The organism is Pedobacter sp. 05T44 (assembly GCF_056395985.1).
The window spans coordinates 173015-229507 of the sequence record NZ_JBFTKO010000010.1 but is presented as its reverse complement, the minus strand read 5'-3'; the positions used below and the strand labels follow the sequence as shown (position 1 = coordinate 229507).

Here is a 56493-nt window from a genome sequence, read left to right as displayed (position 1 = left end):
GACACATTTATGCTATTTATGGCTTTGTTCGCCTGGCCGATGAGATCGTCGACAGTTTTCATAACTATGATAAACAAAAGCTGCTTGAAAAATTCAGCCGGGATTGTTTCGAAGCTATTGAGGCCGGGATAAGTCTGAATCCTGTTTTGAATTCATTTCAGCAAACTGTTAATCAATATCAGATTAGCGGCAACCTAATCGATCTGTTTCTAAAAAGTATGGAAATGGACCTGGAACAGAACACCTATACACAGGAAAAATACGACCAATACATTTTAGGTTCGGCACAGGTAGTTGGACTAATGTGCTTAAAGGTTTTTACCGAAGGTGATGATAAAGAGTATAATAGGCTTACAGAATCGGCTATGAAATTGGGATCTGCTTTTCAGAAAGTAAACTTTTTAAGGGATGTTAAGGCCGATTATAATAACCTTAGCCGAACATATTTTCCAGGTGTAAATCTTTCCAGTTTTTCAAATGCCGATAAGAAAATGATCGAAGAGGATATTGAAAATGAGTTTAAGGCTGCTCTTGTGGGGATAAAACAATTACCTTCTTCTTCAAGAAGAGGAGTTTATCTTGCCTACATTTACTATAGGGAATTATTTCATAAAATAAAAAGAACTACCGCCGAGTGCGTGTTGTCTGAACGGATAAGAATTTCAAATAGTCATAAAATTGGTTTAATGTGCGACTCAATCATCAGATATAAAATAAATGCTTTATGAGGGTTTTAATGTTATTAATTATTTTTATTTCACTTTTGTCATCCAAAATCATTGTGGCTAATGAACCGAACTTGTCTGAATTACGAGATTTATATTACAGGGCGGCTGAAAATAAAGAATCTGCTTTCAGACTTTCAGCAATGCTCAAAACTGTCGACACCCGTTCTCCATCAATTCTGGTTTGTTATAAAGGTGTATCTGAAATGCTGGAAGCTAAATATTTAATAAATCCGTTTAATAAACTGAGTAAATTTAAAAACGGAAGAAAGTTAATTGAACATGCAGTAAAAGCCAATCCTCACGAAATTGAAATCAGATTTCTGAGATTTTGCATTCAAACAAATCTTCCAGGTTTCTTGGGATATAAGGATCATATAAAGGGAGATAAGGCTTTTTTGATAGCTCAGGTAAATAAAATAAACGACGGTGAACTTAAACAAAAAGTGAAAGAATATTTGTTTAACTCTAAATGTTGTTCTTCAGAAGAACTGAAAAAGATATAAGATGATAGAAAACGAAATACAGCTTGAAAACGTAATTCTTGTGGATGAACATGACAACATTATTGGAACAATGCCTAAAATGGAGGCTCACCTCCAGGGAAGGCTTCACAGGGCATTTTCTGTGTTTGTATTCAATAGTGACGGCCAATTGCTCTTGCAGCAAAGAGCAGAGGAAAAATACCACTCCGGCGGGAAATGGACCAACACTTGCTGTAGTCACCAGCGTTTGGGAGAGCAAAGCATTGATGCTGCTAATCGCAGGCTAAAAGAGGAAATGGGAATGGAGTGCACACTCAACTACGGGTTCAATTTTACCTACCATGCAAAATTGGCCAACGGAATTTCAGAAAACGAATTCGACCACGTATTCTTTGGTATGAGCGATGCAGTACCTCAGCCCGATTACACAGAGGTAGCGGCATTCAGATATGTGGATATGGAGACTTTAGCGCAGGATATCTCAGAACATCCCGAAATTTATACCGAATGGTTAAAGATTTGTTTTAATCAGATTATGGATTATTATCACAGATTTATTTAGTAAAATGAACAGCTGGCTTTTAAATTTTCTGGTGGCAGTAGGAACTTTTATTGCGATGGAAGGGGTTGCCTGGTTTACGCATAAGTATATCATGCATGGCCTGCTCTGGTCACTACATAAAGATCATCATCATAAAGAGCATGATGGTTTTCTGGAAAGAAACGATTTCTTTTTTCTGATTTTTGCAATACCAGGCATAATTTGCCTTGCGTTAGGCTCCTTTTACGGAATATCTCCAGCTTTTTGGACCGGTATTGGAATAACGCTATATGGCGCAGCCTATTTTTTTGTTCATGACATTTTTATACATCAGCGCTTCAAGATCTTTAGAAATTCAGAACATTGGTATTTTAAAGCCATAAGAAGAGCACATAAAATGCATCATAAACATCTTACTAAAGAGCGGGGAGAATGCTTTGGCATGCTATGGGTGCCATTCAAATATTTTTTCAGCAGTAAAGGAACGCCATCATGAAGTATACCTATCTGCTTATTGATTTTTTTACCGCCATCATTCCATTTATATTTTCTTTTCACCCTAAGCTGAATTTTTATAAAACCTGGAAAGCCTTTTTCCCTGCAGTAATAATAACGGGTATGATTTTTATTTTGTGGGATGTATACTTTACCAGTTTAGGAGTCTGGGGCTTTAATTCAAGGTATCTTATCGGGGTAGCAATAGGGAATATGCCTGTCGAGGAAATCCTTTTTTTCTTTTGCATTCCTTATTCCTGCGTTTTTACCTATCATTGCCTTGATCTATGGATTAAAAGAAATTTACCTCAAAGAATAGAGTTGGTGTTAACCACTTTGTTGATCTTTGTATTTGCAATAACGGGGATTTTGTTGAACGATAAGATTTATAGCATGGTAACTTTTATAGGTTTGGCTGTACTGATGGCCGTAGCCAGATATATACTTAAAGTAAGCTGGTTACCAAAGTTTTACCTGATCTATGGAATACTGTTAATTCCTTTTCTTATTGTGAATGGATTGCTTACCGGGACCGCTCTGGAGGAACCCGTAGTGTGGTATAACCAAGCTCAGATTATTGGGCTTAGAATCCTGACCATCCCCGTTGAGGATGTGTTTTATGGTATGGCTTTGATCCTTCTGAACCTTTTAATATATCTTCATTTGAAGATTAAATATCAGTTAATCAGCGGGTATTCAGGTAAACCCATATAGGTAATGTAAAAAAACCTTAATATTGTCAATCAAAAGAAAAATAGATTTATGATTATAGAACCTAGAATGCGCGGGTTTATTTGCCTTACGGCACATCCAAAAGGATGCGAGCAAAATGTAATAAACCAGATCAATTATGTAAAGTCAAAAGGTGAAATTGAAGGTCCTAAGAAGGTCCTTGTAATTGGTGCCTCTACGGGATTTGGATTAGCATCAAGAATAACAAGCGCGTTTGGATGTGGCGCAGCCACCGTTGGGGTTTATTTTGAAAAACCACCTGCACCGGGTAAAACGGCTTCGCCGGGATGGTATAACACTGCAGCTTTTGAACAACAAGCTCAAAAAGCAGGTTTATATGCTAAAAGTGTAAATGGTGATGCGTTTTCTACTGAAATAAAACAAAAAGTAATTGACCTGATCAAAGCTGATCTAGGACAAATTGATCTTGTAGTTTATAGTCTGGCATCTCCTAAAAGAGTACATCCAATAACTGGTGTAGTTCATAATTCGGTTTTAAAACCAATTGGCGAGACCACGTTTACCAACAAAACTGTCGATTTTCACACCGGAGTAGTTTCTGAGGTTTCTATAACCCCGGCTAATGAAGAGGAAATAGAAAATACAGTTGCTGTTATGGGTGGCGAAGATTGGGGTATGTGGATTGATGAATTAAAAGCGGCAAATTTATTGGCTCCAGAGGCAATTACTGTAGCTTATTCATACATCGGCCCTGCGGTTACTGAAGCGGTTTACCGTAAAGGGACTATCGGCAGAGCTAAAGATCATTTAGAAGCTACTGCTTTTGCAATATCTGACAAACTGAAAGACATTAATGGAAAAGCATTTGTTTCTGTAAACAAAGCATTGGTTACTCAGGCAAGTTCTGCTATACCGGTTATTCCTTTATACATTTCGTTGCTTTATAAAATCATGAAAGAGAACGGTACACATGAAGGATGTATTGAGCAGATGCAACGTTTATTTGCTGAGCGTTTATACAATAAAGGTGGTATCGCTACTGATGAGCAGGGCAGAATCCGTGTAGACGATTTAGAAATGGACAGCGATGTACAAGCCAAAGTTGCTGCACTTTGGGCCGAAGCAACTGAAGAATCGCTTCCTAAAATTGGTGATCTTGCCGGTTATAAGAGAGATTTCTTAAACCTGTTCGGCTTTGATGTTGATGGTATCGATTATACAAAAGATACTGACGAGATGGTTGCTGTTCCCGGATTGGTTTAAATTTTTTTAGTGGTGTAGCGTTTGCTTGTAAATATTGGTATAGGTTATTAAAACTAATGAGATAATTATGAGAACCAAACCATTAAAACTATTGATCCTTTTCTGCTTTCTTATAGTTGCTGCTATGTTTAGCAGTTGTGAAAAGAAAACAGATGAGGATAAATTGAAAATTAGTTACGGAACATCTTTTGGTATGTGTGTGGGTTATTGTAATAGCCAGCTCTTTATTTCCAAGGCAAAAATTGAATTAAAGAAATACGAGAACAAACCGAATGCAGCTCCAAAAGTATGTACCGCAGAAATGGCAGAAACGGATTGGTCTAAACTTGCCGATAGTATTGACCTGAATGTTTTTAATCAGTTAAAAGAGTCTTATGGTTGTCCGGACTGTGCCGATGGTGGTGCTGAATGGATTCAGATAGAATATGGAGATAAAAAGCATAAGGTTACTTTTGAATATGGAAAGGAACCAAATGAAGTTAAACCATACATTTCTACTTTGAGGGCGCAGTTTGCCACTTTTAAAGATTGTAAATAGCATTTATAGCATTAAATCATAAGACAATCGTCATCCTGAGATAAATTCAGGATGACAAAAGTTCAAAAAAGAGGATACTTTTATATCCTCTTTTTTTATTTGTTTTTTACGCAAACGGTTGCATTAACTCATGCAAACGTTTGTTTGCCTTTTCGCCAAAATCCTCATTATTTTCTCTTAAAATAATTGATTAACATTGTGTTAACGGAGTAATCGCTTTCAATATCAAGCCAGTTCCTGAACCTAAACACACACCTTAAACTAAATATACTATGAAGACCAGACTAACCAGATGGGTGATGCTCGGCGTACTGCTAATCAGTTCATTATCAATGTATGCTCAGTTCAATATTATCCCTCTTCCATCAAGTATCAAAGAAAACGGAGCCTCATTTACACTTAACGGTCAAACAAAAATATATTACGAGAAAGGCTTAAAACAACAGGCAGAACGGCTTTATGCAGCACTGTCTCCTGCAACAGGGTTTGATTTCCAGATTTCAGATCAGCAAAAAGCTGCAAAAAACATAATTGTGCTAAAGATTGGCAAAGGAGGTGCTCCACTAGCCAAAACCGACGCGCTAAATAAAGAAAGCTATAAGCTAAGCGTTAAAAATGATGTAATAACAATTGAAGGTAATAGTCCGGCTGGTGTTTTTTATGGTACCCAAACGCTGTTACAAATGCTGCCTGCAGAGATTTATAACAAACAGCTTCAAAGAAAAACAGTTTGGAAAATTAAAGGAGCAGAGATTGCCGATGCCCCATCTTACGAGTGGAGGGGGATGATGCTTGATGTTGCCCGTTATTTCTTCGGAAAACATTATGTGCTTAAGCTTATCGACATGATGGCAATGTACAAAATGAACGTGTTGCATTTCCACCTTACCGACGATGCCGGATGGCGCCTTGAAATTAAAAAATATCCAAAACTTACTTCTGTAGGTGCGTGGCGAGGCGAGGGTGCAGAACGTACCGGCGGCTACTATACCCAGGAAGATATTAAAGAAATAGTAGCCTATGCTACGGCCAGAAACGTAGATGTTATTCCGGAGATCGAAGTACCGGCCCATGCCTTAGCATCGATAGCAGCTTATCCGGATTTGTGCTGTACTGGTGAACAATACACCGTTCAAACCCAACATTCTATAAGCAAAGAGATTTACTGCGTTGGTAAAGAATCAACTTTTGATTTTCTGGCCGATGTGTTTAAAGAAACCTTTGCGTTGTTTCCTTCTAAATACATTCACATAGGTGGCGATGAAGCTCAATATGACCGTTGGAAAACCTGCCCGCATTGCCAAAAAAGAAAGAAAGAGCTTGGTGTTCAAACAGAAAAAGAAATGCAGGTTTATTTTAATCAGCGCATTCAGAAAATGGTAAAAGGATATGGCAAAACCATTGTTGGCTGGGACGAGATCATTGAAGATGGTTTAAAAGATAAAGCGGTTGGTATGATCTGGCACGATCAGAAAAAAGCCTTTAAAGCCTCAGAAGCTGGTCATTATTCAGTAATGGCATTAACCGGATATTGTTATTTTGACGTTGCAGAAAGCAATATCCCGGGCGAGGTAAAAGCGGCAACATGGTTGCAGCCAATCTCCTTAGAAAAAGCTTACCAGTTAAACCCAATGCTTGAAGGTTTAGATCCAAAATACCGTCCGCAGATATTAGGCGCAGAGGCTACATTATGGTCAGACCAGTTTATTCACGGTACTGTACTTCAGGAAATTGCTGCGATAAACGAAGATCGTTCAGAAAAATATTTTGAATACTTAACCTTCCCAAGGATGTCGGCCTTAGCCGAAGTTTGCTGGACACCACATGAAAAACAAGCATGGCCTGATTTCGAAAAAAGAATAAGAACTCATTATAAACGTTACGACAACGCAGGTTATGGCTATCGTGTGCCTCTGCCTAAATTGACCGGCAATGAAAAAGGTGCAAACGGTTTTACCATAAAGCTGGAAAGTGATGTTCAAGGCGCTGAAATCAGATATACTACTGATGGAACCCGTGCAAACGTATATTCTCCGGTTTATACACAAGCGGTAACAGTACCTAAACTATCAGATTTTAGTGCAATTACTGTGGTAAACCGCAATCAGTACTCGCTTCCGCTTTATTTTCCTGAGAAATACGACAAGTTTAAAAAGTATGGTCAATTGGTTGCCGAGTGGAAACCATCATCAGTAAAAGGAAAAGACTTTGGAACGTTTGAAATCAATGCAACGGGAAAGATCAATGAAAACGGCGAATATGTACTTTCATTCTGGTATACAGAAGGTCATTCGCGTTTAGAGATCAAATCTGTTGAGCTTTATAAAAACGGTGTTAAGATCGCGGAGGATGTTCATGATGGCTACACAGGATCCAGTCAGGAAAATAATCAATACAAATTTAAAGTTGATGCTTACGAAACAGGAGCAGCCTTTACAATAAAAGCTGTGGTAAGAGGCGATGTTGACAATGATTCGAATGGTGCTGTTTTTATTAAAAAACAGTAATTTCGTGGCATGAATAAAATCCATCCTCAATTGAGGACTGTTAATGTAATTCGATATGTAACGCCTTTGCGCGAAGGAGGCTCCATGCCTGCCATTGCAGAGGCCGACGACGAGTTTCTATATGTATTGAAGTTTCGGGGCGCCGGACAGGGTGTAAAAGCCCTTATTGCAGAAATTATTGGAGGCGAAATTGCCAGGGCACTTGGATTTAAAGTGCCCGAAATAGTTTTTGCCAATTTAGACGAGGCCTTTGGTCGTACCGAACCCGATGAAGAGATCCAGGACCTGCTTAAAGCCAGTATCGGCTTAAATTTAGCTTTGCATTATCTTTCCGGAGCCATAACGTTCGATCCAACGGTTACTACTGTTGATGCTAAGTTAGCGTCACAAATTGTATGGTTAGATTGTTTATTAACCAATATGGATCGTACTGCGCGCAACACCAATATGCTCATCTGGCATAAAGAGTTGTGGCTGATAGACCATGGCGCATCTTTATACTTCCATCATTCAATGCAAAACTCGGAGGAACAGGCTGTAAGACCGTTTGCACTGGTTAAGGATCATGTATTATTGCCACAGGCAAGTGAGCTAGAGGAAGTTGATGCAGCGTTTAAGGCAATCCTGACGAACGAACTGATCAGGTCAATTGTATCATTAATTCCAGAAGACTGGCTTAAAGATGAATCTGGTCAGGAAACTACAGAAGAACGCAGGCAGGTTTATAGTCAATTCTTGATTTCAAGGGTTGCTAATTCAGAGGTTTTTGTAAAAGAAGCACAAAATGCAAGAGAGTCACTTATTTGAGTACGCCGTTATTCGTGTGGTTCCAAGGGTTGAACGCGAAGAATTCATTAATGTGGGTGTGGTATTGTATTGTGCAAAACAAAAGTTTTTAAAGGCGCTGATTTCTTTAGATGAAAGCAGACTCGAAGTATTTAAGGCAGACCTGGATTGCGATGTGCTAAAAGCGAATCTTATAGCTTTTGAGCGCATTTGTGCTGGAGAAAAGGATAGTGGTCCAATTGGTAAATTGGATGCCGCCTCGCGCTTTAGATGGCTTACTGCTACACGAAGTACCGTTGTGCAGGCATCAAAAGTACATCCCGGATTTTGTAAGGATGCAATGGAAACGCTTGATAAGCTACACCAACAGCTTGTGCTTTTATAATGGAGTATTTTAAAAAGCTCCTCGATTTACTTAAAATTGAGCGGCAGGAAGATCTTGATTCTTACCTGCGATTGACCGCATCGGCTTCAGTAGCTGATCGTCGTGAAAATGGATTAACATGGTATCCCATTGCTATTCGTGGTTCCGAAACGGGTAGGGGCGATTACCTTACTGTTGAGGTGGAACGTACTACCCATCATGATATTTCGCACCAGCTTAGGTTTGGTGCGTCGGCAGTTTTGTTCTCTAATCACGACCCTGAAAATGACAGGTTTGAAGGAACAATTAGCCACCAGAGTGGAAACAAGCTAAAAATAACACTACTGACAGAAGAACTGCCCGATTGGGCCAGCGATGGTAAATTGGGTATAGACCTGCTGTTTGACGACAATAGCTACAATGAAATGCAGAATGCGCTTAAACAAGCGCAGAAACCAAAAGAGAAAGCTGCAGATTCAGTATTAACCGATGTATTAACAGGGCAAAAGGCACCTACGTTTGATACCAGTTTAACAAATATCGTTATCCCTCAGCTAAACCCTGTTCAGCAAAAAGCAGTTAACAAGATCTTGCAGGCGCAGGAACTTGCTATAGTTCATGGGCCGCCGGGAACAGGTAAAACAACCACACTTGTACAGGCCATTAAAGCTTTGATTGCTAAAGATGGTCAGAAAGTACTGGTTGTTGCACCAAGCAACACAGCTGTAGACTTGTTAAGTGAAAAGCTTGCCGAAGAAGGACTAAATGTATTGCGTGTGGGTAATCCGGCAAGGGTTTCTGAACGTTTGGCATCCTTAACTATGGATAGTAAAGTTGCTGAGCATAGTGCCACTAAAGACCTGCGATCGCTTAAAAAACAGGCCAATGAGTACAAGAATATGGCTCATAAGTATAAGCGCAATTTTGGTCGTGCAGAGCAGCAACAACGCAAAGCACTGTTTAATGAGGCGCACAAAATAATGAAAGAGGTGAACAATGCAGAGCAATATATTATTGATGATGTTGTGGCAAAAGCCCAGGTCATTACTGCTACCTTAATTGGCGCCAACCATTATACCGTTAGAGACGTTAAGTATAAAACCGTTGTGATTGATGAAGCCGGACAAGCTTTGGAACCTGCCTGCTGGGTGCCAATATTAAAGGCAGAAAAGGTAGTGCTGGCCGGCGATCATTGTCAGCTGCCACCAACGATTAAGTCTACACAGGCGGCAAAAGACGGCCTAAGCAATACCCTAATGGAAAAATGCACGGTAATGCATCCCGAAGCTGTTGTTTTGTTAGAGGAGCAGTACAGAATGAATACACAAATCATGGGCTATCCATCTTCAGTATTCTATAAAAATAAATTAACCGCACATCCCAACGTGGCCAACAGGCTGCTGTTTGCCGAAGAACCTCCACTAGAATTTATAGATACTGCAGGTTGTGGCTTTGACGAGAAACTGGAAGGAACCAGTACCACCAACCACGAAGAGGCTGTGTTTTTATTAAAACATTTAACGCAACTGGTTGCCAAACTAAACGACCATTATACGGTTGCCGACTTTCCTACAATAGCCATTATATCGCCATATAGACAACAGATTGCTATACTTAATGACCTGATCACAGGATCTGAAGAATTAATGGTGTACAGGAGCAAAATCAGCATTAATACCATTGATAGTTTCCAGGGGCAGGAGCGAGACATCGTTTACATTGGCTTAACCAGAAGCAATACAGATGGTGCAATAGGATTTTTGGCCGATACCAGAAGAATGAACGTGGCCATGACAAGGGCCAGAAAGAAACTGGTTGTTATTGGTGATAGTGCTACACTCTCCAGATCAGTATTTTATTCTGATTTTATCAGCTATGCTGAACAATGTAACGCCTATATAAGCGCATGGGAGTTTGTCGGTTTTTAATCACTTAAACAATGAAATTAGCAGGATTGTGATTAATTTCATTTCTTTACACTAAAATCAAACATTACTCTTAAAATGAACGAGGAATTTTATCTTCATATATATAATAAACAGCTTCAAATTGAGGCTGTACCATCCAATCAGGAAGTTGCTGAATGGGCAATGAATTTAATGAATTTGTTGTATCCAGAGCGTTTAACCTCGCCAGATTATTCAATTAATGAGATTAAGCGTTTCTTTTTAAAGCAAGAAAAAGAGCTGGTAAGGATATTAAATGCCACCAAAGCTTGTGAGCATAGCGATAATGAAGGAATAGCCAGAAAGATTTTTGAGAGTGTACCAGAGTTGTACAGAAGGATGAATACAGATATTTCTGCAATTCTGGAAGGCGATCCGGCTGCTAAAAGTGAGTTTGAAATTATCAGAAGTTACCCCGGTTTCCTTGCAATTGCCTTGTACAGGATTGCACATGCTTTGTTGCAAGCCGAAATTCCTATTGTACCCAGAATCCTTACTGAATATGCGCATTCCATTACCGGTATAGATATTCACCCCGGTGCGGTAATAGGCGAGTATCTTTATATTGACCACGGTACGGGCCTCGTTATTGGAGAAACTACCGTTATCGGAAATTATGTAAAGCTGTATCAGGGCGTAACTCTTGGCGCATTAAGCGTAGAGAAATACATGGTGGGCATAAAAAGGCATCCAACTATAGAAGATCACGTAATTATTTATTCGGGCGCAACCATTTTAGGTGGCGATACCGTTATCGGGCACGATTGTATTATAGGTGGAAACGTTTGGTTAACTAAAAGCGTGCCCCCACATTCAACCGTATATCATCAGTCGGCAGTTAAGGTTATCGAAACCAAGCAACCTTAAAATTAGAGTCGTTAATAAAATTGTAAATCAGAGAAAAGCGTAGTTTAATAATGGGAAATATTGTTGAGTTTGTTGGAAACACACCACTTGTAGAAATTCAGAGGTTACATACTAATCCGAACGTTAAGATTTTTGCCAAGCTGGAAGGGAACAATCCCGGAGGCAGTGTAAAAGATAGGGCAGCATTAAATATGATCCGCAGTGCAATAGATCGCGGAGATATTAAGAAAGGAACAAAACTGATTGAAGCTACAAGCGGTAATACAGGTATTGCCTTAGCGATGATTGCGTCTATATATGATCTGGAGATTGAGCTGGTAATGCCTTCTAATTCAACACGTGAACGTACCCTAACCATGGAAGCATACGGGGCAAAGGTTACTTTGCTTGAATCTATTGAAGTATGCAGGGATTATGCAGAGGAGAAAGGCGCCCAACCAGGTTATTTCTTGTTAAACCAGTTTTCAAATCCAGATAACTACCTGGCCCATTATAAAACCACCGGTCCTGAGATTTGGAAAGACACCAATCAGCAGATTACCCACTTTGTAAGCTCCATGGGCACAACCGGCAGTATTATGGGTAATTCTATGTTTTTAAAAGAAAAGAACCCGGATATACAGATTATAGGTTGCCAGCCAACTGAAGAATCATCAATACCAGGAATCAGAAGATGGCCAGAGGCTTATCTGCCAAAGATCTTTGATCCGAGCAGGGTAGATAGGGTAATGGATGTTTCACAGCAGGAAGCCACAGATTTTGCACGTAAACTTGCTAAAGTGGAAGGCATATTTGCAGGTATGAGTACCGGTGGGGCACTTGCCTGTTCATTAAGATTGGCCGAAGAACTGGAATCAGGACTAATTGTGTTCATTGCATGCGATAGGGGCGACCGCTATTTGAGCAGTGATCTTTTTGGATAGTACATTTCTTACGGATTTAGCAGGCAATTGTAACAGATTGTAACGATAACGATTGCGTAAATAATTTCCTCTTAAAACATTCATTCTTTATAATATTTATGTAGAATTGTTTTAGACAGAGCGAAATTTCAACATGACTATTTCTAAAGATATTTTAAAGAACCTAAAAAATGAAAACGTTATCATTCCTGATAACACATTATTAAATCTTCCTGAAAAGGTATTGCAGTTTGGAACCGGTGTTTTACTACGCGGGCTTCCAGATTATTTTATTGATAAAGCAAACCGTAAGGGTTTGTTTAATGGCAGGGTAGCTGTTGTTAAATCGACTAGTAAAGGCGACCTTAAAGATTTTAATGAGCAAAATGGATTGTATACAATCAGCGTAAGGGGTCTGGAGAACGGACAAACTGTTAAAGAGAACATTATATCCTCGTCCATCAGCAGAGTTTTATCGGCCGACAAGGAGTGGAGCGATATACTTAAAATCGGACAAAGTCCCGCTTTACAGGTTGTTGTCTCCAATACAACGGAGGTTGGTATTAGCTTATTAAAAGAAAGCATTGATTTAGCTCCTCCAGTTTCTTTTCCGGCAAAGCTATTGGCTGTGCTTTATGCACGATATAAAGCGCTTGGAGATATTAATGCTGCTGATATTGTGATTATTGCTACAGAACTAATTCCTGAAAACGGAAAAAAATTAGAATCAATTGTATTTGAACTTACCGAATTTAATAAGCTTGAACCTGAATTTGTAAGCTGGCTAAAAGCGCATGCTCATTTCTGCAATTCTCTGGTTGATAGGATTGTTCCCGGTAAGCCTGATGTCGCAACTTTAGAGAAGCTAGAGGAACAGTTAGGTTACAGTGATAACTTGTTGATCATGGCTGAACCTTATCGTTTATGGGCTATTGAGGGTGACGAAAAAGTTGCCGGGCTATTAAGCTTTAAGGAAGCAGATAAGGGCATAATTGTAAAACCTGATATCGAAATTTACAGAGAGCTAAAGGTAAGGCTGTTAAACGGTTCTCATACCTTATCATCTGGGATTGCCTATTTAGCTGGTATAGATACCGTAGCAAATGCAATGGCCGATCAAGCCATAAAAAGCTATATCGTAAAGGTAATGCAATCGGAAATTGTGCCTGCAATACCTTACGAAGTTCCGGGCGATGAGGCCATGGTTTTTTCGGCCGCGGTTCTGGACAGGTTTGCAAATCCATACATTAAACATTTATGGATCAATATCACTTTTCAGTATACCATGAAAATGAAAATAAGGATATTACCTGTTTTAACTCAATATTATAAGCTATTTAATAAGGTTCCATCAAGTATCGCTTTCGGTTTTGCTGCATTCTTATGTTTCATGAGAACTCAAAAAAAGGAAGAAAATCAGTACTTTGGGCAATACGATGGTAAGGAATACCTGATTACTGACGATCAGGCTGCTTATTTCTATGAAAAAAGCAAGATTGACGAAGCTGAGTATGTAAACTCAGTATTGTCAGATCAGCAGTTATGGGAAACCGACCTGCCAGGCCTTAAAGATTTTATTAAAACAGTAGAAGAAAATTATAACAACATAAAAACCTTTGGCATTACAGAAGCACTAGCCAAAACAAAATAAAAAAACAACCCAACCAAATACTAAACCAAATATAATGAACGAAAAAAAAGTAGGTAATTACAGGTGGACTATCTGTGCATTATTATTTTTCGCAACTACTGTGAATTATCTTGATCGACAGGTGTTAAGCTTACTTAAACCACATTTAGAAGAGATTTTTGGCTGGAGCAACAGCGACTATGCAAACATTGCTTCTGTTTTTCAATTTGTTTACGCTATATCGATGCTTTTTGCAGGGCGGATAATCGACAAACTTGGAACTAAAAAAGGATATGCCTGGGCCATCATTATTTGGTCGGTAGGTGCAGTTATACACGCCTTTGCTATTCCAATAGGTCAAAGCATTTCCACAGTACTTGGCTTTATGGGTATTGGCGTTGCCTCTGTTTCTATTGTAGGTTTTATGGTTGCCAGAGCAGTATTGGGATTTGGCGAGGCTGGGAATTTTCCGGCTGCAATTAAAGCTACTGCAGAGTATTTTCCTAAAAAGGAAAGATCTTTTGCTACCGGATTTTTTAACGGAGGTACCAATATTGGTGCGGTATTAGCACCTTTAAGTGTCCCGTTTATTGCAGCAAAATGGGGCTGGGAAGCTGCCTTTTTATTTATAGGTGCAATAGGTTTCTTGTGGCTTATATTTTGGTATAAATACTATGAAAAACCTGAAGAACAAAAAAGACTTTCGGCCGAAGAACTCGCTTACATAAAAGCAGATGATGTTGATACCAGAGTGATCAATAGTGAAGGTGTAGCTGAAGAAACAAAAGTATCGTGGTTCAAACTCCTTACATACAGACAAACCTGGGCTTTTGCTGTAGGTAAATTCATGACGGATGGTGTTTGGTGGTTCTTCCTGTTCTGGTTGCCTGCTTATTTGAAAGATCAGTATGGCATGATGGATACTCAGATCATGCTCCCATTAGCGGTATTGTACAGCATGACAATGGTTGGAAGTATTGGCGGTGGCTGGTTCCCAATGTATTTTATTAAAAAAGGATATGAACCATATGACGGCCGTATGAAAGCAATGTTAATGATTGCGGTAATTCCGCTTGTTGTGCTTGCTGCACAGCCTTTGGGCCATATATCTTTCTGGATGCCTGTATTGTTAATTGGTGTTGGTGCATCTGCGCACCAGGCATGGTCGGCAAACCTGTTTACCACAGTTTCAGATATGTTTCCTAAAAAAGCAATTGGTTCTGTTGTAGGTATTGGTGGTATGCTTGGCGGCCTTGGCGGTGTTGTTATGACAAAACTGGGTGGTGGGTTATTTGACCATTATAAGGCTCTAGGGCATATTGAAACCGGCTACACAATTATGTTTACAATATGTGCTGTTGCCTACCTGGTGGCTTGGGTAATAATGAAAACATTAGTTCCAAAATACAAAGTAATTAGTGATCTTTAACATATAATCTATTTTAATCTCTAACTATATATTAATGACTTTTAAAGATCATCTTGACTCGATTTTTGTTGACGAACGCGACATACCTGAAGAATTTAGGTTAACCGAAGAGGTTCATCAGCGAGAATACTTAAGTAATGGAAAAATGCATTCCTGGAGCGGAGAAGTACACGAAGTACTGTCGCCAATTTGTATCAAAACTCCAACAGGACTAAAGCGTAAAGTAATTGGCACTTATCCTTTATGTAATGAAGCTGAGGCTTCCGAAGCACTAAAGGCTGCAGTTAATGCTTATAACAATGGAAGGGGCGAATGGCCAACCATGAGCGTTGCTGATAGAATTACCTGCGTAGAGAAGTTTACGCACAAAATTATTGAAAAGAAAAACGAAGTAGTTAAACTATTGATGTGGGAGATTGGTAAATCTCATGCAGACTCGGTTAAAGAGTTTGACCGTACGGTAGAGTATATTTATGCAACAATTGATGCATTAAAAGACCTTGATCGTCAGTCGTCTAAATTTAGCATTGAACAGGGTATTGTTGCACAGATCAGACGCTCTCCTTTGGGTGTGGTTTTATGTATGGGGCCGTTCAATTATCCATTGAATGAGACTTTTACTACTTTAATTCCGGCCCTGATAATGGGCAATACTTTATTGTTTAAACCACCAAAACACGGTACTTTATTACATTACCCATTGTTGGAGGCATTTAGAGACTGTTTCCCGAAAGGCGTAGTAAACACCATATATGGTCGTGGTAATAAGATCATTCCTAACCTGATGAAATCGGGCGATATAAATGTGTTAACCCTTATTGGTTCAAGTAAGGTAGCCAATGAGCTTAAAAAGCTGCATCCTAAAGTAAACCGTTTACGTGCAATACTTGGGTTGGATGCTAAAAATGCAGCCATTATAACTGCAAATGCTGATGTAAAGTTAGCAGTACAGGAAACAGTGTTGGGGTCTTTATCGTTTAACGGACAAAGATGTACGGCGTTAAAAATCGTATTTATACATCGCAGCCTTGCTGATGTGTTTTTAAAGGAGCTTTCTGAAGCTGTGGCGCAGCTTAAATTTGGGATGCCCTGGGAGCATGGTGTATCATTAACTCCTTTACCTGAACCTCATAAACCTGCATATATACAGGAGTGTATTGCAGATGCCATAGCCAATGGTGCCCATGTGATAAATGAAAATGGTGGTGCTACAAATGAATCGTTTGTATTTCCTGCAATTGTTTACCCGGTTAAAAAAGGTATGAAATTATATACCGAAGAGCAGTTTGGCCCGGTTATACCCGTTGTACCTTTTGATGATCTGGAAGAAACTATTGAGTACCTTATCGAATCTACACACGGCCAGCAGGTAAGTATTTTTAGTAATGATGATGAAGAAATAGCTGAACTTATTGATCCTTTGGTGAATCAGGTGAGCAGAGTAAATGTGAATTGCCAGTGTCAGCGTGGTCCGGATGTATTTCCGTTTACTGGCAGAAAAGATAGTGCCGAGGGTACGCTTTCAGTAGTAGATGCTTTAAGATCGTTTTCTATAAGGTCGTTAGTTGCCACCAAGCTAAATGAAAACAACAAGCATTTGATAAATGCAATTGTTGATAGCAACAGCTCTAACTTTTTAAGTACAAAGTACTTATTTTAGGGAAGGGTGTGGGTGTACTGTATGCACATCGTCATCTCGACGATAGAAGAGATCTCTTGGTTATGCTCATTCAAGAATTCTTTTATCGTCGAGATAACGGAATGGTCCAATAACGAAGTGTGCTAAAATTGCTTAATGAATTGACATAATAATAGAATTATTAATATCCAATATCCTTTTCTTTGCTATAACCAAATTACTAATGTATGAAAAAGTTAAATTTGCTTATTATCGGATTGGTTATGTCATTTTCGGTATTTGCACAAAAAGATTATTTAAAAGAGTCTGAAGCAGCTAAAACCCAACGTATGCAATGGTGGCAGGATGCTACTTTCGGTATGTTTATCCATTGGGGCTTATATGCAGTTCCGGCCGGAGAATATAATGGTAAAAGCGGAGGAGCAGAGTGGATTATGGAAACACATAACATTCCAACTGCCGAATATGAAAAATATGCTGCTCAATTTGATCCACAGAAGTTTGATGCTAAAAAATGGGTAGAGATTGCTAAATCGGCAGGGGCTAAATACATCGTTATCACTTCTAAACACCATGATGGTTTTAGCCTTTGGGACAGTAAAGTGACCAAATATGATATCATAGATGCTACTCCCTTTAAAAGAGATATTTTAAAAGAACTTTCTGATGCATGTAAAGCTGCCGGAATTAAGTTCGGGTTGTATCATTCTATTATGGACTGGCATCAGCCAGATGCTAATCCTAAGCAAAAGCCTGATGTAAAACCAGATTTCAACAAATACAGAGAAGAGTATTTAAAGCCTCAACTGGCTGAATTGATCAAGAAATACGATCCAACCATTTTATGGTTTGATGGAGAGTGGATTCCTGAATGGACAGAAGAGCAGGGAAAAGACCTTTATAACTATCTGCGTAATCTTAAACCTTCTTTAATTATAAACAACCGCATCGGTAAAGCGCGCGGAGGTATGGAAGGTATGAATAAGTACCAGGATGCTGCCGGTGATTTTGGAACTCCAGAACAAGAGATTTTAAAAACCAATTCTCAGGACTACTGGGAAAGCTGCATGACAATTAACAACAACTGGGGCTTTGCCAAGTACGATCAAAATTGGAAATCGGCACAGGCGTTAATTGATAATCTTGTTGATGTAGCTGCTAAGGGCGGAAATTACTTATTAAATGTTGGCCCAAGTGCCGAAGGTGAAATTCCTGCACCAAGTGTAGAGCGTTTGGGAGAAATGGGCAAGTGGTTGGATATTAACAAGCAAGCCATATACGCCACTAAAGGTATAGAAAATTATAAACAAGGCGACAATATCAGATTTACGCAAAGTAAGGATGGAAAAAGCACTTATGTGATCTTTAACAAGGCCGAAAATAATGAACTGGTTTTAACAGCGGTTCAGCCAAAAGAAGGTTCAAAAGTTTATATGCTGGGGGTAAATAAACCTCTGGAATGGACTAAAAACAACGATTCTGTGGTTGTGAAACTACCAACTGAATTACCTGGTAAATATGCATGGACTTTAAAAATTCAAAGTTCATCTAATTCTAAATAGATTTTTAAATGAGAAAGTTTGTACTGTGTTTTTTAGTGGGTTTAGTTTGTAGTGCTTCAGTTATTGCACAGGTTAAAACCTTACCATTTAGCAAGTATATTACAGAAAGAAAGGGCCTCCAGAATGCTTACAATGCTATTTCTATACAGAAAAATGCCACTGTAGCTTTTCTGGGCGGTTCAATAACTTATAATAGTGGCTGGCGAGATAAGGTATGCGCTTATTTAAAAGAGCGTTTTCCGGCTACAAAATTTCATTTTATTGCGGCTGGCATCCCTTCGTTGGGAAGCTTGCCGCATACCTTCAGATTAAGCAGGGATGTGCTGGATTCGGGTAAAGTAGATCTTCTATTTCTGGAGGCGGCAGTGAACGATCAGGTTAACGGAACGGATAGTGTTACTCAGGTTCAGTCACTTGAAGGTATTGTTAGGCATGCCAAAACCAATAATCCGTTAATGGATATTGTGATGATGTCGTTTGCCGATCCTGATAAGACAAAACTGTACGATTCGGGTATTGTGCCTACCTCGGTAGCCAACCATGAGCTGGTTGCAGATCATTATCAATTGCCTTCTATTAACCTGGCTAAGGCTATACGAGATAAGCTGGCAAACAATGAGTTTAGCTGGGAAAAGGATTTTAAAGATTTGCATCCATCGCCATTTGGTCAGGAATTGTATTTTGAGGCCATAAAAGATCTGTTGTCATCCAGCCTAAGTAAAGCTAAGCAGCAAAAGGCTACAAAATTGCCTGCTTTATTAAATAAAGGAAGTTTTACCCGCGGAAGGTATCTTAGCATAGAAACTGCCGAAAATAAAAACGGCTGGGAACTGGTAAAGAGCTGGACACCAGAAGATGGCTTGGGTACCCGCCCGGGTTTTGTAAAGGTGCCTATGCTGGTTAGTACCGTTGCAGGGTCATCTTTTACATTAAAATTTAAAGGTAATGCAGTTGGAATGGCCATAGTATCAGGCTCCGATGCCGGTATTGTTAGCTATTCAATTGATAATGGTGCCGAAAAACAACTTGATTTGTTTACACAATGGAGCAAATCTTTACATTTGCCCTGGTATGTTTTATTTGGGAGCAATTTAGCCGATACTGATCACGTATTAAAAGTTACTATCAGCGCAGAAAAGAACCAAAATAGTAAAGGAACTGCCTGTAGAATAGTAAACTTTTTAATCAATTAACATCCCCCATCATGCTCAAACGCATCTTTATTTTCTCTCTTGTATTGCTTGTGTCATCTGTTAAAGGTTTCTCTTTTGATAGAAAAGGTAATGATCCTCAGGTTGTTAATATTCCTTACGGAGCGGAATCTGAAGTTGTATATAACCTAAGTTCAGGTACTTATGAAGTATTTGCAAACAAGAAAAAAATAATAGCTGATGCGTACGCCATTGTTAAAAACAAGGAACAATCTATAAGCAGTAAGGATTATGAGCTGATTAAGTACTCGGAAACGGCTGTTAAAGACAAGTTCGGAGTTGGCAAAAAATACACCATAATTTTGACTAAAAGCGGTTTGCCACAGATGGAACAGGTGTTTTATGTTTATCCGGGTCACGATTACTTTTTTACTGAAGTTTCTTTAAAAGGCAGTAATGTTAAGAGTAATTATATGGCTCCGTTGATCTCTAACAGCGCAAGTATTCAGGCCAAAGGCGATAACCGAACGCTTTTTGTTCCTTTTGATAACGATACTTTTATCCGTTATAACGCAAAATCTATGGGTGCTGCTGTAGTAGAAAACACGAGTGCAGAAGTGGGCGCGGTGTATGAAAACCATAGCAGGAAAGGCTTAATAGTAGGCTCTGTAGAGCACTTGATTTGGAAAACAGGGGTGCTTACCAAAGGCGTTGGCGATGACCTATCTGAGCTGCGCATTTGGGGTGGATATACAGACGAGAAAGTGACCAGGGATAAAACAATCCATGGTTCTATTTCTGGCTCAGTGGTGAAGTCGCCAAAGGTATTTGTTGGTTATTTTGCTGATTGGAGAATCGGATTGGAAGCTTACGGCAAGGCAAACAGAATTGCAGAGCCTCCTTTTGTTTTTAACTGGACAAAGCCGGTTCCTTTTGGATGGAACAGCTGGGGCGTTATTCAGGAAAAATTGACCTATGAAAAGGCAGTAAAGAACGTTGATTTTTTTGCAAATGAGCTTCCAAAGTTTAGAAATGATGAAACTGCTTATATAGATCTTGATTCATTTTGGGACAATTTTACCGGCGGTATGCGTGGCGATTATAGCAAACTGAAAGAATTTGCTGATTACTGCAAGCAAAAAGGTTTACAGCCGGGTGTGTATTGGGCTCCGTTTACCGACTGGGGTTTTAAATCTGGCGGCGATAGGGAAGCTGAGGGCAGTAAGTATAAATTCAGTGAGATGTGGACTAAAGTTGGTGGCAATTATCATGATTTTGATGGTGCCAGAGCACTTGATCCTACACATCCGGGAACCAAGAAAAGAGTTGATTATATTATTGATAAGTTAAAGGCTTGTGGTTTTAAAATGATCAAGATTGACTTTTTAGGCCATGCTGCTGCTGAGTCGGATGTTTTTTATGATAAGTCTGTTACCACAGGGATGCAGGCTTATAAAGCGGGTATGGAGTATCTTATCGATAGGATGGATGGGCAAATGCTTGTTTATGCTGCTATATCTCCCAACTTGGCTACAGGAAGATATGCCCACATTAAAAGGATTGCTTGTGATGCCTGGAAGACGATTAAGGATACTGAGTATACCTTAAATAGTGTTAATTACGGATGGTGGCAAACTTATGTTTACAATTTTGTAGATGCTGATCATATTGTATTTGCCGATGAGAAAGAGGGTGTGAACAGAGCAAGGTTAACATCGGGCTTAATTAGTGGAACATTGATACTGGGCGATGATTTTTCTTCTGCAGGGGTATGGAATGAAACGGCTAAGAAATTGTTGCAGAATGAGGATTTATTGGCCATACCAAGATCAGGAGTTGCTTTTATGCCTGTAAATGGAAATACGGGTGAGCAATCTAACGAGTTGTTTGTTAGAAAGATAGGCAATAGCTTATATCTGGCAATTTTAAACTTTGATGGTAAAAAGAAGGTTTTTACGGTTCCATTGGATAGATTAGGTAGTAAAAAGTCATCTTACAAGGCAAAAGAACTTTTCTCTGGTAAAGGTTTTGCAATTAATAAAACGCTTAAGTACGAGCTAAACGGGGCTGATGCTACAATTATCAAAATAGAATTACAATAGTTTAATAATTGATGTAAAGCACTATATTTAGCCTGAATACGTATAATAAGTAAGTAATTTGAACGCTCAGAGAATTATCCTTTTACTTGTATTTATTTGTACGCTCTCCAGCCAAGAATTAACAGCGCAAATAAAACGTACAATTAAAGGTAGTGTAAAAGACAGTACCAACCAGGGAATACCCGGATCCTACATTAGGGTAATTACAGGCAAAGATACGTTGACTGTAATTGCCGATAAGGAGGGGGATTTTTCTATTTCCAATATTTCAACTCAGAGTTCAGACCTGTTGGTCCGCAGTATTGGTTACAAGCCATATGCTTCAATCGTTACCTTTCTTGACAAACAAAAACAGGTTGACCTTGGCAATATTATACTCAAAACAGAGTCTAATATGCTTGATGAGGTGGTGATTAAGGGCAAAATCACTCCCATAAGGGTAATGAAAGATACCATTGAATACAATACAGAAGCGTTTGTGATAAGAGAAGGCGATTATGTAGAGGATCTGTTAAAGCAGTTCCCTGGTATGGTGGTAAAGGACGATGGAAAGGTTACCTCGATGGGTAAGGAACTTACCAGACTTAGGGTAAATGGCAAGGATTTTTTTACCAGTAATGTTGCTGAGTTCATTAAAAAATTGCCATCGAGCATATTTTCTCACGTTCAGGTAATTGATGACTATGGCGATGAAGCTAATTTTACCGGAATAAAAGTGGGACAGCCTAGAAAGATATTAAATCTGGTTACCAAACCAGGGAGAGATAAGGGGACATTTGCAAACGTTAGTACCAGCGCTGCAACAAGTAATAGTTACGGTTTAAACGGGAATGCTAATGTCTGGAAGGGGCGTAAGCAGATGAGTGGTGGTGGTTCTTTTAATAATACAAGTAATGATGCCCAGGTCAATAACAGTGCTAATGGCGCAGCGAGTTTTTCTGATAAAATCGGCAAAAAACTTTACTTAAGATCTGGTTATAACATGGGTAATGGCACTTATGGTGGTACAAATTTTAACAATATTCAAAGCGCTAATAGTTTGGGAACTATAAATAGTGTTAATGAGGATAAGTTTAATGCGGGGAATGGTAATCATAATTTAAATTTAGGGCTTAACAGCGAGGAAACAGGTAAGTTTTTTGCTGGTAATTTAGATGCAGGGTTGTCAAACAATAATTCAGAGAATACTTCATCATCTTTGCAGACTGGAGTAATCCGTCAGGATTTATTTACCAGCAGCACTTCGAAACAGAATAGCCCAAATGTAAATATAAATGTGAGTCTGGGTTTGGGGGGTAAAGATAAAAAGGGGAGAGCATCACTTAATTTTTCTGGCCGGGCAGGTGGTAGTAAAGGGAATCAGGATATTCTTACTGATATCGATTATTATGATAAGGATACAAATGAAAAGGTTAAGGACTCTTTATTAAACCGGTTGGTTAAAACCAGAAATGGAGACAGGGCAATAAATGCGGGTTTTAACTATTCCAGGACATTGGGTAATCCGAAGGATACCATACAGAAAAGTATAGAGTTTTCTTATTCATTTAGTGTGAGTTCTAACAATAATGAATTAGAAACACGGGTTAAAGATATAAATGGTAAAATAAGCTTTATTGATTCTTTAAGTAATGCTTATACCTCAATGTTTATCAATCAGAACATTAGGGGAGGTTATAGGTATAATTCATCTAAGATTAACTATGGAATTGGTTTTACATTGCAACCAAGCATTTTGACGGGTAGTTATGAGGGCAGAACCGATAAGATTAATCAAAAGACATTCAATTCATCTCCATCTGGAAACTTTAGCTATGTTATTTCTAAAACGCAATCGGTAAATATGAATTATAGCGGGAGTAGTAATGCGCCAAGGTTTGATCAGCTGCAGCCTGTGCCCGATACCAGGAACTTGCAGAATGTGATTATTGGTAATCCAGAATTGAAAACGTCATTCAACCATAATGCAAATGTTAGTTATAGCTTGTTTGGAATTACCAGCGGAAAGGCATTGCAGATTGGTGTAAATGCCAGTACCACACAGAATGAGGTGGTAAGCAATACTATCCTGATTAAGGATACTTTAAATAGCTTAAAGCAGGAAACTCGGTATGTGAATGTGAATGGTAATTATAATATTAATAGCAATTATACAATCGGTTTACCTTTTGGCAACCGTAAGTATATGGTTTCAATAGGTGGAAATATAGGGCTCAATAATTCAGTAATTTTTACTGATAATGTGAAAAATAACAATAAGGGACTTAATTTCTTTCAGAATATAGGGGTGAATATGGAATTGAAATCGTTATCTGGCAGCGCTGGAGCTTCTTATTCTTATAGTGAAAACAATTATACCATTGCCAATTTTAAACCTCAAAATCTGGAAAGCTGGAACTTTAATATGAATCTGGTATTTAAAATCCGCAAATCATTTAATACCTCAATTGATGCTTCCAAGAATTTTACCAGTGGTTACACGTCTGGTGCTAATAATCCTTTATTGATTAATGCAAGTGTTTTTAAGTCGTTTTTTAAGAACAATAGGGCGTCAGTAAATCTTAGAGCTTATGATCTGCTGAATCAGGGAAATAATTTGTTCAGGGCCGTTTCTGGTAATATGATAATTGAGAACAGGAGCAAGCAAATAACCAGATATTTTATGGCTACATTTTCAATGAACTTAGAAAACTTTCCTAAGTAACTAAAAAGGAGAGTTATAGCTCTCCTTCTAATTTTATGTATTCTTTTAAAAGCTGAATCTGATTAAGTGCCCTATTAAAGTTGTGTCCCTCATATTTTGCACCGTAATAGATGTCGTTTTGTAGGTAGTCGGCTAAGAACCGGATTGCCTGCATGTAAATAATGAACTTACCTGAATAAGTAAAATACTGCTTTTCGGTTTCCGTTAATACATCTTTCATTTCTTCCATGTAGCCATCGTAGATAGCGGTATAGAATTCTTTTCTGATGCTGATTTTTGATAGATCTGTTTCTTCTTCGCTGGCTTCAGCTAGATAGGTTCTCATCATATCACCAACATCACTGATAAAGTAACCGGGCATTACGGTGTCAAGATCTATAACACATAAGCCATTGTTCTTTTTATCGAATAATACGTTGTTTATTTTGGTATCGTGATGTATTACCCTTAATGGTATTTCGTTGTTAGCAACGATATTGATATAAGTATCAACAATTCCCTTGTGCTCTGTAATAAAGGTGATGCTGTCTTTAGCTTTTTCCAATCTTTCTTCAGATGCGTTTTTGCAGGCGATCTGGAACTGACTGTATCTTAATTTTAGGTTATGGAAATCGGGGATGGTAATTCCTAATTGTGTAGCATCAAATCCGGCAAGGATTCTGGAGAACTTACCAAATTGTTTTGCAGCCTCGTAAGCCTCTTCCTTATTGGTTAACGAATTAAGCGAGGTTGAACCCTCAATAAAAGGAAACAATCTAAAATAACCGTTAGCGGTATCTAAAAGAGAATGCCCATTTAAATCGCTTACAGGCGAAACAAACAAATAGTTAGGATATTCGACATCTAAATATTGTTTAATCAATGAGATATTCCTGTCAATATCTTTAGGCATTTTAAATACCTCGTTATTTACTTTTTGTAATATATAGTTTTGGGTATCTGTAGTTACTTTCCAAGTATGGTTAATTAACCCATCGCCAAATAGTTTTACTGTAGCTTTATCAGAGTTGAGCCCATACAATGGTAAAATATTTTCGAACATGCGCTTAATAGAATTTTGATTGTTTACCCAAACCTAACTAATTCAGTTTATTAAACTGGTGTGCAAACGGTTGCGCAAAATTACTTAGGATCATTTACAACAAGAACTGACTCTACAACGACATTAAAGTAGGCTTGATCTGCTCCTGACTCGTTTTTAGGCTTGTTTATAAGGTCGATAAGAATATCGGCCGCTTTTTTCCCTTGTTTGTAGGGGAATTGCTCAACTGAGGCTATAGGGGTATAGTCCATGTAGTTGATAATAGGCAGGTTTGCATAACTAACAAAATCAATTCCGTTTAAGTTAAGCGAACGGGTATATCTGATGGCAAAGAGTGCCACATAGTCGTTAAATGTTACTATGGCAGTAGGTTTTCTTCGGTGATTGAGCATGTTGTCCATCACTTCAATTGTTCCTGCTTCTGTTAGATCTGAGTTGATGATTAGCGTTGGATCAAATTTTAAACGATTTGATAGCATTGCCTTGATATACCCTTCTTTTCTTTCGTGACTGGCGACCAGTGTGTTAGGGCCATTTATCATGCCAATGGTACGGTGGCCTTTTTTTAATAGGAAATTGACAGCTTCGTATGTTCCGGTTTCTAAATTAGAGGCAACGTAATGTATATCTTTAATAGGAGGGATACGGTCAAAAAATACTACTGGGATGTTTAATCTTTTAAATATCTCAAAATGCTCATAGGTACTTGTCGTTTTTGAAACAGAAACAAGCAACCCATCAACTCTTTGGGTTTTCATTTTTTCAACAAGAAGCTTTTCTCTTTCGGCATCGTCATGCGACTGAGCCAATAACACAGTATAATTTCTTTTGTAAGCGATATCTTCTATGCCACTTATAGCGGTTGAAAAGAATGATTCTGATAGTTCCGGTAAAATAACTCCAATGATAAAGGATTTTCCGTGTAAAAATTGGATTGCTTTTTGGTTGGGCTCATAGTTGAGCTCTGAAGCAAGTTTTTTAACACGCATTTTGGTGGTTAATCCAATGCTTGAATGATCGTTTAATGCTCTTGATACGGTTGATACCGAAATCTTTAGGATTTTAGCAATTTCTTTTATAGTTGTTGGTTTATCAGACATTAGGGCCAAATATTATAATAAACTTTGAATAACCTTACAATTTTAATAAAAAACTGTTTTATTAATTGATTTAGACCAATATACGCATAAATTCACGCAAACGTTTGCCTGTTAAATATTTAATATAACCACCGGTAAGTGATGGGTATATGTTGCTAAAACAGTAGCTAAACACGTAAAAGGTCCTTAATTTTTTAAAAAAGATTTAAAATTAAGAGTTTTTGAGAAATATGGCTCAATTATATAGTCGTGGCCGGATAATTTTTATTGGTTCCTTTTAAAAAAGCCGATAATGACAAAATATCAAACGTTTGCGTGTTTTTTTCCTGTTTTTGATTTAGTGATTGATGATATAGTCTATACCTTGTGTCATGATTCTCCAAGTTAGTTAAGGGAGATAAAATAAATTAGCTAACCAAAACGTAGAAAAGAACTAAATAAATTATGAACAGAAGAGAATTTGTTAGAAACTCAGGGCTAACTGCAGCAGCTGTTACTATTTTGCCAGAGAACCCATTGTTTGCCAGCTCAAAGGCAGATAAGGTTAAAATAGCAATAATTGGTGTAGGCTTACGTGGTCAAAATCACCTTGATTTACTATTAAAGAGAGATGATGTAGATTTAGTAGCCATTTGCGATGTGGAGCCAAGAATGCTTAACACGGCTAAGGCAATGATTGCAAAGAGTGGAAAACCAATGCCTAAGATTTTTACAGGTGATGATAATGCCTGGAAGAAAATGTTAGAAACCAAAGGATTGCAGTCGGTATTAATTGCTACTCCATGGGAATTACATAAGGAAATGATTATCACTTCTATTGAAGCGGGTATTAAATATGTAGCTACCGAGGTTATTTTGGGAATAACATTACAAGACCATTGGGATGTAGTTCATGCTGCTGAAAAAAACAATGCTCATGTAATGATGCTCGAAAACGTATGTTACAGAAGGGATGTTCTGGCAGCATTAAATATGGTTAGACAAGGCTTATTTGGCGAGATTCTTCATCTTCAAGGAGGTTATCAGCATGATTTACGCGAGGTTAAATTCAATGATGGGGTAAAACCTTACGGCGGTGGTGTTGAGTTTAATGAGAAAGGTTTCTCTGAAGCAAAATGGAGAACAAATCACTCTGTACATAGAAATGGAGATTTATATCCAACGCATGGTATTGGCCCAATTGCCAATTACATTGATATAAACCGTGGAAACAGATTTTTGAAGCTTAACTCTTTTGCCACCAAGTCCAGAGGTTTGCATAATTATATTGTAGAAAAGGGTGGGGCTGAGCATCCAAATGCGAAAGTAAATTTCCGTTTAGGTGATATTGTTACCACAACCATTGATTGTGCCAACGGTGAAACTTTAATTCTGCAGCACGATACCAACCTGCCTAGGCCATATTCATTGGGCTTTAGGGTTCAGGGTACAAAAGGTTTATGGATGGATGTAAACAAAGGTGTTTATGTTGAAGGTGTAAGTAAACCTCACCAATGGGATCCGGCAGATCAATGGTTAGATAAATATGATCATCCACTTTGGAAAAAATACGGAAACGATGCGCAAGGTGCAGGCCATGGTGGTATGGATTTCTTTGTGATCCACGCCTTTATTGAGTCTATTAAACGCAATACAGCTACTCCATTAGATGTTTATGATGCAACAGCATGGAGCGCAATTACGCCTTTAAGCGAACAATCTATTGAGCTTGGAAACCAAACTGTAGATTTCCCTGATTTTACAAGTGGCAAATGGATGCATAGAAAGCGTGTTTTTGCTTTAAATGATGAATATTAATTTTAGTTAGAATTAGTAAATAGTTAGTGTTGGAAGTCTCTATAAGCAATTATAGGGGCTTTTTTTATTTTGAATATTTCAAAATCGAATTTTGTTAACATTAACTTAACATTGAAAACTCATCTTTGTATATGTTTTTAAATATTCTGGCTTTAGCCTTTCTAATCTTAGCTTTAATTGCAGCATTTAAAATGGATACCCCACTACAAGGTGTATTGTTTATGGTGGCAATTGCTGCAGTTTGTGGTCTTTTGTATTTATTTATTTTATTTCCCGGATTTTCTGGTTTAGCAGTTGCTGTAATGTTGGCAGCTTTTATTTTCAGACAAAACAAAAGATAATTAGCTATCTGTTTAGTTATCAGTTTGTTTTATTTGCTTTAAGCGTTTTAGCAAGTGTTTTTTGCGTATAATACTGTACCCGATGATTTCAGCAGAGGAAATGTAACTCCATTATTTTATAAAATTTAATAACGAAAAATCTGGTCGAATAAATATTATAAAAATATTATATTAATATCATAATATTTTATTTAATAATTCTTAAATTTATTTCAATTAAAACTAGGGGGCGTTTTTAAAATTATTGATTATGAAAACATTAGGGGAGAAATTTAGAATTTTACGTCAGAAAAAGGGAGTCAACCAAAAAGCGATGGCCGACTTGTTAGAGATATCTATTCCGGCGTATTCAAAGCTTGAAACAAGTATCACAGATCCGAACTTCAGCAGAATTAATCAGATAGCTGAAGTACACAATTTAACTTTAAGGGAGTTACTGGATGTTGGAGAGGAAGGGGTTAATGAGCAAACGCAGTTGATAAAGCAGTTAAAAGAAAAGGTGAGCGAGCTTGAAAATGCAGTAATTAGGTTACAAAGTAAACTAATTGACTTGTATGACAAGGATGAACAAAAGAAATAAATCAACTAAGAATATCTTTAAACTTGTAAACAAGGATGTTGCTATCCTTTGTTTACAAGTTTAAGTAATGCAACGCACCGTTCGGTTAACCAGTTAAAATCTGTTGCATCCTGAGGGGCTTGAAATAGCTTGGAACCAAATCCTAAAGCAGTAACCCCCGCATTTAACCAGCTATCAATATTTTCTTTATTTACATCAACACCGCCGGTTGGCATAAATTTTAAGCCAGGAAACAATGGTTTTATAGCCTTTAAAAAGCCTGGGCCAAGCGTGTCGCCAGGAAAAAGCTTAACTAATGAAGCGCCAAGCTCTTCGGCAAAGTTGATTTCTGTAGGTGTCATACAGCCGGGCACCCAAAGCAGCCCATTTGAAAATGCTAGTTTAGCTATATCCTCTTTCACAATTGGACTAACTATAAAATCGGCACCAATACTAATGTACTGATCGGCCTGTGCTACAGTTTTTATGGTACCTATACCTAATTTAAGATCCGGAAAATGAGCATTTCTATATTCCAGCATGGCTTTGAAATTTTCAGGAGCATATTCGCCCCTGTTGGTAAACTCAAAAACCCTGATGCCTCCGGCGTAGCTGGCTTTAAGAACATTTATACAGGTGTCTTTATCTTCATGATAATAAACCGGGATAACAGGGTATTTGCCTATAATTTCTAATGTATTGGTTATTGCATTCATTTTTAATGTTTTTTAAAGAGTTCCATCACCAAAATCTCCTTTAACAAAGAGCTTTTGATAACCAGCGTTTGTTGCCTTGTTGATGATTTCCTGTCCATCTTCATTGTTGGTTAGACCGTATATGAGCCCGGCCATAAAAGCATCTCCACTTCCAATTCTATCTACAACTTCATTAGTTTCGCGGATTGGGGAAATGTAATTGCTTTCTGGTGTATGATAGGTTCCGTAAAACAGGTTATGTTTTGGATTATCCATAAAACGGAAGGTATTGGCGATGTGTTTGCACTGAGGGAATAGTTTAAAAATTTCTTTAGCTGATGCTTCTGAGTGGGTAAAGTATTCCTGAGCTGTGGTTTGGCGGTTTAGATGGTCGCTAACACTTGTTCCCAGCATTTTATTGGCTGCCCAGATGTTACCCATTATTACATCGCAATACTGAATTAGTTCTGGCATTACCTCTATGGGTTGTTTGCCATAATCCCAAAGTCTATTTCTATAATTCAAATCGACCGAGATGGTTATGCCTTTTTTTCTTGCTGCAGCCAGGACTTCTTTACAAACAGCTGCCGTATTTTCGTTTAAAGCAGGGGTAAGGGCGGTCCAGTGAAACCAGGTGTATCCATCTAATACCTTTTCCCAATCTATCACCCCGGGTTTAATTGAGCTGAATGAAGAAAACTTTCTGTCGTACACTACCTGGCCGCTGGTTAATCCATTAGCTGATAGTAAAAAGTATAGGCCAAGTCTGTTACCTTCCAGGATGGTTTTAGAAGTATTGACTCCTAATTCCGAAAGGTATTGCAAAGCATTTGTTGTTAGTGCATTGTCGGGAGCACAAGTTAAATAAGAGACCGGTAATTTCCATTGACCTAAGGAGGCCGAAACATTTGCTTCGGAGCCTCCTGGAAATAAAGCAACGGTATGATTTTTAGAAATAAATTGATCTTCTGTGGAACTGAACCTTAAAAGCAGTTCGCCAAATACCAATATGTTTTCTTTATTCTGCATAGTTTTAGTTATTCAATATACAATTATACAGGTTAACCAGTTAAAAATATCAGGGTGGTTAATATATAAAAACGCAAACGATTTCGTGAATTTTAATGTTTGCTTTGAGTAGATGCTCTTGCTTTAATATAGGTTTCGAGCATTACGGTTTCGTACTCAGGATCCTGATCTTTTCTTTCTATTAAGGAAATTAGTTTTTTTGCAGCTAATTGTCCCATTTCAAAAGCAGGTTGATGTACTGTGCTTAAAGCCGGGCTTAATGCTTCGGCGAGATCTGTGTTGGTAAATCCAATTAAAGCGATATCATCAGGAATGTGATAACCAAGTTTGTTGAGCCGGGCAAGGCATCTGGTGCTGATCTGATCGGTAGCGGTAAAAATGGCATCAGGCTTATCAGATAGATTCATGAAATATAGAATTGCTTCTTCAAGATCTGAATTTAGCTTCTGAGTATCGGAATAATCGCAAGACCTTAGCAATTCTGGTCGGTAGGCAATGTTGCTGTCTTTTAATGCTTGTTTATAGCCATTTAGGCGTTCGGTAGCTATACTTAGGGTGGTATTGGTATTTAGGTGGGCTATATTTTTATAGCCGCTCTTTATGAGGTGCATTGTGGCATCGTAGGCGCCTTGAAAATTATCGGCCCCAACTTTATGCGTATTTATCTGATCGCTAAGCCTATCAAAAAGAACAATAGGTAAGCCAGCCTCCTGTAAAGAGCGTAAGTAACTGAAATCAACGGTTTCGCAAGCAGGGGAGATCAATATACCATCGACTCCTCCGGAGTAGAGTAATTCAATACATGCAGCTTCTTGCTTTTCAGATTCTTTGCTCTGCATGATAATGATCTGGTAAGAATTATCTGAGCTAACAGTATCGATACCATCCAACATCTGTGCAATTACATTGTTATCTAATGAACATACTACTACGCCAATAGATCTGCTTTTTCCTTCCTTAAGTCCTTTGGCTAAACGATTTGGCGAATAGTGATGCTTTTGAGCATATTCCAATACCTTTTGTTTGGTATCTATACTAATCTCATAACTGTCGTTTAAAGACTTAGATATTGTAGAAATAGATAAATTGAGCGCTTTTGCAATGTCTTTTAAGGTAACGCTATTGTTCATGCTGATCTCTATTTGGTGCAAGGGCGAATTTGCAATTATTATAGTTCAATAAGGTAAAGATACTTTTTTTTATTTTTTTTAAGCCCTTAATTCGTATTTGACAAATGGATTACACTTATAATAATAACTGTTTATACATTTGCTTAACGGTGTTAAATTATTTACACACCAATATAAATAATACGATGGGAAGTAAAGAGCGCATAGCAAGACTAAAAGAGGAGACACGACTCAATATCCTTGATGCTGCCTTAGACATAGTGAAGGATGAGGGATGGCAGGCTTTAAGTATGAGAAAGATTGCAGATAAGATTGAGTACACTGCCCCAATTATTTATGAATACTTTGCTAATAAAGAAGGAATATTACTTGAACTGACCCGTAAAGGATACATTATCCTGGCAGGGGAGGTTAGAACAGCAAGAGATAAACACGATACGCCTGAGAGTCAGTTAGAGGCAATGTGGGTTGCGTACTGGAATTTTGCATTCAAGTATAAAGAGCTTTACCAACTGATGTATGGTGTAGATATGAACTGTTGTGAGCTGAAGAAAAAGATGCCGGAGGCAGAGCTTTCTGATGATCTGATCTATGATGTAATAGAAAAAGTGATCACATTAAAGAATCCGTCTGAGGATTTTGTTTGCAGAAAGTTCTATACTTTCTGGTCTATTATTCACGGTTTAATTTCTATTAACCTTGTAAACAAGGGCCGTGATGCAGAGATGAATCAGCGTATTCTAAAGGATGCCATCAGAGGAATCATAAAATATATAAACGAATAATACCCAATACGAATAAACTCAAAGGCTAAATAGCCTCATTTTTTAACAATTACTTAACGCCGTTAAACGGCTTACAACCGTTATACGCCAAACCTTTTAATCTATCATGTTATGAAATACTACCTCCCTAATTCACAATTATTTAACACTGTTAAACAATCTTACGTTATGAAATCAATACTTATATTTTCCGCTATGTTTTTATTGGCCTGTTCCAATAAAGCCCCGCAGGCAGTAGCACCTGCACCGCCTGCTTTACCTGTTGCCAGTGTTGTTTCTGGCACAGAAACAACTTACCAAGAGTACCCTGCATCTATCGAAGGATCTGTTAATGTTGAAGTTAGACCACAAGTTAGTGGCACCTTAGAAAAAGTATATGTTGACGAAGGTGCTTTTGTAAAAGCTGGTCAGCCTATCTTTAAAATAAATGAACAGCCGTACAGAGCCTCGCTAAACAATGCCCTTGCAGCTCAGCATTCAGCTGAAGCAAGTTTAATAAATGCCCAGTTAGAAGTTGAGCGTTTAACGCCGTTAGTACAAAACAAAGTAATCTCTGATTTTCAATTGAAATCTGCTAAAGCTACTGCACTTGTTGCTAAAGCGAACATTGAGCAAGCAAAAGCAAATGTTTCTACCGCTTCTATAAACTTGGGATATACCTTAATTAAGGCACCTGTTAGCGGTTATATTGGCAGATTAGTTAAAAAACAAGGAAGTCTTGTTGGTCCTACAGATGTAGATGCCTTAACTCAATTGTCGGATGTGCATGATGTTCATGTTTATTTCGCCCTTGGCGAAAAAGACTTTGTAAACTTCAAAGATCAATACCCTGGTCAAACCTTAAATGATAAGCTTAAGCAACTTCCTGCAGTAGCATTAATTTTAGCTGATGATAGCGAATACGGCACAAAAGGACGAGTTGACGTGATTGACGGTCAGTTTGATAAAAACACCGGAGCAATTACTGTTAGAGCAAAGTTTGCTAACCCTCAGGGCTTATTGAGGTCGGGAAATACAGGCAGAATTCGCCTGAGCCTGCAACATACTAATACCCTTGTAGTTCCTCAATCGGCAACTATAGAGGTGCAGGATAAAATCTTTGTATTTGCACTTGCTGATAGCAATAAGGTTAAAAAACAAGCCATCAGCGTAATCGGTAAAACAGGTACTAATTATCTGGTAAAAGACGGTGTTAAAGCCGGCGATCAGATTGTGTTAAGCGGACTTGACCGCTTACAAGAAGGTGCAGTGATTGCACCACAAAAAGCAACCGATAAAGTTGCTAAAAACTAATTACCCAATTAAACATTAACTGTCATGTTCAAAATTTTTATACAAAGGCCCGTATTAGCTACAGTAATCTCCATATTATTGGTGATACTGGGTGTGCTAAGCCTTACCAAATTGCCGTTACAGCAGTTTCCAGACATTGCGCCACCATCAGTACTGGTAACTGCTAACTACCCCGGCGCCAATGCAGAAACCGTATTACGTTCGGTTGCACCATCGCTAGAAGAGTCTATCAACGGTGTTGAAAATATGAGCTACATGAGCTCAACAGCTAGTAATGATGGTACATTGGCTATCACTGTTTACTTTAAGCTTGGAACGGATCCGGATCAGGCTGCTGTAAACGTACAAAATCGTGTGGCACAGGCAACAAGTCAGCTGCCAACTGAGGTTGTACAGCAAGGTATCATTACTGCCAAACAACAAAATAGCTTTATCATGGCTATTGGTATGTATACCGAAGATGAATCTAAATACGATCAGACATTCGTAGCCAACTATGCACAAATCAATATTATTCCTGAGATCAAAAGGATTCCGGGTGTTGGTTCGGCAAGCATATTTGGCGGAGTAAAAGATTACTCTATGCGTATCTGGCTTAATCCTACTCAAATGGCTACTTACCATATTACTCCTAATGAGGTAATGGCTGCAATACAAGATAAAAGTTTGGAAGCAGCACCAGGTCGTTTTGGTGAAAGAAGTAATGAGGTTTTTGAGTACGTTATTAAATATAAAGGCAAGCTGACAAAACCTGAGGAATATGAAAACATTGCTATCCGCGCAAATGAAGATGGTTCTACACTTCGCTTAAAAGATGTAGGAAGAGTAGAGTTTGGTGCATATTCATACAACAGTTTAACCCGCTTAAACGGTAAAAAAGGAGTTGTTCTGGGTATTATCCAATTAGCAGGTTCAAATGCTAATGAGATCCAGATTCAGATAAACAAATTAATGGAAAAAGCTGCTAAAGATTTTCCAAAAGGTGTTAAACACAATATTTTTTACAGTACAAAAGTTGCACTGGATCAATCAATTGAACAGGTACAGCATACACTTATTGAAGCGTTCATTTTGGTGTTTATCGTTGTGTTTATCTTCCTTCAGGACTTTAGATCAACGTTGATTCCTGCTATTGCGGTTCCAGTAGCTATTTTGGGTACCTTCTTCTTTATGCAGCTGTTTGGGTTCTCCATTAACTTATTAACGCTGTTCGCTCTTGTACTGGCTATTGGTATTGTGGTGGATGATGCCATTGTGGTCGTCGAGGCTGTCCATGCCAAGATGGAGCATAAGCGCATCGGTGCTAAACAGGCCACAGCCGAAGCGATGCACGAAATTAGTGGTGCCATTATATCAATTACATTGGTGATGTCGGCTGTATTTTTACCTGTAGGTTTCCTTGAAGGTTCAACAGGGGTATTTTACAGACAATTTGCCTTTACAATGGCTACCGCGATTATTATATCAGCTATCAACGCCTTAACATTGAGTCCGGCATTGGCTGCATTGTTCTTGAAAGATAATCATGCAGATCATCCTGATGAGCCCAAAAAAGGATTTAAAGAAAAATTCTTTGCTGGGTTTAACAGAAGCTTTAATGCTATGACAGACAGGTATGTAGGCGGTTTGAAATTCCTGATCAAAAATAAAGCAGTTAGTATTATTGGTTTGGCCATTATTATTTTGGCTACCGTATGGATGGTACAAAGAACACCTACCGGGTTCATTCCAACAGAGGATCAGGGGTTTGTGGCTATTGCCGTAAATACGCCTTCTGGTACTTCGTTAGATGGTACTTCTAAAGTAATGAAACAGGCTGAGGCTGAATTGGGTGCTTTAGATGCATCAAGATTTGTTACCTCTATTACAGGTTTTAACTTGCTTACTTCATCAACAAGTCCATCTTCGGCAGTTGTGTTTGTGTTGTTAAAACCAACTAAAGAGAGAGGCAAGGTGCAAGATATTAATGAAATTATGAACGTGATAAGAGGTAAATTAGGTGCCATAAGTGGCGGTAGTTTCTTCGTATTTAGTTTCCCTACAGTTCCTGGTTTTAGTAACGTGGAGGCATTGGATCTTGTACTACAAGATAAAACAGGTGGTAAGCTTGATAAATTCAGTGGTATAGCCAACGGTTTTATTGGTGAATTAATGAAACGTAAAGAAATTGCCGTTGCATTTACCACTTTTAAAGCAGATTATCCTCAATTACAACTCGAAGTAAACGACGAGAAAGCAAATCAGCTGGGTGTGAATGTTCGTGATATTTTGCAAACTATGCAAGCTTATTTTGGTAGTGCCCAGGCATCAGATTTTAACCGCTTTGGTAAGTATTACCGTGTGTTGGTTCAGGCTGACATTGCTGATAGGGCAGACCCGACTGCTATAGACAGAGTTTTTGTTAAAAATAAAACAGGAGAGATGGTGCCAATAAAAACGTTGGTTAAATTAACCCGTGTTTATGGCTCAGAAACTGCATCACGTTATAACTTGTTTAACTCTATTCAGGTGAACGCCATCCCTAAACCAGGATTTAGTTCTGGTGATGCGATCAATGCAATACAAGAGGTAGCTAAAGAACAATTACCTGCCGGATATGGATTTGAGTTCTCTGGACAAACCAGAGAAGAGATTTCATCAAACGGGCAATCGACAGTTGTATTTATACTTTGTTTAGTGTTCGTATATTTCTTGTTGGCAGCGCAGTATGAAAGCTATATTTTACCATTAGCAGTAATACTGTCTATTCCTACCGGAGTATTGGGTGTGTTTGTTGTAATAGGTTTAACCGGTATAGAAAATAACATCTATGTACAGGTAGCGCTGATCATGCTCATTGGTTTGCTCGCCAAGAATGCCATTTTGATTGTGGAGTTTGCGGTACAGCGAAGAAAGGCAGGTCTTACTTTGGTAAGTGCGGCAATAGAGGCAGCAAAACTAAGGTTACGTCCTATTCTAATGACTTCGTTAGCTTTCGTTGTAGGTTTGTTCCCAATGAGTATTGCAACAGGGCCATCGGCACAAGGTAACCACTCTATAAGTATTGGTGCTGCAGGAGGGATGCTTTCAGGAGTTATTCTTGGATTGTTCCTTATTCCGGTTCTATTTGTGATTTTCCAGCATCTGCAGGAAAAGGTATCAAGTAAACCAGCTGTGCTTACTGACGCTCAGGATGCAAATGGTGTTAAGGTAAAACCAGAATCAGAAATCATCTATTCGTAAGGTAAATAACAAATTTTAAAAAATAGATACTAATGAAAAAGTATATAAATACACTGGCCCCACTCTTAGTTTTAGTAGTGCTGGCCGGATGTAAAGTTTCTAAAGATGTAGCCATACCGAAAGCTGCAATTCCTGAGAATTTTAGGAATGCCAGTAGTAGCGATACCACTAGTATTGGCAATGTGTCTGTAAAGAATTTCTTTACAGAAGAGGGAGTACAACGATTGATAGACACTGCATTATTAAGGAATTACGATATGCAGATCGCTTTGAAAAATATTGAATCGGCAGAGGTGCTGTTTAAACAATCAAAGCTTGGCAATATCCCGGAATTAACGTTACAGGTTACTGCTAATGCTAATCGTCCATCTAATAATAGTTTGAATGGATTAAGTGCCGGTCAGTTTTTGAAAACCAAGGTTATTCAAGATTATAATGCAAACGTGGGTTTGGCATGGGAAGCCGATATCTGGGGTAAAATAAAAGGCCAGAAACAAGCTGCCCTTGCAACATATCTTCAAACATCAGAAGCAAGGAAAGCTATCCAAACTAGGGTAGTGGCTAACGTTGCTCAAGGTTATTACAGGTTACTAATGATGGATGCTCAGATGGCTGTGGCTAAAAAGAATCTTTTGTTAAACGATAGTACATTGCGCATTATACATATGCAGTTTGATGCCGGACAGGTAACTTCTTTGGCTATACAACAAGCAGAAGCTCAGCAACTGGTAGCTGCACAATTGATTCCGGAACTGGAACAAAATATCACCATTCAGGAAAATGCATTGCGCATTTTGACTGGTCAGTTGCCTGGTGCTGTTGAGCGTTTGGCAAGTTTAGAAAAGACAAATATTCCTTCGCAACTCTCATCAGGTGTACCTTCTTCAATGGTTAGCAGAAGACCTGACGTAAAAAGTGCCGAATTGTCTTTAAACATTGCTAATGCAAAGGTTGGGATTGCTAAAGCAAGCATGTATCCATCTTTAAGCATCACTGCAAGTGGAGGTTTGAACTCGTTTAAAGCTAGTAACTGGTTTAATATTCCTGCATCATTATTTGGTGTAGTTGGAGGTGGACTTACTCAACCTATATTTCAACGCAGACAATTGAAAAGCCAGTACGAACTTGCTAAAATAGATCGCGAAAAAGTAGTGCTTGAATTTAGACAATCTGTACTTAATGCTGTAGGTGAAGTGTCTGATGAATTGGTTAAACTAGAAAAACTAAAACTTCAGTATGATATTTCTTCTAAAAGAGTAACTACTTTACAAGAGGCAGTAAAAAATGCGAATCTATTGTTTAGAAATGGAATGGCTACCTATTTAGAGGTAATTACTGCTCAAAGTAACTCGTTGCAAAGTGAACTTGAATTGGCAGCGATAAAAACTGCGCAATTGAATGCTTCGGTTGAGCTGTATCGTTCGCTTGGTGGAGGAATATAAGACTATCGTAATTATATAACACCCGTCATCTCGACAACAGGAGAGGTCTCTTGAACTAGCAGGAACAAGAGGTCTCTCGGTACTCGGGATGACGGGTGTTTTAATTTAAAGCTATGATGTTATTCCCTTAAATATTCAATGCAGAATCCTGATAGCTGGTTGAATCTTTCTGATTAAAATTATTGGCAAAGGCAGCAGCCATATGCTCATCCAGATATATTGACGTATATCTCTGATCGGTAACATTTATAAATAATACGGTTTTTCCTTCAATAGTATTGATCACCAAATCCGACAGCTCGCTAGGTACTGCAGGGCAACCCTGACTGCGTCCAAGCCTTCCTAAAGCATTGATAGTTCCCTGACTAACATAATCTGCTCCATGTACTACAATAGATCTTCTGCGGGCATTGGAGTTGAAACCTTCATCCATACCATCCAGGCGTAGTGAACGACCATGTTGTCCACGATAGATCTCTGCAGTAAGGTAAAAGCCTATACTACTTTGAAAAGAATCATTAGAGTTTGAAAAGCGGGTGGCTTTATCAGCTCCGCTACGTTGCCCGTGAGCTACCCAGGTATTCAAAATTAGTTTCTTTTTATTAAGGTCAATGATCCAAAGTCTTTTTTCAGTACTGTTTTTATCAAAATCAGCTATTGAAAGGATAGACTTATCCTCCGAAACTTGTCCGGATTTTTTTAGATTATAGAAACCAGTAAGTGCTTTTTCAAACACAGAACGACTTAAACCTGTGTATTCGAGGTTTATTTCATTATAAATAGTGTTTACGTGATTGTCGTATAAACTGTCTTCAGTTATTTTTTCAACAATTACCGGCGTTGATGGTTCCCTATGTGTCCCATTAAAAATTGATAAAGAAAGGCTGAGCGCTAACATCGATACTCCCCCCAAAATGCATTTCGTCATAAACTTTAACTCTCGTGTTATTATTAAATAATGCGCTAATTTGTTAGTGTTTTTTCAAATACAGTCCTTTAGATATTTCAAACATACTAAAAATATATTTGGTTTAACGTATTGAAAATGATTCTATTACCCTTGTGTGACTTAATAATTCAATCAAAATCAATCCTCAAATTCATACATTTGCCAATATTTAGCCCGTATAAAAAGCATAAAATGATCGACTTTGATTTTACTGCAAACCATGTTTTAGAAGATGAAATCGCGCTTCTTAGACCTTTAAAGGAAGGTGATATAGAATGTTTACTCCAATTTGCTCATCAGCCTGATATATGGAGCTTTGCTACACAAAAAGGGGATACTGAAGAAGATCTAAAAAAATATCTGCTATTGGCTATTGAAGGAAGAAAAGCTAAAAAGGAATACCCATTTGTTATTATTGACAAAAGAACAAATGCTTACGCCGGATCATCGAGATTTTATGATATAAAGCTTAATCAGCATAATCTGAATCTGGGCTATACCTGGTACGGGCAACAATTTCATGGGACAGGGTTAAACAAACACTGTAAGTATTTGCTGTTTGATTTTGCTTTTAATAATGGCTTTGAACGGGTAGAATTTGCTGCAGATACGACTAACGTAAGAAGCGTGGCTGCTATGAAGAGTGTTGGGTGTACTGTGGAAGGTATTTTAAGAAGTAGTGTTATCCGTTTAGACGGAAGCAGAAGAGACACGATTGTTTTAAGCATGTTAAAAAAAGAATGGGAACACACATTAAGACAAAAACTTGAAGATAAATTATGATACAAAGCAACCTATTTCAGATAGAAAACGAAACCTCATGGGAGGATTTGGGTAATGGAATTAAAAGACAGGTTTTTGGATATGATGACCGGATTATGCTTGTAAAAGCGAAATTTGAAGTGGGTGCTGTAGGCGATTTGCATGAGCATCATCATACTCAGGTAACTTATGTAGATAGCGGTGCTTTTGAGATGACCATTGGTGAAGAAGTGCGTATCATAAGAAAAGGAGATGGTTATTACGTGCCACCACATGTAATTCATGGTTGTGTTTGTTTGGAGGCAGGAATGCTAATTGATGCGTTTACACCTCATCGGGAAGATTTTCTTTAAAAATATTTTTTGAGGCGCGTGGGGGTAAATGTTACTTCTGTTGTCATACTTTCAAATCACAAATAATTAAAAAATTATTCTAACACAGAAAGTATGAAAACAAACAAGTTCTATTTAATGATTGCAATAATCATGGTAAGCATTGGTTCGGTAAAAGCGCAGCAATCAGGAGTTAATTTTGGGTTGAAAGCAGGTATCAATTATGCAACGCTTCCAACGAGTTTCAAAGAAGTAAAAGAAAAGGAAGGTAAAGCCGGTTATAATATTGGTGTTTTTGCTAGGGTTGGAGATGCTTTGTATTTTCAACCTGAGGTAAATTACACTGCATTTAAAAGTGAGTATACTTACAATTCTAAAGTTTACAGTCCTAAATTTAAACAGGTTAATATTCCTTTGATGGTTGGTTATAAGCTTATCAATACGGAAGCATTGAATTTTAGAATTTCTGCTGGACCGGATTTAAGCTATTCTTTAAACAAAGCTGCAGGGCCAACCGAGTTTGATTATAAGAAGTTTACTGCCGGCGGTGTAGTAAATGCCGGTGTTGATATAGGTAGCTTGACTATTGATGCCAGATATAGCAGAGGGTTGACAAAGATTAATAAAGGTCTTGATGAAAAAACCGGGATATTTAACCTTTCAGTAGGATTTAAGATATTTTAAAAAGGTAGGGTCGTCATTCTGAAATAAATTCAGGATGACGACTCTTCCATTAAAAATTAGTATTAACTATTAACTGACTTCGGGTTGCATCAACAAAATCCATTGGAATAATGCCATACTTTCCATGCGTATTATTTGTAAAGAAGGTATTGATTTTAGGATTTACCGAGTTAGATACGGTAGTTATGCTCGGGATACCAAATATAAGTGCTTTATAACCGCTGCTATAATTCAGATACAACCTATTCGAAGTATCATTATGTGCCTCATTTAAAAGCGTTTCAATGTTCGACCATTTGGTATTTACATCGCTTACATTATAATAATCTTGTATTTTAAGGTTCGCTGCTGAATTGTTAATACTAAAAGTGGTGTTGTCTGCCCAGTTGGTAGCATCGATACCCTTCGTGGTACCAGCTCCAAATCTTCTTAGTAGCTTTATTTTACCACGAACAGCTCCTAAAGTAGGAACACCATCGCCCAAATCCCATTTCGAAGGATTTTGGTTTACATAAGAATCAAAGGTCTGTTCAAAACTTCTGGTATTATTACTAGGATCATATTCTTCTTTTACACTCATAATAATGGTTTCAGTTGGATTACTATTCAGGAAACCGATACACGCATTCAGCACATCATTAAAGTTTAAGTTTTGATAGATTGAACCGTGATGGATAGCAAATGCATCGCCAATGTGTCTGCATCTGATATCTAGATACCTGACTCCGGCCGTTAACTGATCTGCAATGCTTAGATTCTGACATTTAGCCGTGCCGCCAACTGGTTCAGTTCTTGCTCCGGAATCATGTGTTCCGGGGATAGAGAGCTGGGCTACATTGGTTGCATCTGGCAGGGAACCCATCCAATTGCTCATGGTGTAAGTTAATAAGAGTGAAGGGGCTACCGATGTTTCCTGTGTGGCTTTAGATTGTAATCTTTCTTGTTCCTGCTTTTTGCACGAAGTGAACGCAAGGATTCCCGCAACAATTAGGGGAAATTGAAGTTTAAAATTGTTCATACTTAGGGATTAATTTGGTTAATTGATTAATTACAATATAAGAAAAAATCAGATTGAGAAAAAGGCATAAAATTATTTGTTAAATTAAAAGATTTACACGTATTTGTATAAACAATTAGGTATATCAATTTTAACTATATGCGCTCTAAACTTTTGCTTGCGGTAGTGCTCGTAATGAGCTGTATTTCTGTTTTTTCGCAACAGAAGCTAGCGGAAAATATGTATTTCAGAAAGCTGCCGAACGGGCTTGAAATATTAGTAGTTGTAGACAATACTGTTCCCCTTGCTACGATTGAAATGGCATGCAGAAATGGGTCATTTACAGAGTCTGATGATTACAATGGATTAAGCCACCTTTATGAACACCTCTTCTTTAAAGCGAATAAAGATTATCCAAATTTTGAGAGCTTCAATAAGAGAAGTAATGAATTGGAAATTACTTCAAATGCCAACACAAGAGAAGAGGTTGTAAATTATTATTTTACCCTTCCTTCGGCAAATTTAAAACCTGGTTTAAAATTCATGAATTCTGCCATTCGCTATCCTATATTTATTAAGGAAGATATGGCAATGGAAAATGAAATTGTAAATGCTGAGTTTACCAGGCAAGAGTCGAGTCCGCTTTATCCATTGATTGATGCCGACAAGAAACATATGTGGGGAGAGAATTATTCGAGAAAGAACGTGATTGGAAATCATGATGTGATTTTATCGGCCACGCCATCAAAAATGGATTCTATAAAGAATAAGTATTACTGGCCAAACAATTCTGTATTGGTAATTGCAGGCGATGTAAAGGTAGACGAGGCTTTTAACAGTGCTGAAGACATATTTGGAAGCTGGAAAGCATCGCCTTTTGATCCTTTTAAAAAGTGGCCCATTCCGGAATTCAAACCACTTGCTAAAAATGATTATTATATCATAGAATCAACCAAGATGCCTGTTCCATATATGCTTTTTAGTTGGCATGGACCAGACACACGCAATGATATACCAGGTACTTATGCTGCAGATGTATTTTCATTTATTGTAAACCAAAATGGATCAAAGTTGAAGAAAGCTTTAATCAATTCGGGGCTAGCGCAAGAAGCAAGTGTAAATTATTATACTCAGAAATATACAGGTCCTATTAGCTTTATGGTAAGTCCAAATCCTGCGAAAATTAAAGAATGCTACGAGGAGGTGCTAAAACAGATTGCTTTGTGGGATGAAGAGGATTATCTTTCGGAGGTTCAAATAGAACGTGCAAAACGATTACTTTCTATATCTCAGGTTGAACGTAGGGAAGTAACTTCAGATTATGCTCATTTGCTTTCTTTCTGGTGGGCATCGGCTTCGGTTGATTATTATACTCATTATGAAGAAAACCTGAATAAGATAACTAGGGCAGATTTACTTAATTACGTTAGGAAATACATTAAAGGTAAACCCTTTTGTGCCGGAATGATTATCAATAAAAGCAGTGTTGACGCTGTAAAACCTCAAGAATTCTTCAAATAAAATATTTAAACTGATGAAACCATATATATTAGCCTTCATTTTTATTTTATTCCTTTTTTCGGCTAAATCCCAGACCAAGGCTGTGTCGTTTGATGTGAATGGCTTAAAAGTAATTTTAAGGCCCACTCAAAAAGAAACCATAAGCATGAGCATGTATTTTAGAGGAGGGGTGATGAATTACAAACCTGAGCAGGCGGGAATAGAGAACCTTGCTTTGGCTGCTGCTGCATCTTGTGGTACAAAAAATTATAGTGTTGATGATTACAAGGAATTGGCAGATGAATATGGAATAAATATAGGAGGTTCTTCTGAAACTGATTATGGAACGATTAGTATGGACTGTATTTCAAAGTATTTTGAACAAGGTTGGAGGTTGTTCTCAGATGCTGTAGCGAATCCGATTTTTGATAAAACGGAATTCCAGTCTACCAAAGAAAAAATAATTTCTGGTATTTATCAGCTTCATGCATCTCCTGAATCACGGATTGAACAGATGTCTATGCAGGCCATATTTAATGGTAGTCAATACAGTACGGAGCCAAAGGGTAAAGATTTAACTGTTAATGGATTTACAGCCGATAGTGTTTCTAATTATTACCATAATCAGCTTTTAAATAGAAGCAAAATGTTTTTAGTTGTTGCAGGTAAAATAACTAAAGAAGCACTCGAAAAAAAGATCAGGGAGTCGTTTAAAGGGATTGCCGCTAAACCTTATACACCACCTGTATACAACCAAAAAATGATCGAGGGAGAACATTTATTGACAGAACAGCGAGAGTTGGCAACAAATTACATAAGTGGCGTAATGAATGCTCCAGTGATGAGCAGCCCCGATTATGCTCCTTTTATGCTTGCTATAAATGCTTTAAGCGGAAATTTACATTATGAGCTGCGTGTAAAACAAGGCCTGTCTTACGCACCGGGTGCTACTATTAAAATGCAACAGATGCCGTACACATCTATGTATGTGAGTACAACACAACCAAAAAAATCTTTTCAGGCAATGGTAGCAGTTTATAATAGTATTAGAAGTGGTCGCTACAGTCAATCGTTTCTTGATGGAATTAAAAAAGACCATCGTTTACGGTATTACAGGCATCAGGAAAGCTCAAGCTCTATTGTTGACGATCTTGGAGAAGCTGAGGTGCTGGGAGGATATAAGATGGAAGAAGACATGCTGGATAACATCAATAAAGTAACCCTTGAAGATATAGGTAAAGCATTTGCGAAATATGCAAAAGGTGTAATATGGCTATATCTGGGCGACGAACAATTGGGTAAGCAGGCCTTTCAATAGGTTTTAGCTACGGTTTTCCCAAGATACCAACAGATCCAGCTAAAGAATGGTGCAGCTATAACGTCAGCTGTATAATGTACATGCTGAACAAGCAGAAGTCCCCCAACAATTACCGCAGCAATAAAAGATATGAGCTTATCTCTTTTGCTTTGCATGCACAAACCACCTATAATTAAAGTAGCAGTATGGCCTGAAAAGAAAAGGTCTTTGGTGATTACATTTGATCTGTAAAAAAGAATAGAACATGGGTCTGCCAATTCAATGATGCCGGTAGGAGCGTTAAGCGGTACTAATGTAATAGATAAAATGCGGGCAATGCATAAGAATATGAATGTCCATAATGCTGTTAGGCAAATAGAAGTGTTTCTGGACATCCGTACCAGAAACAGGATAATTATTGCATAAAGTATAATAAATATATACAGTGAAACATCAATGGCTGGTATTTTTTTCAATAACCAATCATTTAATACCGTACCTTCTCTTGATTCTATATGGTGAAAAAACTGTGGAATAAACAATAATATTCCGATAAGTATAATTGTTCCTAGTATAAGTTTGAGCCTAAATGGTGGATATTCCCATGCAATTTGCCAGGAGAATTGTCTAGAATGCATTATTTAATCTAAGTTTTGTTTATTTCTAATCGTAAAAAAGTATGTCTCAATTACCCCCTAATATTGTCGTACACTGCCTCTCTAATAGTTAGATTATAGCAGTAAGTTCGTAGTGTTAAACATACTCAGTAAAAGTCAGAATTTATATTCTGATTACACTAAATTAACATTAAAAAATTAAAATGTAAATATCATGGAAATCAAAACAACTAGTGAAAGAATGTATGCTCTTCTTGTATTATTTGATATGCATACCAGTTTTTATTCGAAAGCCATTTTGGGAATCACCACAAGGGACGCACATAACAGATTGAATACTAAAGCTAATCACGTTTCGTGGCTTGCTGGAAGCCTTGTTGAGCAGCGCTATTATTTGGCAAATATGTTGGGTATTTCAGGTAATCAGACTGCCCATAAATTATTTGAAAATCATCAGGGAATAATTGAAAATGCTACCTACCCACCATTAAGTGAGTTTAATGAAGATTGGGATAAGATAAGTCCACTATTAAGAGATGCATTAATAAAAGTTACTGATGAAAAACTTAACGAGGAGATTGATATGGGATTTGAAAAGATGACTGCTTATGAGCTGATCGCATTCATTATTTATCGTGAAGCAAATTGTATTGGTCAGATCGCATTATGGCGTAGGCTATTAGGCTATGAGGCAATTAAATACGACTAAATAAAATATTATAAATTTAGTAAATTCATATTCCAAAATCAAACTATAAACTAAAAACTAAAAACTATGAAAATTGCAGTTATTATTGTCCGTACTTTAATAGGGTTATTACTTTTATTTGCCTCAGTATCCTATTTTTTTAATCTTGTACCACAACCCGAGCTTAAAGGGGATGTTAAAACATTTATGCTGGGCGTAAATGCAACTGGTTACTTAATGAATCTGATTAAGATAACCGAACTTATTTGTGGAATTGCTTTTATCACGGGGCGTTTTGTAACACTGGCTAATGTTGTTATATTTCCGATTGTTATAAATATTGTCTTGTTTCATGGTTCCCTTGATCCTTCGGGGATTGGAGCTGGTTTATTTTTACTAATTGGCGTTTTATTTCTTGCATGGTATCACCGTAAAAATTACGAAAGCTTATTTGTCGCAAAATCATTTTAACCGACATTGCCTAAATGCTTGGATATGGCAATTCTAAATTCATATTTAAACTTTGATGGAGATGCAGAAGAAGCATTTAACTTCTATAAATCGGTATTTGGAGGTGAATTCCTGGTATTAACAAGATTTAAAGAAATCCCGGAATGTGAGATCATGTCGATAGAGGATCAGGAAAAGATTATGCACATTTCGTTGCCAATTGGCAAAGCAAGTATCCTCATGGCTACAGATATTTTAAGCTCTTTAGGACAATCATTAACTCTTGGTAATAATTCGTATATTTCTATTAGTGCTGAAACTGAAGAAGAGGCGATTAGGTTGTTTAACGGCTTATCCGTTGGTGGGGTAATTACTATGCCACTTGAAAAGTCTTTTTGGGGCTCTTTCTTTGGAATGTTTAATGATAAATATGGTATTCAATGGATGATAAATTATGAGTTTAAATAATCAGTTTTTTATGGCTCATCCGGCACTCCAGCCGTATATTGATGGTTACTTATATTTAGATATGAACTTTTCTTGTGATACAGGTGCTCCGTTAAATATTTATCCGGTTACCAGTACACAAATGTCTTTCGTGATTGATGAACAACATTTATTTCATGAGGTGGGGGTTGATAGGATTTATCAGTATCCGCTTTGTTTTTTGGGCTTACTTGACCATAGCCGAAGCTTCGATGTTTACCCAAAAGAACTCATAATGGTGATTTTTAAACCTTATGGAGCTTTTAAACTATTTGGTATTCCGCAGCGTTATTTCTCAAATGAAGCTACGGATGTACAGCTTCTTTTTCCTGAAATTAAAATTTTAACTGAACAATTGAGGGAAGTTGCAAAGATGCCAACCGCAGTTGTTGCCAGATTAGAAAGTTGGCTGCTTAAGCGGTTAATTAATACCGAAAAAATTAATGTAAATAGTGTGGCGTATGCTTGCGACCAAATACAGAAAAGTAGAGGGCTTATTCGCATTGCAGAACTTAGCCGGCAAGTAGGAATGTCTGAAACTAATTTGGGTGTGCAGTTTAGAGAAAAAGTAGGATTTAGTGCGAAAGCTTTTAGCAGGATTGTACGGTTCAATAACATCAACAGTTTTATTACAGAGAATAATGCTGTTAACTGGCAGGAATTGGTCTATAAATTCGATTTTTTTGATCAAAATCATTTCATTAAAGAATTTAAGCGTTTTTACGGTTGCACACCGTCTCAGTGGCACGCTGGTCTTTCGCAGGATCTTTAATTTTAAAGAGCAAAAGCCGGAAAAGTATCCGGCTTTTGATTTTTTTCATAGGAGGTGATTTTGTAATTGACGTTGAGAGACGTGATTGATATTTTTATATTAATTACATTTTAAATCTTATGTGCCGGTAACAAAGTACTAAAGAGGCCGGCACGATTAGCAGATTTGTTTAACCAAATAGCTATTACAAACATAGGCATGTGATATTTTTTTTACAACTGTGTAAATACACAGGTGAATTTTGCAATAAAATATAAGTAAGTATATTTACGGTAACCCACATGTATTATGAAGAAAATCCTTTCTATAGATGGTGGCGGGATAAGAGGAATTATTCCAGGGATGCTTTTAGTAGCGCTCGAGGAAAAATTAAAAAAAGAAAGTAAAAATCCAGATGCCGCTATTGTTGATTATTTTGACTTTTTTGCAGGAACGAGTACCGGAGGTATTTTAACCTGTCTGTTGCTTTGCCCATCGGATGAGCATCCAACCCGACCAAGATTTTCTGCTAAAGAAGCATTGGATCTATATCTGGAGCATGGTAATGAGATTTTTAAAATGAGCTTCTTTAAGCGCTTAAGAGCAAAATTTGGTTTAGCGGGAGAACGCTATAACAGCCAAATCTTTGAGGGGGTTTTGAAGAAGTATTTTGATAAAATAAAACTTAGCCAGCTTATTAAGCCTTGTATAATAAGTGCTTATAATATAGAACTGCGCAAAACACATTTTTTTAGACAGCAGAACGCCATAGTGCGTGGCGATGTAAGGGATTTTTATTTAAAGGATGTTTGTAGGGCAACTTCGGCAGCACCAACGTATTTTAGTGTGGCTGAAATACACTCTTTAGCTAATGTAAGATATCCTTTACTTGATGGAGGGGTGTTTGCTACAAATCCGGCGTTAAGTGGCTTAATAGAAGTTACAAAGGCATTTAATCAAACCAGAATCAATGACATTTATTTACTCTCTTTAGGAACAGGGCGCTCTAAAAGATCATATGACTATGATCATTTTAAAAAGAGTAGCGCAATGGCTATTGTACCCGCTTTAATAGATATTATGATGAGTGGGGTAGCCGAAACAAGCGACTTTTTTTTGCAACAGCTTTTTCATTCAGTAGGGAAAGAAAAGAACTATGTAAGGATAGAACCGGGTAGTTTGGAAAGTATTAAAGAAGGGTTAGATGCTGCGAGTCCGGCAAATATTGAAAAATTAGTGGCTCTTGGAGATAAAACTGTAAGCGAAAATGAGAATTTTTTAAACCAGATTGCTAAATTCCTTGTAGAGGAACAAAAAAAATCTACTTCTAAAATGCCCTGGGATTTTATAAAAGTTGCACGCTAGCCCTTAAATGAAAGGCTATTTAAGGAGTGGTTATTTTACAGGCCTGATAAAAACAGAATACAAATAAAATAAATGCCAAAACTTTTAATACACTAATGGTATAACGTGTTAAAGATGATTTTTTTGTTTTTTTGAGATACATGGTGTTAAATTTTATTTATCACTTTTTAATTCAACTCAAAATTAACTGAGAAATGACCTGATATCAACTGTGAAAATACGCAGTTGTTCAATTTCAAAATATAAAAACGCACTTGTTTGTTAATCAAGTGCGTTTTTGTTATTCAAAGTCAATTTTCTGATCCCTTATTTTGAATGCTCTTGTTTTCTTTTTTTAATCTTGTACTGTTCCAATGAATTTTCTTTTTTTTGGGGGCAGTTAAGTCTTTGTTCTCGAGTTCTTCAATATACCTATCTATAGGAATATCTCTTAAGTGTCCAGGTTTTGCATGAATAGCTGTACCGGTCAAATTAGAACCAATTTCCTTAGGGACCTGTTCCTCATTTCCATTTTGATTATTCATAGCCGTTGGATTTGATGTACAATAGAAACATTTGAAAAAGTGATGTTGTTTTAGAAAAGAGCATCACTTTTTCAAAATGATAAATATAAAAGGGTAGATGTAGGGGGAGGTAATGTAGAACCAAACTTTACCACAAAGCCAGATTGCTCTGGCTTTGTGGATGTTAATTAAACTTTAGGGATTTTTGGTTCTTTATATTATTGGATAATTTTTCCGTCTTTGTCAATTTTCAAAGAACCAGTTTCTGTTTCTTTTTTAACATCAACTTGGTAATATGTAGATTTGTCTGGATTAGTTACAAGAAATGCAGCCGTTGGCGTCCATGCTTTAACCGGTTCAGACTGTAATGTTTTTTGAACTGGCTCAGGAAGGTCTTTTAATTCAACCGGAGCTTTTGTAACGCTATCTTGTTGAACAGCAACTCTAACTGGGTTTTTAATGTCGCTTGCTTTTACTGTAGTTAATCCTGCTAATGCTAAAAATGCTGCTGATAAGATGATCTTTTTCATAATACTTATTTTAAAATTTCAGTTAAAAATTCTTGTTAGTTATGTTTAGACTAGGCTACATAATGGTGCCTAAATCATTTGTTTTTGGCATGTAATTGATTTACAGTTGATTGTGTGTTTTATTGGGTTTTGAAGTTGTAGAGAAACTCCACAGTTTGGTGAGTTCAGAAACAAAAAAGGGTTCTCGCTGGAACATGGTAGGTGGTCTGTTGCCGAACAGTCTGCGCTTTTTTGCGTTAAGAAATTTTATATCTCTAATTCCACTTATCAGGTTCCATATAACCTGATAAGTGGAATTCCCTGATTATGTAATAACATTGGAGCGCAGAGGCAATGTAAACTACATGATCATAGCAAATGCAGCTTAGTTTATTTTTAAACGGTATGGCTATTCTATAATTCAGGTTTTTTATCCACTTCACTAACACTCAGACCTCACCTCAGTTAAACTCCTGTTTAACAGGGACACAGACCTGCAGCAGAGGAGTGAGACACCTGTGAAACACCTGTTGTTAATATACCTGAATCGAACTGTACCTAAGCCGAGACCAAGGAAAAAGCGGGTTTTTAGTGAATTATTACCGCAAAGATTAGTTGCCGTAAATAACAATAAGAGGATAACGTAAAAAAAAAGGAGGGCGATCATTGTGATACACCTTCCTTTTTTAAAGATTAAAAGTAATGATTACTGCATATCTCTTTGTACTTTACGTGCAGTGCCTTTTCCTGGCAGATAAATCTGGAACCCTACTGCAAGACCCAGATTGTGTGCATAAGCACTGCTTCCGAAGCCAACAACACCATTGTATTTAAGTAATGCTTCTAAGCCAATACTAGGTGTTACAAAATAAGTCCAACCGGGACCAAAGCTAAATCCTAAACCATTTGTTGAACCACCAACTGAAGGATTTACGCCTGAAACACCAACAGTAGCTTCACCAAAGAACCTGGAGTTGTTAGCCACTTCATTAGCTCCGGTAGCACCGTAATAGCGTCCAAGAGCGCCAATGCCATAGCTAATATCAGTACCTGCATTTTTAGCTGTTGCAAGACCGAAAGAAACGTCGCCACCAAGTGCTAAACCATCCTGAACAAACCACGCGGCTTTTGGATTTATTTTTAAACTAAATACATTTGGTTTGTCCAATCCGAAAGAAATGTTTGATAGATTGGCACCAATCATTACGTTGCCCTTCTGTATCTGAGCAGTTGCTCCAAATAACACAGTGACACATAAAACAAGAGTTAAAGTTAATTTTTTCATAGCTCGATTTTTTAATTATATAATAAGTTAACAAATCTTGAAGTTTTTTGTTTACGAAATGTATAATTAGGACTTAAGAGGTTGATAGGTAGTTAAGTTAGCTAGTCGAATAGCTGAAGTTGATATGGATCACCGGAGCGGGGGGGAATCTGGATTTCATTGAAATTAGAAAGTGATATACCAAGTAATCTTACCTTTTTATCTACTAAATCAATATTTTCAAGAAGAAGCTTGGCTGTAGCTATTATGATTTGATAATCGGAAACAGGATTAGGAAAGGACTGATTCCTGGTGATCTGTTTAAAATCACTATATTTTAGTTTAAGTGTAATGGTTCTTCCCTTAAGCTGATTCTTGTTTAAACGAAATGCAAGTTTATCTGCTAGTTTACTTAATTCAGTGTACATTTCTTCAATCGTGATTAAATCGTGCTCAAAGGTATCTTCTACAGCCAGCGATTTTGTTTGCCTTTCTGGCTGAACGGCGCGGTGGTCAATACCCCTTACAATTGCATAATAGAATTTACCCACCTTACCAAAGTATTTAATCAGGTCCTGTTCAGTGAGTCGTTTAAGATCTGCCCCTGTATGCAACTGCATACTTTTCATTTTTTTTGCGGTGACTTTACCAACGCCAAAAAAACGCTCAACAGGAAGCCTTTCCATAAAGCTTTCGATTTTTGAAGGGCCAATGAACGTTAATCCATCTGGTTTATTCATATCAGACGCAATTTTTGCAACAAATTTACCAGATGATACTCCCGCAGAAGCAGTTAAGTTAAGCTCGTCTTTGATGGCCTGTTTAATTTGTTTAGCTATCTCTAATGCTGAACCTATATTTAACTTATCCTGGGTTACATCAAGATAGGCCTCGTCTAAAGATAATGGTTCGATAAGATCAGTATATCGACTAAAAATCTCTCGGATATGTGTAGATACAGCTTTATAAGCATCAAATCTTGGTCGTACAAATATGATCTCAGGACAAAGCTGAAGTGCTTGTCGTGAAGGCATCGCTGATTTAACGCCAAATTTGCGTGCCTCGTAACTTGCTGTAGCCACAACTCCGCGTCCATCAGGTGAGCCGCCAACAGCAATGGGTTTCCCTTTGAATTCGGGAAAATCGCGCTGTTCAACTGATGCATAAAATGCATCCATATCAATATGGATTATTTTTCTGATCACAGTTTAAATTTAGGCATTCCTTTACAAAAGTATTTTAATAAGGAAACAATAACGTTGTTTATATGTTTTTAAGCAAAACAAAGACATTAATTATGCAAAAAGACTTAAATCCATATGAATTTACTCTCGAAATTAAGGGCGATCCAAGTGCTATAAGAGTGGAAATACCAAAAGAAGGGGATTATATTGTATATGTTAATGGAGAAAGGACCGGGCACATCTATTGCATTAAGGGAAGTAATTCGGTACAGTGGAAAACAACAGATCACATTAGTCAGGAGCTTGTGGATGAAATAGGAAAGCACATTGAAATTTTGGAAAGCAAAATAGGATAATTCTTATATTGCCGCAGAAACCAACTGTTATACTGAGGCAAGTAAGCTATGAAAGAAATTAAATGGGGTATTATAGGTTGCGGAGACGTGACTGAAGTAAAAAGTGGTCCTGCTTTTAATAAAGTTCCTAATTCATCTCTTGTTGCAGTAATGCGAAGAGATGTAGCCAAAGCCCGGGATTATGCATCCAGGCACAATGTGCCTGCATGGTACGATAATGCAGAAAAATTAATTAATGACCCCGAGGTAAATGCTGTTTATATAGCAACCCCACCTTTACAGCATGAGGAGTACACGTTGCTCTCTTTGGCTGCAGGAAAGCCCGTTTATGTAGAAAAACCGATGACGTTAAATACAGAATCGGCTTTGAGAATGAAAAATGCTGCAATTAATTTTAATGTTAAATTATGTGTAGCACATTACCGTAGAGAACAACCTATATTTTTAAAAGTAAAGCAATTATTGTCGGATAAAGTGATTGGCGATATCAGGTTTGTTCAATTGCAAATGCTTCAATCTCCGGCACATAATTTAATTGCCAGTACTGATACTAACTGGCGGCTTGACCCATCTATTTCTGGAGGTGGTCTTTTCCATGATCTTGCACCTCATCAGTTAGATTTGATGATTTATTACTTTGGGAAAGTAAGTAGCTCATCGGGCATTTCAGTAAACCAATCAAAAGAATATTCCGCAGACGATCTTGTTACCGGACAAATTTTATTTGAAAATGGCGTGGTCTTTAATGGGACCTGGTGTTTTACAGTATCAGAAGCTGACAAGAAAGATATTTGCGAAATAACAGGCTCAACTGGGAAAATAAGTTTTCCCGTATTTGGAAATAAGATTACTCTTAAAAAGGATGGTTACGAAGAAGAATTTATTTTTGAAGCATTGCAGCATGTTCAACAACCAATGATTGAGCGTGTAACAGCCTATTTTTTGGGCAAAGGGGATAATCCATGTTCAGCAGAACAGGCAATATTGTCTATGGAGCTAATGGATAGCTTTACAAAAACGGGAAGACTAAAATAATTATCATTTAATTTTATTAAAACTAAAATTATTAGTATTATTGTGCATTAATAAAATATATTATGGTACTAATAAATGATATCTTTTTTGACAAGGTTGAGGTTCCAGGAATATTTGACGATTTAATTAATTCCTCCTGGGTTAAAAGACTTGGCCGGATTCATCAAAGCGGAGCAATCTTTTTGGTTAATCCAAATATTTGTCATACAAGGCTTGAACATTCTATAGGAGTAATGCTGTTGATAAGGCATCTGGGTGGTTCTGAGCTTGAACAAGTTGCCGGGTTGCTACATGATATTTCTCATACAGCATTTTCACATGTTGGCGATTACGTGTTTGATAACACTGAAGAAAACTATCATGAACAGGTTTTTGAAGAGGTGCTACATTCATCAGATATCCCTGAAATTTTATCATGGCATGGATACCATATAGACGATATTATTAAGGGTACTTTTAATATTCTGGAACAAGCAGCACCAAGACTTTGCGCAGATCGGTTGGATTATACTTTAAGAGATTCTTATCACGCCGGACTGGTATCACGAAAGGAAGTTAAAGATTTTATTAAACATCTTGGTGTTGAAGATGGAATAATTGTTATTGAGAATGCTGAAAAAGCGGAGTGGATTAATAATTTATACAAGAAGCTAATTGATGATGTATTTAATTTACCATTACATATTTACGCAAACAGGAAACTTACTGAGCTAATTAAAGTTGGATTACAACGCAACGAACTTGTGCGTAGTGATCTTTTAAAAGATGATACTTATCTGCTTAATAAGATCAGAAGTACTGCCTCAGGATATGAAGGAGTTAAAGCAATTAAACAACAAAGAGGCTTTGACGTGTTTGTTAAAAAGGGGATGGGTTTAAAGATGAAGAACCGTCAGCTAAATGCTTTAATTTAATTCCTTGCCAACCTTAATCCCCTATATGTTTTAATGAGCATTAGTGCCCTGAATGATGTGTGTCTTTCTTTTTGCGAAAAGTTAAATAGAATGCTGTAACCACAATAATTACTGCTAAAGTAACCAATACAATTGTTATTTGAAGACCCTCTGGTGACTGATGTTGTTCCATGATATTAAATTTTGGATGAAGTTAAAAATAAAATAATAGTTCAGCGAAAAAAATATAAAAACCCGGCCGCAAAATCTGCTAACCGGGTATAACTAACCATTAATTTATAATATGAATTATTCTTTCTTTTTTTCTTCGCCCTGAGTAGGAAGTTTAAATGTTTCGACCTTTTTATCTTTGTCATTCGGTTTTTGAACTTCAGCATCACTGGGTAACTTAGCAGAACCAGAAATTGATTTAGCTGTTTTAGCAGTTACATTAGTAGGGGTAGAGATAGATCGGCTACTCTGACTATAATTTTGGAATATCAACGACCTAAAATTCTCTTTTGTATACTGTTTCGGTTTATCGTCGTTCACCTTATTGTTTTGTGGATTTGCAGTCCCGTATTTGAGACCTGCAACATTACCTTTCTTTAGCTGCTCTTTTATACTTTCGCCCGATTTAAATTCCTGCGCGTTTACAGTTAAGTAACCAGACGCTACTAAGGCAATAACTGTTATGCAGCTTATTTTATATAATGTTTTCATGTTTTCGTCTTTAATATGATTATTTTATGCTTACCAGAACTTTGATTTTATTTATTCCTTGATTATCGTAACCTTCAAGTGCTTTTCCTAATACCTGGCCAATTTTAACTTTATCCGGATCAGCTTTCATTGCAACACCAGGGATAGAAGAGGTAACCAAAAGGTCACCTCTTGAAATCGCACCTCCCTCTAAACATACTTTTGTGGGTAATACACCTATTACACCCATTGGAATCTGACCTTTTAAATCGCTGTCTATATGTTCTTCTGTTAATAGTACTCCTGGCTTTGTGGCATACACACCTGCTACCAGACTTGAGTAAGGTGTAGCGGATTTTTCCACTGCCCTGTCTTTAGTGGTAGAAATGATCAGGATGTCGCCTG

55 protein-coding genes (1 of these 55 running past the window's edge) are annotated in these 56493 nt (G+C 37.6%); 40 read left to right on the top strand and 15 right to left on the bottom strand.

Annotated elements, in window-relative coordinates:
* Nucleotides 1-5 precede the first annotated feature (5 nt).
* The 20 genes from AC1DDK_RS16775 to AC1DDK_RS16680 all read left to right on the top strand — a co-directional run bounded on the left by AC1DDK_RS16775 (nt 6) and on the right by AC1DDK_RS16680 (nt 24329).
* On the top strand, nt 6-728 hold the full coding sequence (locus AC1DDK_RS16775) for a phytoene/squalene synthase family protein (protein ID WP_477633972.1): 723 nt from the start codon (nt 6-8) through the stop codon (nt 726-728).
* Nucleotides 729-736: 8 nt separating this feature from the next.
* On the top strand, nt 737-1231 hold the full coding sequence (locus tag AC1DDK_RS16770) for a hypothetical protein (protein ID WP_337716318.1): 495 nt from the start codon (nt 737-739) through the stop codon (nt 1229-1231).
* 1 nt (nt 1232) lies between these two features.
* Nucleotides 1233-1772 (top strand): isopentenyl-diphosphate Delta-isomerase, encoded by a 540-nt coding sequence (gene idi / locus AC1DDK_RS16765; protein WP_288879409.1) that lies wholly within the window; start codon nt 1233-1235, stop codon nt 1770-1772.
* A gap of 4 nt (nt 1773-1776) precedes the next feature.
* Nucleotides 1777-2247 (top strand): sterol desaturase family protein, encoded by a 471-nt coding sequence (locus AC1DDK_RS16760; protein WP_288879408.1) that lies wholly within the window; start codon nt 1777-1779, stop codon nt 2245-2247.
* Nucleotides 2244-2960, top strand: coding sequence for a lycopene cyclase domain-containing protein (locus tag AC1DDK_RS16755; protein WP_337716317.1), 717 nt, complete (start codon nt 2244-2246; stop codon nt 2958-2960). The genes AC1DDK_RS16760 and AC1DDK_RS16755 overlap by 4 nt, the downstream gene beginning before the upstream one ends.
* Nucleotides 2961-3008: 48 nt before the next feature.
* Entirely contained in the window at nt 3009-4202 is a 1194-nt protein-coding gene (fabV, locus tag AC1DDK_RS16750; RefSeq protein WP_337716315.1) for an enoyl-ACP reductase FabV, read from the top strand.
* A gap of 67 nt (nt 4203-4269) precedes the next feature.
* The gene (locus AC1DDK_RS16745; RefSeq protein ID WP_288879405.1) at nt 4270-4740 is read left to right on the top strand and encodes a hypothetical protein; all 471 of its coding nucleotides are present in this window, start codon (nt 4270-4272) and stop codon (nt 4738-4740) included.
* Between the two features lie 272 nt (nt 4741-5012).
* Nucleotides 5013-7247, top strand: a complete 2235-nt coding sequence (locus tag AC1DDK_RS16740) for a beta-N-acetylhexosaminidase (RefSeq protein WP_337716313.1) — start codon at nt 5013-5015, stop codon at nt 7245-7247.
* A gap of 9 nt (nt 7248-7256) precedes the next feature.
* Nucleotides 7257-8054 (top strand): HipA family kinase, encoded by a 798-nt coding sequence (locus AC1DDK_RS16735; protein WP_288879403.1) that lies wholly within the window; start codon nt 7257-7259, stop codon nt 8052-8054.
* A complete protein-coding gene (locus AC1DDK_RS16730) occupies nt 8032-8418 on the top strand; it encodes a DUF3037 domain-containing protein (RefSeq protein WP_288879402.1) in 387 nt (128 codons plus the stop codon). The genes AC1DDK_RS16735 and AC1DDK_RS16730 overlap by 23 nt, the downstream gene beginning before the upstream one ends.
* On the top strand, nt 8418-10325 hold the full coding sequence (locus tag AC1DDK_RS16725) for an AAA domain-containing protein (protein WP_288879401.1): 1908 nt from the start codon (nt 8418-8420) through the stop codon (nt 10323-10325). The genes AC1DDK_RS16730 and AC1DDK_RS16725 overlap by 1 nt, the downstream gene beginning before the upstream one ends.
* A 75-nt stretch (nt 10326-10400) precedes the next feature.
* Nucleotides 10401-11210 (top strand): serine O-acetyltransferase EpsC, encoded by an 810-nt coding sequence (gene epsC, locus AC1DDK_RS16720; RefSeq protein ID WP_172663065.1) that lies wholly within the window; start codon nt 10401-10403, stop codon nt 11208-11210.
* Between the two features lie 50 nt (nt 11211-11260).
* A complete protein-coding gene (gene cysM, locus AC1DDK_RS16715; protein ID WP_288879400.1) occupies nt 11261-12133 on the top strand; it encodes a cysteine synthase CysM in 873 nt (290 codons plus the stop codon).
* Between the two features lie 133 nt (nt 12134-12266).
* A complete protein-coding gene (locus tag AC1DDK_RS16710; RefSeq protein WP_337716311.1) occupies nt 12267-13763 on the top strand; it encodes a tagaturonate reductase in 1497 nt (498 codons plus the stop codon).
* A gap of 34 nt (nt 13764-13797) precedes the next feature.
* Nucleotides 13798-15171 carry an MFS transporter gene (locus tag AC1DDK_RS16705; protein WP_172663062.1) on the top strand — a complete coding sequence of 458 codons (1374 nt, stop codon included), beginning with the start codon at nt 13798-13800 and terminating at the stop codon, nt 15169-15171.
* Between the two features lie 34 nt (nt 15172-15205).
* Nucleotides 15206-16831, top strand: a complete 1626-nt coding sequence (locus AC1DDK_RS16700; RefSeq protein ID WP_288879398.1) for an NADP-dependent glyceraldehyde-3-phosphate dehydrogenase — start codon at nt 15206-15208, stop codon at nt 16829-16831.
* Between the two features lie 206 nt (nt 16832-17037).
* Nucleotides 17038-18372, top strand: coding sequence for an alpha-L-fucosidase (locus tag AC1DDK_RS16695; protein WP_337716309.1), 1335 nt, complete (start codon nt 17038-17040; stop codon nt 18370-18372).
* A gap of 8 nt (nt 18373-18380) precedes the next feature.
* Complete coding sequence (locus tag AC1DDK_RS16690; protein ID WP_337716307.1) at nt 18381-19565, top strand: SGNH/GDSL hydrolase family protein; 1185 nt, start codon at nt 18381-18383, stop codon at nt 19563-19565.
* Between the two features lie 11 nt (nt 19566-19576).
* Nucleotides 19577-21625, top strand: a complete 2049-nt coding sequence (locus AC1DDK_RS16685) for an alpha-amylase family protein (protein WP_337716305.1) — start codon at nt 19577-19579, stop codon at nt 21623-21625.
* Between the two features lie 58 nt (nt 21626-21683).
* On the top strand, nt 21684-24329 hold the full coding sequence (locus tag AC1DDK_RS16680; RefSeq protein WP_337716303.1) for an outer membrane beta-barrel protein: 2646 nt from the start codon (nt 21684-21686) through the stop codon (nt 24327-24329).
* Between the two features lie 13 nt (nt 24330-24342).
* Here the strand turns inward: AC1DDK_RS16680 and AC1DDK_RS16675 are convergent, their stop codons facing one another.
* Together AC1DDK_RS16675 and AC1DDK_RS16670 are read right to left on the bottom strand one after the other, a co-directional pair.
* The gene (locus AC1DDK_RS16675; RefSeq protein WP_337716301.1) at nt 24343-25371 is read right to left on the bottom strand and encodes a phosphotransferase enzyme family protein; all 1029 of its coding nucleotides are present in this window, start codon (nt 25369-25371) and stop codon (nt 24343-24345) included.
* An 80-nt stretch (nt 25372-25451) separates the two neighbouring features.
* Nucleotides 25452-26471 carry a LacI family DNA-binding transcriptional regulator gene (locus AC1DDK_RS16670; RefSeq protein WP_172663055.1) on the bottom strand — a complete coding sequence of 340 codons (1020 nt, stop codon included), beginning with the start codon at nt 26469-26471 and terminating at the stop codon, nt 25452-25454.
* Between the two features lie 444 nt (nt 26472-26915).
* Here AC1DDK_RS16670 and AC1DDK_RS16665 point away from each other — a divergent pair, with 444 nt between their 5' ends.
* The 3 genes from AC1DDK_RS16665 to AC1DDK_RS16655 all read left to right on the top strand — a co-directional run bounded on the left by AC1DDK_RS16665 (nt 26916) and on the right by AC1DDK_RS16655 (nt 29189).
* Nucleotides 26916-28268 carry a Gfo/Idh/MocA family protein gene (locus AC1DDK_RS16665; protein WP_477612168.1) on the top strand — a complete coding sequence of 451 codons (1353 nt, stop codon included), beginning with the start codon at nt 26916-26918 and terminating at the stop codon, nt 28266-28268.
* Nucleotides 28269-28399: 131 nt separating this feature from the next.
* Entirely contained in the window at nt 28400-28609 is a 210-nt protein-coding gene (locus tag AC1DDK_RS16660) for a hypothetical protein (RefSeq protein ID WP_048905274.1), read from the top strand.
* 250 nt (nt 28610-28859) lie between these two features.
* Entirely contained in the window at nt 28860-29189 is a 330-nt protein-coding gene (locus AC1DDK_RS16655) for a helix-turn-helix domain-containing protein (protein WP_172663052.1), read from the top strand.
* A gap of 41 nt (nt 29190-29230) precedes the next feature.
* Here the strand turns inward: AC1DDK_RS16655 and AC1DDK_RS16650 are convergent, their stop codons facing one another.
* The 3 genes from AC1DDK_RS16650 to AC1DDK_RS16640 form a co-directional block, all read right to left on the bottom strand.
* Entirely contained in the window at nt 29231-29884 is a 654-nt protein-coding gene (locus AC1DDK_RS16650) for a beta/alpha barrel domain-containing protein (RefSeq protein WP_172663051.1), read from the bottom strand.
* A 12-nt stretch (nt 29885-29896) separates the two neighbouring features.
* A complete protein-coding gene (locus AC1DDK_RS16645) occupies nt 29897-30892 on the bottom strand; it encodes a sugar kinase (protein WP_172663050.1) in 996 nt (331 codons plus the stop codon).
* Nucleotides 30893-30984: 92 nt separating this feature from the next.
* Nucleotides 30985-32022 (bottom strand): LacI family DNA-binding transcriptional regulator, encoded by a 1038-nt coding sequence (locus AC1DDK_RS16640; RefSeq protein ID WP_337716299.1) that lies wholly within the window; start codon nt 32020-32022, stop codon nt 30985-30987.
* A gap of 185 nt (nt 32023-32207) precedes the next feature.
* Here AC1DDK_RS16640 and AC1DDK_RS16635 point away from each other — a divergent pair, with 185 nt between their 5' ends.
* The 4 genes from AC1DDK_RS16635 to AC1DDK_RS16620 all read left to right on the top strand — a co-directional run bounded on the left by AC1DDK_RS16635 (nt 32208) and on the right by AC1DDK_RS16620 (nt 38764).
* Complete coding sequence (locus tag AC1DDK_RS16635) at nt 32208-32807, top strand: TetR/AcrR family transcriptional regulator (protein ID WP_172663048.1); 600 nt, start codon at nt 32208-32210, stop codon at nt 32805-32807.
* Between the two features lie 168 nt (nt 32808-32975).
* The gene (locus AC1DDK_RS16630; protein ID WP_172663047.1) at nt 32976-34100 is read left to right on the top strand and encodes an efflux RND transporter periplasmic adaptor subunit; all 1125 of its coding nucleotides are present in this window, start codon (nt 32976-32978) and stop codon (nt 34098-34100) included.
* A gap of 24 nt (nt 34101-34124) precedes the next feature.
* Entirely contained in the window at nt 34125-37322 is a 3198-nt protein-coding gene (locus AC1DDK_RS16625) for an efflux RND transporter permease subunit (protein WP_172663046.1), read from the top strand.
* 32 nt (nt 37323-37354) lie between these two features.
* A complete protein-coding gene (locus AC1DDK_RS16620) occupies nt 37355-38764 on the top strand; it encodes a TolC family protein (RefSeq protein ID WP_172663045.1) in 1410 nt (469 codons plus the stop codon).
* Between the two features lie 127 nt (nt 38765-38891).
* Here AC1DDK_RS16620 and AC1DDK_RS16615 read toward each other — a convergent pair whose 3' ends face one another.
* On the bottom strand, nt 38892-39692 hold the full coding sequence (locus AC1DDK_RS16615; protein ID WP_337716297.1) for a murein L,D-transpeptidase catalytic domain family protein: 801 nt from the start codon (nt 39690-39692) through the stop codon (nt 38892-38894).
* 213 nt (nt 39693-39905) lie between these two features.
* Between AC1DDK_RS16615 and AC1DDK_RS16610 the strand changes: the two genes are divergently transcribed.
* The 3 genes from AC1DDK_RS16610 to AC1DDK_RS16600 all read left to right on the top strand — a co-directional run bounded on the left by AC1DDK_RS16610 (nt 39906) and on the right by AC1DDK_RS16600 (nt 41491).
* Nucleotides 39906-40496 carry a GNAT family N-acetyltransferase gene (locus AC1DDK_RS16610; protein WP_337716296.1) on the top strand — a complete coding sequence of 197 codons (591 nt, stop codon included), beginning with the start codon at nt 39906-39908 and terminating at the stop codon, nt 40494-40496.
* Complete coding sequence (locus tag AC1DDK_RS16605; RefSeq protein WP_288879390.1) at nt 40493-40828, top strand: cupin domain-containing protein; 336 nt, start codon at nt 40493-40495, stop codon at nt 40826-40828. Before AC1DDK_RS16610 ends, AC1DDK_RS16605 begins: the two co-directional genes overlap by 4 nt.
* Nucleotides 40829-40921: 93 nt before the next feature.
* Complete coding sequence (locus AC1DDK_RS16600; RefSeq protein ID WP_172663041.1) at nt 40922-41491, top strand: porin family protein; 570 nt, start codon at nt 40922-40924, stop codon at nt 41489-41491.
* A gap of 49 nt (nt 41492-41540) precedes the next feature.
* On the opposite strand, the gene AC1DDK_RS16595 is transcribed toward AC1DDK_RS16600, so the two are convergent.
* Nucleotides 41541-42509, bottom strand: a complete 969-nt coding sequence (locus tag AC1DDK_RS16595) for a phosphatidylinositol-specific phospholipase C (RefSeq protein WP_172663040.1) — start codon at nt 42507-42509, stop codon at nt 41541-41543.
* A 138-nt stretch (nt 42510-42647) separates the two neighbouring features.
* On the opposite strand from AC1DDK_RS16595, the gene AC1DDK_RS16590 reads away from it, so the two are divergent.
* Nucleotides 42648-44009: a M16 family metallopeptidase gene (locus AC1DDK_RS16590; RefSeq protein WP_172663039.1), complete on the top strand. Its 1362-nt coding sequence runs from the start codon at nt 42648-42650 to the stop codon at nt 44007-44009.
* Between the two features lie 13 nt (nt 44010-44022).
* Nucleotides 44023-45306, top strand: coding sequence for a M16 family metallopeptidase (locus AC1DDK_RS16585; protein ID WP_337716294.1), 1284 nt, complete (start codon nt 44023-44025; stop codon nt 45304-45306).
* Here the strand turns inward: AC1DDK_RS16585 and AC1DDK_RS16580 are convergent.
* Nucleotides 45300-45923 carry a phosphatase PAP2-related protein gene (locus AC1DDK_RS16580; protein ID WP_337716292.1) on the bottom strand — a complete coding sequence of 208 codons (624 nt, stop codon included), beginning with the start codon at nt 45921-45923 and terminating at the stop codon, nt 45300-45302. The genes AC1DDK_RS16585 and AC1DDK_RS16580 overlap by 7 nt on opposite strands.
* A gap of 193 nt (nt 45924-46116) precedes the next feature.
* Between AC1DDK_RS16580 and AC1DDK_RS16575 the strand changes: the two genes are divergently transcribed.
* From AC1DDK_RS16575 to AC1DDK_RS16555, 5 genes are all read left to right on the top strand, one after another.
* Nucleotides 46117-46611: a DinB family protein gene (locus AC1DDK_RS16575; protein ID WP_172663036.1), complete on the top strand. Its 495-nt coding sequence runs from the start codon at nt 46117-46119 to the stop codon at nt 46609-46611.
* A gap of 66 nt (nt 46612-46677) precedes the next feature.
* Nucleotides 46678-47061 (top strand): DoxX family membrane protein, encoded by a 384-nt coding sequence (locus AC1DDK_RS16570; RefSeq protein ID WP_172663035.1) that lies wholly within the window; start codon nt 46678-46680, stop codon nt 47059-47061.
* A gap of 24 nt (nt 47062-47085) precedes the next feature.
* Entirely contained in the window at nt 47086-47508 is a 423-nt protein-coding gene (locus AC1DDK_RS16565) for a VOC family protein (RefSeq protein ID WP_172663034.1), read from the top strand.
* Nucleotides 47495-48298, top strand: coding sequence for a helix-turn-helix domain-containing protein (locus AC1DDK_RS16560; RefSeq protein WP_288879387.1), 804 nt, complete (start codon nt 47495-47497; stop codon nt 48296-48298). Before AC1DDK_RS16565 ends, AC1DDK_RS16560 begins: the two co-directional genes overlap by 14 nt.
* 288 nt (nt 48299-48586) lie before the next feature.
* Nucleotides 48587-49642, top strand: coding sequence for a patatin-like phospholipase family protein (locus AC1DDK_RS16555; protein WP_172663032.1), 1056 nt, complete (start codon nt 48587-48589; stop codon nt 49640-49642).
* A gap of 290 nt (nt 49643-49932) precedes the next feature.
* Here AC1DDK_RS16555 and AC1DDK_RS16550 read toward each other — a convergent pair whose 3' ends face one another.
* From AC1DDK_RS16550 to dinB, 4 genes are all read right to left on the bottom strand, one after another.
* Nucleotides 49933-50166 carry a hypothetical protein gene (locus AC1DDK_RS16550; RefSeq protein ID WP_337716288.1) on the bottom strand — a complete coding sequence of 78 codons (234 nt, stop codon included), beginning with the start codon at nt 50164-50166 and terminating at the stop codon, nt 49933-49935.
* A 197-nt stretch (nt 50167-50363) separates the two neighbouring features.
* Nucleotides 50364-50675 carry a hypothetical protein gene (locus AC1DDK_RS16545; protein WP_048905294.1) on the bottom strand — a complete coding sequence of 104 codons (312 nt, stop codon included), beginning with the start codon at nt 50673-50675 and terminating at the stop codon, nt 50364-50366.
* 685 nt (nt 50676-51360) lie between these two features.
* On the bottom strand, nt 51361-51939 hold the full coding sequence (locus AC1DDK_RS16540; protein WP_337716286.1) for a hypothetical protein: 579 nt from the start codon (nt 51937-51939) through the stop codon (nt 51361-51363).
* 101 nt (nt 51940-52040) lie between these two features.
* Nucleotides 52041-53096, bottom strand: a complete 1056-nt coding sequence (gene dinB / locus AC1DDK_RS16535; RefSeq protein WP_477612262.1) for a DNA polymerase IV — start codon at nt 53094-53096, stop codon at nt 52041-52043.
* Between the two features lie 119 nt (nt 53097-53215).
* Between dinB and AC1DDK_RS16530 the strand changes: the two genes are divergently transcribed.
* The 3 genes from AC1DDK_RS16530 to AC1DDK_RS16520 all read left to right on the top strand — a co-directional run bounded on the left by AC1DDK_RS16530 (nt 53216) and on the right by AC1DDK_RS16520 (nt 55407).
* Nucleotides 53216-53458: a hypothetical protein gene (locus AC1DDK_RS16530; protein ID WP_172663029.1), complete on the top strand. Its 243-nt coding sequence runs from the start codon at nt 53216-53218 to the stop codon at nt 53456-53458.
* 48 nt (nt 53459-53506) lie between these two features.
* Nucleotides 53507-54493 (top strand): Gfo/Idh/MocA family protein, encoded by a 987-nt coding sequence (locus tag AC1DDK_RS16525; protein WP_172663028.1) that lies wholly within the window; start codon nt 53507-53509, stop codon nt 54491-54493.
* A gap of 62 nt (nt 54494-54555) precedes the next feature.
* Complete coding sequence (locus AC1DDK_RS16520) at nt 54556-55407, top strand: HD domain-containing protein (RefSeq protein WP_172663027.1); 852 nt, start codon at nt 54556-54558, stop codon at nt 55405-55407.
* A gap of 40 nt (nt 55408-55447) precedes the next feature.
* Here AC1DDK_RS16520 and AC1DDK_RS16515 read toward each other — a convergent pair whose 3' ends face one another.
* The 3 genes from AC1DDK_RS16515 to AC1DDK_RS16505 form a co-directional block, all read right to left on the bottom strand.
* Nucleotides 55448-55579: a hypothetical protein gene (locus tag AC1DDK_RS16515; protein WP_262889309.1), complete on the bottom strand. Its 132-nt coding sequence runs from the start codon at nt 55577-55579 to the stop codon at nt 55448-55450.
* A gap of 116 nt (nt 55580-55695) precedes the next feature.
* Nucleotides 55696-56109: a hypothetical protein gene (locus AC1DDK_RS16510; protein WP_172663026.1), complete on the bottom strand. Its 414-nt coding sequence runs from the start codon at nt 56107-56109 to the stop codon at nt 55696-55698.
* 19 nt (nt 56110-56128) lie between these two features.
* Nucleotides 56129-56493 carry the 3' portion of a collagen-like protein gene (locus AC1DDK_RS16505; protein WP_337716284.1) on the bottom strand. 2698 nt of this gene lie beyond the right edge of the window, so 365 of the gene's 3063 nt are visible here — the last part of the coding sequence; the start codon falls outside the window, past its right edge — the gene reads right to left on this strand; the stop codon is at nt 56129-56131.

Excerpts from the sequence above, each read along its gene's own strand:
- AC1DDK_RS16620 (WP_172663045.1), top strand. The coding sequence starts at position 37,355 with ATGAAAAAGTATATAAATACACTGGCCCCACTCTTAGTTTTAGTAGTG.
- AC1DDK_RS16660 (WP_048905274.1), top strand. The coding sequence starts at position 28,400 with ATGTTTTTAAATATTCTGGCTTTAGCCTTTCTAATCTTAGCTTTAATT.
- AC1DDK_RS16670 (WP_172663055.1), bottom strand. The coding sequence starts at position 26,471 with ATGTCTGATAAACCAACAACTATAAAAGAAATTGCTAAAATCCTAAAG.
- epsC (WP_172663065.1), top strand. The coding sequence starts at position 10,401 with ATGAACGAGGAATTTTATCTTCATATATATAATAAACAGCTTCAAATT.
- AC1DDK_RS16555 (WP_172663032.1), top strand. The coding sequence starts at position 48,587 with ATGAAGAAAATCCTTTCTATAGATGGTGGCGGGATAAGAGGAATTATT.
- dinB (WP_477612262.1), bottom strand. The coding sequence starts at position 53,096 with ATGGATGCATTTTATGCATCAGTTGAACAGCGCGATTTTCCCGAATTC.
- AC1DDK_RS16630 (WP_172663047.1), top strand. The coding sequence starts at position 32,976 with ATGAAATCAATACTTATATTTTCCGCTATGTTTTTATTGGCCTGTTCC.
- AC1DDK_RS16735 (WP_288879403.1), top strand. The coding sequence starts at position 7,257 with ATGAATAAAATCCATCCTCAATTGAGGACTGTTAATGTAATTCGATAT.
- AC1DDK_RS16685 (WP_337716305.1), top strand. The coding sequence starts at position 19,577 with ATGCTCAAACGCATCTTTATTTTCTCTCTTGTATTGCTTGTGTCATCT.
- AC1DDK_RS16595 (WP_172663040.1), bottom strand. The coding sequence starts at position 42,509 with ATGAACAATTTTAAACTTCAATTTCCCCTAATTGTTGCGGGAATCCTT.
- AC1DDK_RS16585 (WP_337716294.1), top strand. The coding sequence starts at position 44,023 with ATGAAACCATATATATTAGCCTTCATTTTTATTTTATTCCTTTTTTCG.
- AC1DDK_RS16580 (WP_337716292.1), bottom strand. The coding sequence starts at position 45,923 with ATGCATTCTAGACAATTCTCCTGGCAAATTGCATGGGAATATCCACCA.
- AC1DDK_RS16695 (WP_337716309.1), top strand. The coding sequence starts at position 17,038 with ATGAAAAAGTTAAATTTGCTTATTATCGGATTGGTTATGTCATTTTCG.
- AC1DDK_RS16745 (WP_288879405.1), top strand. The coding sequence starts at position 4,270 with ATGAGAACCAAACCATTAAAACTATTGATCCTTTTCTGCTTTCTTATA.
- AC1DDK_RS16520 (WP_172663027.1), top strand. The coding sequence starts at position 54,556 with ATGGTACTAATAAATGATATCTTTTTTGACAAGGTTGAGGTTCCAGGA.
- AC1DDK_RS16625 (WP_172663046.1), top strand. The coding sequence starts at position 34,125 with ATGTTCAAAATTTTTATACAAAGGCCCGTATTAGCTACAGTAATCTCC.
- AC1DDK_RS16565 (WP_172663034.1), top strand. The coding sequence starts at position 47,086 with ATGGCAATTCTAAATTCATATTTAAACTTTGATGGAGATGCAGAAGAA.
- AC1DDK_RS16700 (WP_288879398.1), top strand. The coding sequence starts at position 15,206 with ATGACTTTTAAAGATCATCTTGACTCGATTTTTGTTGACGAACGCGAC.
- AC1DDK_RS16560 (WP_288879387.1), top strand. The coding sequence starts at position 47,495 with ATGAGTTTAAATAATCAGTTTTTTATGGCTCATCCGGCACTCCAGCCG.
- AC1DDK_RS16665 (WP_477612168.1), top strand. The coding sequence starts at position 26,916 with ATGAACAGAAGAGAATTTGTTAGAAACTCAGGGCTAACTGCAGCAGCT.
- AC1DDK_RS16705 (WP_172663062.1), top strand. The coding sequence starts at position 13,798 with ATGAACGAAAAAAAAGTAGGTAATTACAGGTGGACTATCTGTGCATTA.
- AC1DDK_RS16510 (WP_172663026.1), bottom strand. The coding sequence starts at position 56,109 with ATGAAAACATTATATAAAATAAGCTGCATAACAGTTATTGCCTTAGTA.
- idi (WP_288879409.1), top strand. The coding sequence starts at position 1,233 with ATGATAGAAAACGAAATACAGCTTGAAAACGTAATTCTTGTGGATGAA.
- fabV (WP_337716315.1), top strand. The coding sequence starts at position 3,009 with ATGATTATAGAACCTAGAATGCGCGGGTTTATTTGCCTTACGGCACAT.
- AC1DDK_RS16570 (WP_172663035.1), top strand. The coding sequence starts at position 46,678 with ATGAAAATTGCAGTTATTATTGTCCGTACTTTAATAGGGTTATTACTT.
- AC1DDK_RS16540 (WP_337716286.1), bottom strand. The coding sequence starts at position 51,939 with ATGAAAAAATTAACTTTAACTCTTGTTTTATGTGTCACTGTGTTATTT.
- AC1DDK_RS16755 (WP_337716317.1), top strand. The coding sequence starts at position 2,244 with ATGAAGTATACCTATCTGCTTATTGATTTTTTTACCGCCATCATTCCA.
- cysM (WP_288879400.1), top strand. The coding sequence starts at position 11,261 with ATGGGAAATATTGTTGAGTTTGTTGGAAACACACCACTTGTAGAAATT.
- AC1DDK_RS16525 (WP_172663028.1), top strand. The coding sequence starts at position 53,507 with ATGAAAGAAATTAAATGGGGTATTATAGGTTGCGGAGACGTGACTGAA.
- AC1DDK_RS16610 (WP_337716296.1), top strand. The coding sequence starts at position 39,906 with ATGATCGACTTTGATTTTACTGCAAACCATGTTTTAGAAGATGAAATC.
- AC1DDK_RS16615 (WP_337716297.1), bottom strand. The coding sequence starts at position 39,692 with ATGACGAAATGCATTTTGGGGGGAGTATCGATGTTAGCGCTCAGCCTT.
- AC1DDK_RS16710 (WP_337716311.1), top strand. The coding sequence starts at position 12,267 with ATGACTATTTCTAAAGATATTTTAAAGAACCTAAAAAATGAAAACGTT.
- AC1DDK_RS16600 (WP_172663041.1), top strand. The coding sequence starts at position 40,922 with ATGAAAACAAACAAGTTCTATTTAATGATTGCAATAATCATGGTAAGC.
- AC1DDK_RS16635 (WP_172663048.1), top strand. The coding sequence starts at position 32,208 with ATGGGAAGTAAAGAGCGCATAGCAAGACTAAAAGAGGAGACACGACTC.
- AC1DDK_RS16575 (WP_172663036.1), top strand. The coding sequence starts at position 46,117 with ATGGAAATCAAAACAACTAGTGAAAGAATGTATGCTCTTCTTGTATTA.
- AC1DDK_RS16650 (WP_172663051.1), bottom strand. The coding sequence starts at position 29,884 with ATGAATGCAATAACCAATACATTAGAAATTATAGGCAAATACCCTGTT.
- AC1DDK_RS16655 (WP_172663052.1), top strand. The coding sequence starts at position 28,860 with ATGAAAACATTAGGGGAGAAATTTAGAATTTTACGTCAGAAAAAGGGA.
- AC1DDK_RS16530 (WP_172663029.1), top strand. The coding sequence starts at position 53,216 with ATGCAAAAAGACTTAAATCCATATGAATTTACTCTCGAAATTAAGGGC.
- AC1DDK_RS16770 (WP_337716318.1), top strand. The coding sequence starts at position 737 with ATGTTATTAATTATTTTTATTTCACTTTTGTCATCCAAAATCATTGTG.
- AC1DDK_RS16730 (WP_288879402.1), top strand. The coding sequence starts at position 8,032 with ATGCAAGAGAGTCACTTATTTGAGTACGCCGTTATTCGTGTGGTTCCA.
- AC1DDK_RS16760 (WP_288879408.1), top strand. The coding sequence starts at position 1,777 with ATGAACAGCTGGCTTTTAAATTTTCTGGTGGCAGTAGGAACTTTTATT.
- AC1DDK_RS16645 (WP_172663050.1), bottom strand. The coding sequence starts at position 30,892 with ATGCAGAATAAAGAAAACATATTGGTATTTGGCGAACTGCTTTTAAGG.
- AC1DDK_RS16545 (WP_048905294.1), bottom strand. The coding sequence starts at position 50,675 with ATGAAAAAGATCATCTTATCAGCAGCATTTTTAGCATTAGCAGGATTA.
- AC1DDK_RS16640 (WP_337716299.1), bottom strand. The coding sequence starts at position 32,022 with ATGAACAATAGCGTTACCTTAAAAGACATTGCAAAAGCGCTCAATTTA.
- AC1DDK_RS16605 (WP_288879390.1), top strand. The coding sequence starts at position 40,493 with ATGATACAAAGCAACCTATTTCAGATAGAAAACGAAACCTCATGGGAG.
- AC1DDK_RS16675 (WP_337716301.1), bottom strand. The coding sequence starts at position 25,371 with ATGTTCGAAAATATTTTACCATTGTATGGGCTCAACTCTGATAAAGCT.
- AC1DDK_RS16740 (WP_337716313.1), top strand. The coding sequence starts at position 5,013 with ATGAAGACCAGACTAACCAGATGGGTGATGCTCGGCGTACTGCTAATC.
- AC1DDK_RS16590 (WP_172663039.1), top strand. The coding sequence starts at position 42,648 with ATGCGCTCTAAACTTTTGCTTGCGGTAGTGCTCGTAATGAGCTGTATT.
- AC1DDK_RS16515 (WP_262889309.1), bottom strand. The coding sequence starts at position 55,579 with ATGGAACAACATCAGTCACCAGAGGGTCTTCAAATAACAATTGTATTG.
- AC1DDK_RS16725 (WP_288879401.1), top strand. The coding sequence starts at position 8,418 with ATGGAGTATTTTAAAAAGCTCCTCGATTTACTTAAAATTGAGCGGCAG.
- AC1DDK_RS16690 (WP_337716307.1), top strand. The coding sequence starts at position 18,381 with ATGAGAAAGTTTGTACTGTGTTTTTTAGTGGGTTTAGTTTGTAGTGCT.
- AC1DDK_RS16550 (WP_337716288.1), bottom strand. The coding sequence starts at position 50,166 with ATGAATAATCAAAATGGAAATGAGGAACAGGTCCCTAAGGAAATTGGT.